Consider the following 57,671-nt stretch of genomic DNA (forward strand, 5'->3'; position numbering starts at 1 on the left):
ATCGGGGCGATCGTGGCCGCCGTCTCGATCCGCCGCAGGGGGCGCAACGCCCGCCTGGCGCTGGCCGGTTGCCTGGTGATGGTGCCGGCGCCGCTCGTGACCGTCCTCGGTCCGCTGGTCCTGGAGACCCTCGTCCGCCTCTCCGGCCCGTACATGGCCTTCCAGGTGATATCCGCGATCGCCCTCCCCTTCCACCTGGTGGGCTTCGCGCTGGTGCTCGCCGGCGCCCTCACCGGGCCGAGCGCGCCGCCGACGCCGGGCACGACGGCCGCCGACGACGGGCCCGGCGTCGCCCGGCAGGCCGGAAGCGCCACCGCCGCCGGCTGAACCACCGGGCGGGCCGGCGCCCCGAACTCGCTTCCCCCACACGGGGGTTCACCCCGGCGTCTTGTCCCGGAACTCGACCGGCCCGGACACCGGTGCCTGGATGCTGTAGACGTCTCCCACGCGCAGGGAGTCCGGCGTGCTGTAGGGGCCGTAGGTGCCGATGACGCGGACGGCCACCCGCGAGTCCGGCTGCCGGAAGGTCCGGAAGTACGGCACGTTCGCGGCGGCCTCCGGGATCTCCACCAGAGGGACGCCGCGCCGGTCCAGCAGCCTCCTCAACTTGTCGAACCGGAGGCGTGGCGCGAAGCGCCCGTAACGGTCGCGGAGCGTCGCGTTGACGAGGGAACGGCGCCCCTGCGCGAGCCGGTGCACCTGCAGGGTGAAATGGTGGCCGACCCAGGGATCGGTGGGGCCGCCACGCTCCCAGAAGAACTCGACCAGACCGTGGTCACGCCACATGTGGTGCCGGCCGGAGACGTTCTCGGCGTAGTCCGTCCCCAGGATCTCCGTGAGCCGCTCGGGCGGGTCCGTGGGGCGGGCGCCGAGCACGGTCCCGGTGGTGACGACGTCCAGGTAGAACGCGAGGGAGTACGGCGTCACCGGGACGCTCCCGCGGGCGGCGCGAGCAGCCAGTGCGCCTCGGTGCTCCAGCCGAGGAGCCGTCGCGCCGCGCCGTCCAGCGCCGTGCCGTCCGGGCCGAAGGAACCGCCGTCCGCGACGAAGCGCAGGCCGGCCAGCGCGGGCGCCAGCCGCTCGGCGACCCGGGGCGAACGGCGCGACGCCTCCTCGGCCAGCAGGTCCGGTACGAGCGCTCGTGTCGCCGGCTCGGACAGCGACAGGTGGAAGAGCATCTGCCGCCAGGCGTACGCGGCGTCCTTCACCGTGGCCCGTGCCCGCGCAGGGCCGTCCAGCCGGGCCGTCAGCCGGCACACGAGGTCGAAGCCGCGCAGCGCGAGCACCGCCCAGCCGTCCTCGGTCCCCCTACCGCCGTGTGCCCCGGGTGCGTCCCGGGGCCCGCCGCGCACGGACCCGGGGCCCGGGGTGACGCCGACACGTGCCACGAGCGTGGCCAGGTTGTGGGTCGTGAGGATCTGCGCCTGCTCGATGACCTTGCCGTTGCCCGCCACCGACCAGGAACCGGGATTCCCCGCCCGCCGCGCGCACAGCGCGTCGAACCCGGGGGACGTCCGGCTCGGACGCGAACGCAGGAGGTTCCGGCTCGCCTCCAGCACGGCCAGGTTCCGCACCGCCGCGTAGTCGATGCCGTAGTACCGCTCGTACAGCGTGCCGCCGAGCAGTTCGGCCGCCACTCGCGCGGCGGCCGGGAACTTGGGGCTGAAGCCGCCCGTGAAGATGTCGGCGGCGAGCTCCTCCACCAGCGGCGCTCCGAGATCCGCCTGCCGGGCGAGTACGGACAGCTCGCGCACCAGGACGTTGGGCAGGAGCGTTCCCGGGAACGCGCGCACGGCGGTCTCACCGAGCTCCCGCAGCAGCTCCCGGGCGGCCCGCCCGCCGTCGGGGCCGTCGTTCCGGTGCCCGTCCACGGCCCTGACCCAGGGCAGCTCCTCCACGCGGACCTGGTGCTCCAGGTTCAGCAGGAGCAGGGACCTGCGCCGGCGGAATGCGCGGTAGTTGGCCGCCATCAACGTCGGGAGCGTGTCGCCCGCGTACGTCCGCGCCGTCGTGGCCGCCACCAGCTGGGGAAGCAGCTCGGCCAGCACTTCGGCCGACGGCACCAGCCCGCGTTCCACGAGCGTGCCGAGGGGCGCTTCGAGCGTCCCCTCGACGATGCGCCGGACCGGCGCGGCGAGCCGGGCCCCCGCCGGCAGGTCCCACTCCCGTGCCTCGCGCGCGCTCACGTCGGCGACCAGCGGTGCGACGTCCGAGGCTCCTCCCTCGTGAGGGAGGCCGGCGAGCCTGTGGCGTGCCAGCCGCGCGAACGCGTGGTGGGAAGGGAGCGCCCCCTGCGCCGCCTGCTCACGGCGCAGGGCGGCGTGCCGGGCCGAACCGGGCTCGCCGCGGCGGCGCACCATGGCCGCGACGGCGGTGCGCAGCAGACCCAGTCGGCGCGCTTCGAGCGGACGCCGCGCCACGCTCTCCCGCAGCGCGCCGATCAGAATGCCCAGATTCCCCTTCGGGTCCCGGTGTTTGCGGCAGCGGGTGTGCGCGTCGGCGAGCCTGCGGTACTCGGCCAGCAGTTCTGCGCCCGCGCGGTACCAGCGCTCGTCGGGGCACCGCTCGAGGACACGCCCCGAGGCGTCGGTGGTCGCCAGCCAGTGCGCCAGCACCCGGTCGGCGAACGGATTCCACACCGTCAGCGCCTCCCGCTGTGTCTCCACCGCGTCGTGGGGCCGCCGCCGGTCCAGGCTTTCGCGTGCTTCGGCCACGGTCCGCCGGCTCACGTTGCCGGCGCCGCCGAGACGTACCTCCGAGGGGCGGGGGAGGAAGCGCAGCTCCCGCGCGTGCGGAGCCAGTTCCCCGGCGAGCGCGACGGCTGCGTCCACCTCGCCCGCCCGGGCGAGCCAGGCCACCATGAGCAGCGCGGCCTCCTCCGGCACGGTCACCTCGTACCGTCCGCTGTCCAGCAGGTCGGCGAGCTCCCGCAGACCGGGCTCGGTCAGGTGGTGGGCGAACAGCGCCTCGCGTGTGACCGGCAGTCCGAACCGCCGTGCGGTGTCCCGCTCATGGGGCAGCAGAGGGCCGGCCGCGCTCGCGGAGCCGGTGGCGAATCCGCCGCGTTCGACCTCGGGCGTCACCCACGCGGGCAGCCCCGAGACCGGCGTCCTCGACCCGATCGTCAGACGTCCCTCGCGGATACCCTCCAGCACGGCCTGCCAGCGGCGGCCCCGTTCGGCCGCTCGGCGACGTGTTCCGGCGTCGTCGTGCGCGAGCGCGGTCGTCAGGGCCTTCGCCCACTGGTCCACGGCGTAGGAAGGAGCCACGATCGCGGCCCGGTTCCCCGTACTCGGTTGCTGCTGCTCAGCGTTGTCGTCCATGGCCGACGTGGCGGGTTCCGCCCCCGCGCCCTCCGGGTCCCGAGCCCGGTGCTCTGCTGCTGAGCTACACGTCGATGATCGGCGACCCTACGATCCGCGGTGTGGTCCGCTCAACCGGATATCCGCCCGAGCGCTGTCTCCGGCGACGGGCGTGCCCGGTCTCCCGACTGAAGCCGTCCGGCCGACGGCCCCTGGGGGACCGCCGGCCGTCGGTGCACGCGCGCGGGCGTGGTCCGGATCCGCCGCGTCCGGCGGATCCGGAGGACGCGCCCTAGAAGATGCTCACGCCGTAGGCGCTGAGGGCCTCCGTCACGGGCTGGAAGAACGTGGTGCCGCCGCTGCTGCAGTTGCCGCTTCCGCCGGAGGTGAGGCCCAGCGCGGTGCTGCCGGAGAACATCGCGCCGCCGCTGTCGCCGGGCTCGGCGCAGACGTTGGTCTGGATCAGGCCGTAGACGACGTCACCGCTGCCGTAGTTGACGGTCGCGTTGAGGCCGGTGACCGTGCCGCTGCGCAGGCCGGTGGTGCTGCCGCTGCGCTGGACGGACTGGCCCACGGAGGCGTTGCCCGCGGCGGTGATGTCGCGGTAGCTGCCGTTGTAGAGGTAGACACGGCCGTCCGCCGCCGAGGCGTTGGAGTGGCGGATGATGCCGTAGTCGTTGGTCGGGAAGCTGGAGCCGGCCCGGGTGCCCAGCACGGTGGTGTTCGCCGAGTTGGTGTACCAGGTGCTGCCGATGTTGGTGCAGTGGCCGGCCGTGAGGGCGTAGTAGGTCGAGCCGCTGCGGACGTTGAAGCCGAGGGAGCAGCGGCCGCCGCCGGCGTAGATGGCCTGACCGCCCGCGATGAGCTTGTTGAACGTGCCGGGGGTGCGCTTGATCTCCAGCGCACCGGCGCGGTCGCCGGCTGCCTTCTTGATCGTGGCGATCTCGGCGGCGGAGACGGTGGAGTCGGCCGTGAGGACGATCTTGCCGGTCGCCTGGTCGGTGTACCACGCGGTGCCGGGGACGTCGGCGCCGAGCACCGCGTCGGAGGCGACGGCGAGCTGGGCGGCGGTGGCGCGGCCTGCCGGGGCGGTGGCCGCGGACGACGCGGGGACGGCAAGCGCTGAGGCGGCCAGGAGCGCGGAGGCCACGGCGATCAGCCGGACGCCCTTCGCGGTTCCGCCGAGGGGGGACAGACGCTTGAGGTTCACTACATCCTCCGGTGGGGGAGTGGGACCCGTTGGGTGGACGGGCCGTGCAACGATGAGACGGGTCCTGGTCGACGGGTGAGCCGCCATGAACCTGTCAAATCTCGACGAGGGAATCCTCGAATCCGGACGGCGTCCGCGGCAAGAACGCCTTTCGGCCGATCTACGCGCGTTCAGGTGCTCGGCGACGGAGCGGTGATCGCCGGCGGTCTGGACGGGTGGGGCGGCAGGGGTCGGTGAGGCGTGGCGCGCGAACACATGCGGACGTTTGCTGACGGGGTTTCAGGGGGGTGGGTTCCGCGCTGGGCGAGGAGGGGTCGCGGGCCGAGAACCGGAGCGGGGCCTACCGTTTCGCCAGCTCAACTGGCGGTGTGGGCGCGCTCCCACGCCGGACGGCGCCCCTCGAAGGGTGGCGTGGTGGGAGCTCGCAGGGAGAGGCGGCGGGCGCACAGGTGCGTGCGTCCCGTCGGCGTCCCGGTGGTCTGCCGACGTCGCTGCCGCGTCGGACGTCACGCAGTCCCGTGGGCCGGTGGTCCGGTCGCGGGCGCCCCGCGATGCCGTAATCGTTCCCGTTCGCCCCGCGCGATCCGGTGTCCGGATTCCGCCGCCAGCCGGACCGGAGCGTCTGGGATACCGGTCACGGGCCGCCGTCGCGGGGGTTCCTGACGGTGTGTCGCCGGAGCGCCCTCGTGTGTGGAACGCCCGGACGCGCCGAGCACACCGGCCCGTCGCGACGGCCTCAGGAAACCGACCCGGAGCCCTCGTCGTCGAGAGCCCGGTTGCAGGCTTCCGTGAAGGCGCGGAAGTCCGTCCGGAAGTCGAATTCGATCGACGCGTACTCCGCGGCTCCGAGCGACTGCCGGGTGAACTGCGCGCTCTGCTGGTGCAGTTGGGCCAGCACCCCACGCGCGCTCGACCGTACGGTGATCAAGGCGGCGGCCGTGGCCCCCGCCGCGCCGACGACCGCGCCGACGAGCGCGGCGACCCCCTGATCCATGGGGGCAGTGTGGCGCACGGGACAGGCCCTCGCTCCTGAGTCGGGGTGCCCCGACTCAGGCCGTCCGGCGCGTCCCCCGCGTCCGGAGTGCGGGGAGGGGCGGCGCCGGTCCACGGTCTGCCGACTGCCGACTGCCGACTGCCGACTGCCGACTGCGAGCAACGCCGTGCTCCGCGGCGTCAGACCGACCAGCCGGTCGCCGCGATGGTGAAGGAGTGCCCCGCCGGGTCGCTGAAGAGGCGCGCCTCGCGCGGCCCCTCCTCGGCGTCCGAGTCCAGGGGCCGGGCGCCCAGCGACACGGCCTCGCGCTCGGCTTCGTCGATGTCCTCGGGACCCACCAGGATGCGAAGGTGCGCCTGCAGGGAGTTCTCGGGGCGAGGCCAGCTCGGCGGGGCGTGGCCGTGGTCCCGGTGGATCGCGAGACGGACGCCCGATCCGCCGATGACCTCGATCAGATCGGGGTCCTCGCCGACCTGGATCTCGCCCCCGAGCAGTTCCGCGTAGAAGTGCGCCAGAGCCTGCGGCTCCGCGCAGTCCAGTACGAGCATGCTTGTCTTCGTGACGGTCATGGCCCGCGCCTACCCCGGGCGGACGGACGTATCCCAGGCGGGAAAGGGCCGGCGGATCGGGGCCGACCCGCCGCCACGGCTCCCCGGGTCCCGTCACCGGACAGACCCTGGGGCGAGGGAGGGGAGTCCTGCCGATCGTCGAGGGTCGGCAGCCGGGGGTTGGCCCGATCCTTGCACATCATGACCATCCGGCCACTACTGGAGAGCGATCCACCGGGGCGAATCTGAGGGCGCGCCAGAATCACGGCGCAGCCTGCACACGGCGACCGACGAAACGAGCCCGCCCGATGGACCTCACCACCACAGCCTCGACCATGCGCGCCGTCACCCAGGACGTCGCCGGCCCCCCGGCGGTCCTCCGCCTCGTCTCGACACCGCGCCCCGTGCCCGGCCGGGGCGAGATCCTCGTCCGGGTGCGGGCGGCGGGGGTGAACCCGGCCGACTGGAAGACCCGGCAGCGCGGCGTCTTCCCCGACGGCACACCGTCGCCCTTCACCCTCGGCTTCGACGTCGCGGGAGTGGTCGCGGAGGTCGGCGACGGGGTGACCCTCTTCCGGGTGGGCGACGCCGTGTTCGGCATGCCGCGCTTCCCGCACGTCGCCGGGGCCTACGCCGAGTACGTCGCCGCCCCCGCCCGCCACTTCGCCCCGAGCCCCCGGGGGCTGACCCCCGTCGAGGCCGGCGCGCTGCCCCTGGCCGCGCTGACGGCCTGGCAGGCCCTCGTCGACACCGCGGACGTACGCCCCGGCAACCGCGTCCTGATCCACGCCGCCGCCGGGGGAGTGGGGCACCTGGCCGTCCAGATCGCCAAGGCCCGCGGCGCGTACGTCATCGGCACCGCCGGCGCCACGAAACACGACCTGCTGCGTGACCTCGGCGTCGACGAACCGATCGACTACCGCACCCAGGACTTCGGCGAGACCGTCCGTGATGTCGACGTGGTCCTGGACAGCCTCGGCGGCGCCCACTGGGCACGTTCCCTGCGCACGATCCGGCCCGGCGGCACCCTCGTCACGATCATCCCGCCGGACGCCGCCTTCCCCACCGCCGAGGCCGAGGCGCGCGGCGTCCGGGCCGTCTTCATGCTCGTCGAACCCGACCACGCCGGCCTCCGGGAGATCGCCTCCCTGGTCGAGAGCGGACGGCTGCGCGTGCTGGTCGACGAGGTGTTCCCGCTCGCCGAGGCCGGCCGCGCCCACGCGCGGGGCGAGACCGGCCGTACCACCGGCAAGCTCGTCCTCTCCGTCGCTCCCTGACGGTGCGTCGGCGACGAGCCCGACCGCGACCGGGGGTGTCCCGCCCGCAAGGGGTGGCCGGGAGAGTCCGCGGTCTTCCCCGAAGGCGTGACAGGCGGAACGTGGTCAGTCCGGTCGCCGGTCCTCGTAGGTGATGCCGTGGCGAGCGGCGATGCGGTTGAGACGGGCCGGGTCGAGCCGCCCCGCCGACGTGAGTGCCGGCCGGGCCTCCACGAGGTCCTCCACGAAGCACTCCCAGCCGCCCGGCGACGAGATCTGCAGGACGCGGGGCGGCCGTCCGGCGCCGGGACGCAGGGCGTGCGGTACCCCATGGGGGAGCAGCACGAACTGCCCGGCCGTCAGGGCGTGGGTGCGGTCCTCGGCATCGACCAGGAGCTCGCCCTCCAGCACGTAGACGCTCTCGTCCGCGATGTGGTGGACATGGCGCGGGATCTCCTGGGCGAGGACCACTTCGAGCAGGGAGAAGCGGCCCTCGGTGTCGTGCGTCCGGGCCTTGACCGAGAACGCGGGCGGGAGCGGGATGCGGCCGGGCCGGGCGGCCCCGGACTCGAGCAGGACGAAACGATCGTGCGTCATGGTGTTCCTCTCCGGGTTCGGGCGGTGTCAGCGGGCGTGGCGGACCCCGCGCCGCCAGACGGCGGTCGGCGCGGCGAGGGCGGAGACGTCGTGCGTCGGATCGCCCGCCACCAGCAGCAGATCCGCGCGGCGGCCGGGGGCGATCCGGCCCCGGTCGGACAGGCCGAAGTGCTCGGCGGGGACGGCGGTCGCGGCGGCCAGCGCCTCCCGCGCGTCCAGCCCCGCCGCGCACAGCAGCTCCAGCTCGCGGTGCAGTCCGGCGCCGTGTGAGGGCGCGAACGGGGTGGCGTCGGTCCCCGCGAGCAGCGGCGCTCCGGCCCGGTGCAGGGCCCGCAGTGCCCCCACGGCGTGGGCGAGACGGCCGGGCGGCGCGCAGGCGCCGGCGCCCGCCCCCCGCGCGCCGATCGCCTCGAAGTACGCGAGGGTGCTCACGACGAACACGCCCTGCTCACGAACGCGTTCGGCCAGCCGCCGCCCCACCGGGTCCCCTGGCGCGAGGTCGGCCCAGACATGGGCGAGCCCGTCGACGCCCGCGTCCAGGGCCACCTCCACCTCGGCGGCGGTGATCGCGTGGGCGACCACCCTCAGCCCCGCGTCGTGCGCCGCCGCGGTGAGGGTCACGGCGATCTCCCGGGAGAGGACGGGAAGTTCGGTTCCGTGCACCGTCCCGTCGTCGATGACGATCTTCAGGAAGTCGGCGCCCTCGGCGATCCGGGCCTTGACGAACCCCTCGGCCTGCTCGGGCCGGGTGACGAAGTCGAGCTCCGTCACATCGCCCGGGTCGAGCACGCTTCCGGTCAGCAGGGCCAGCAGCTGCGTGGGGTGGCCGCCGGGCGCGGTGGCCACGGTGCCGGCGCTGCGCAGATCGGCCACGTCGTCGCTCTCCTGCGCCAGCGACCGGTGCCGGGCCAACGGCCGGGGCAGGCAGAACATGTCGACCTCGGTGGTCACCCCGTACCGCAGTGCCTCGGCCAGGCTGCCGTCGAACACATGGGTGTGAGCGTCGATCAGACCGGGCGTCAGGGTGCCGCCCCGCCCGTCCACCTCGACGTCCCAGCCGCCCGTGTCCTCCGTACCGCCACCGACCGCCGCGATGACGCCGTCCTCCAGCACCACCTCGGTGACACCGAGTCGGTCCCGGCCGTCGAACACATGGACATCATGAATCCGTGTACGCATCTGAAGGGCTCCCGTACGTGCCGCTCGTGCCGGGGAGGCCGTTCCTCCCCGGACGCCACCACAGAGGTCGCGCCTCCGCCGGGTGTGACATCGCGGGCCCGGACCGTGCGCTGTGTCACACCCGGATCCGTCCATGTCACACCCGCGTACTCACGGCACTCTTCGGTGACGGCAGACGAGGAGGAAAGACATGACACCCGACCCACCGGCCGAGCGGATCGCCGAGCCGCGGTCCGGGCGGATCGCCGCCCGACCGGCCGACCGGATCCCGGACGCGGTGACCGACGCGTTCCTCGGTCACCGTGAACTGCTGTTCTCCGTGACGTACAACATGCTCGGCACCGTCGCCGACACCGAGGACGTGCTGCAGGAGGTGTGGCTGGCCTGGGCCGCCCGGCACGGCAGGCCCGGCGCCGCGCCGGTGGACAACCCCCGGGCGTACCTCGTCCGCGCGGCCGTGAACCAGGCACTCGCCCGGCGCGCCGCCATGAGCCGCCGCCAGGAGACGTACGTCGGCTCCTGGCTGCCCGAGCCCCGGGTGACCGAGGAGGCACCCGACGGCGCCGAGCGGGCCGAGCAACTCTCGATGGCCGTCCTCGTCGTGCTGGAGTCCCTCTCGCCCCTGGAACGCGCCGTGTTCGTGCTCCACGACGTGTTCGGCTTCGCGCACCCCGAGATCGCCGGGATCCTGGACCGGTCCCCGGCGGCCGTGCGTCAGCTCGCCACTCGGGCCCGCCGCCACGTGCGGGACCGCCGCCCCCGCCACCGGCCCCGGCCAGACGTCCACGCGGAGGTCACCGAGAAGTTCGCCGAGGCCGCGCTGGGCGGCGACCTGCGGGCCCTCATGGAGGTGCTGGCACCGGACGTGACGCTCTGGACGGACGGCGGCGGCAAGGGGCCCGCCGTCAGCCTCCACCCCGTACGAGGCCGCGACCGGGTCGCCGCGGTGTTCGCGGCCGTGGCCCGGGCCATGCCGCCGCAGGGGTTCGACATCCGCTACCGGCGGGTGGCCGCCGACCCCGGCGCACTCGTGTTCTCCGGCGACAGCCCCCTCGCCGTCGTCGTCGTGGACCTCGTCCCCGGCGGTGACACGATCGCCTCCGTCTTCTCGGTCACCAACCCCGACAAGCTCGCCCACCTCAGGGCTGTCCCGTAGCCGGCGTCGGGCGCCCGCCGGCTGCGGGACAGCCCATGGGGCGTGCGAGGCAGCCGTACGAGGCTCCGGTCCGGCGGGGCCGGGGCCGTGCCGGACCGGAGCGGCCAGGACTCAGGCCGGGATCCACGCCAGCGCGAACAGGGCCACCCCGAGCAGCGCGGGCAGCGCGAGGCGCGTGTGGCGGCCCACGCCGAAGACCGCGCCGAAGGCGGTGAAGACCAGGGTCAGCATGCCCGCCAGACCGGCCAGCAGCCGCAGCGCGTCCCGCAGCGGCAGGTCCTGGGCGATCTGCGTGCTCGTGACGATGAAGGCGATGACCGCGGCCAGCAGACCGAGACTGCCCAGGGTCTCCGACCGGAGCCGGGTGATCTCGGCCTGCTCGTGCGCCCGCGTCTCCCGCGTGACCTGTTCCACCTGCGCCTGCATCGACGCCTCCAGACGCTCCGCGGTCTCCCGCAGGCCGCTGCGGATGGCCTCGGTCTCCCGTCGCAGCACGATGTCGGCCCGGATGCGGTGGTACTCGACGACGCGTACGGCGTATCCCGAGCGGGCGGAGTCCTCCAGATCCATGGCTCGCTGGATCTGGGTGAGTGCCGTGTCGAAGTCGCCTGTGAGCGCCGCGAGTTGTGCCCGCACGGCGCGGTAGCGTGGCTGCTCCGGGCTGATCTCGACCGCCCGGTCGACCTGCGCCAGAGCGGTCCGCAGGTCCTCGTCGGCGACGTCGGCGCCACTCCATCCGTACTCGGCGAGCACCCTGGCGTGGTGCGCGACGAGAGCGAGGTTGCCCGGGTAGGCGTCCAGCGCCGACGCGGCGTGGCGCAGCGCCGCCGCCAGGTTCGGCCCCATCGGGTCCAGCAGTGCCAGGTCGGACTCCAGCAACGCCCGCATGGGCACGGAGCCGAAGCGTGCGGCATGGCGGAGGTACACGGTACGGAAGCGGCTGCCGTCCAGGGCCCGCCGATGGCGCGCGAGCAGGACGTAGAACGCGTTGAAGGCGCGCAGCGGGTCGGAGTCGTCCCCTATCACCCGCTCCAACGCCTCCAGATCGGCGTCGACGAGCGAGGTGCACACGGTCATGGCGGCGCTGTGGTGCTCGGCCGACTCCAGGGGCGGCAGGGCACCCAGGGCGGTGGTGATCTCCCCCGGTGACATGGTGATCACCATAGCGGCGGCACGGGGACCGCGAACAGCGCCCGGGCGGTTCGCGGCCGGCGCTCGCCGTGGGTCCCGGGCGAGCGCGTCCGCCGCCGTCAGACGTGCGCGAGCAGGTCCTCCAGCGGCCGGGGAACCCGCCCGAGGTCCACGTGCGCGATCAGGGCGCGCGCGTACTGGGCCTTGCGTCCGCTGTGGGTGCCCATGAACCGGCGCAACTGGTGTTCCACGGGCCGCGTCCGCTGCGCGGGCTGGGTCCGGAACGTGCGGAAGGGCCGCGTCTCGCCCTCCTCCTCGATCACCTGCTGCACACGTTCGGCACCGAGGGCGCGGATCAGCTCGTCCTCCAGGTCGGCGACGCACACGTGGAACCCGAGTCCCGCCAGCCGTTCGCGCGTCAGTCCGGAGCCCAGCCCCACCCGCTCCAGGTGGCGCCGGAAGTGCGCCTCCTCGCCGATGTCGTAGAGGCCGGCCAGCGGGATGTCCAGGCCGGGGGGACCGCACACGTCCAGGAAGTGCCCGATGTTCGTCGCACCTCCGAGCGGCACGACCACGACGCCCTCCGCGGTCAGATCGCGGCCCGCGCGCGTCGCCAGTGCCTCCAGCGCGGCCCGGTCGCTGCTTCCCTCGACGAGCACGATCGAGCGCACCCCGCCGGCCGTCTCGCGCGCCGCCCGGGCGGCCGCGTCCGCTCCCGGTCCACCGGCCGCCCACGCGACCAGGGCCTGCCGGAAGTGCTGCGTCTCGTCCAAGATCTTCCCTCCCGCGGCCATCCTGGCAGGCCGGAAGCCGCCGCGCAGGTGGGTTTTCGCGGGCAGGACCCCGGCCGTCGACGGTCCGCCCGGGGCGATCCTCAGATGCGTCCACCGGCAGGACGGAGCGCCGGCGGCGGAACGGCGGAGGCGCGGAAGCCCGGAGGCGGGGGAGTCCGTGCGCCCGCCGGGGGAGTGCGGCGCCCGTCTGCGGGCAGGCGGACGCCATGGCTGACGACGCGATATCCGAGCAGAAGACGGACGAACGGGCGACGAGGCGCCGGGAGACGCCCGAGGAGAGGGCGGACCGGCAGTGGTCGGAGCTCGTCCAGGAGATCCGGGTCGCGCAGACCGGCGTGCAGATCCTGCTGGGCTTCCTGCTGACCGTGGTGTTCACGCCGCACTTCCAGTCGCTGGGGCAGACCGAACGGACGATCTACCTCGTGACCGTCGTCCTCGGCTCGCTCGCCACGGGCGCACTCATCGGCCCCGTGGCCTTCCACCGCATCGTCTCGGGGCGGCGCATCAAGCCGCAGACGGTCGTCTGGGCGTCCCGCCTCACCTTCACCGGGCTGGTCCTGCTCCTCGCGACCCTGGTGTCCGCACTCTTCCTCATCCTGCGGGTCGCCACCCACGACGGGTACGTGCCCTGGCTCGTGTCCGGAGTCCTGGCCTGGTACCTCGTGTGCTGGTTCGGCCTGCCGCTGTGGGCGCGCGGCCGCTACACCCGCGTCGACGAGGACTGAACACCCGCCCCGAGTGCCGCCCCACGGGTGCCGTCGGCGGCGGCGCGGTCCGCCGCGCCGCCGCGGGTGGTGCCCCGGAACGGGCCACCGCCTCTGCCGGGCGCCCTCACATGTCGCGGGCGGCGTCCACGTTCCCGGCGCGAGGGAAGATCTCGTCGGCGCCCGTCACCTGCAGAAGCCGCAGAAGCTGGTCGGGCACGGGCCCGCTGAGGACGAGCGGCACCATCTGATGCAGCCGGATCAGGCAGTTCAGGCCACTGGAGTCGGCGAACGTCAGCCCGCTCACGTCGAGGATCAGGCGCCGTACGCCCGACTCGAAGGCCGCTTCCTCGCCTGCCTGTTGGAGGCCGGGAGCGGACTCCACGTCCAACTCGCCCGCGCAGTGGATCACACGGACGGGACCGTCCTCGGGCTCGGTGCTCACCTGAAGCCGCATGCGTCGTGCTCCTCGTGTCATGGTTCGGCGTGAAGAGCGAACCTCTGGTCAAGGCTTCCCCCACCAAGCCCCTACCTCACCCTCACGGCGGGAACACATCACGGTCGGCACGAGGGGCCCTTCCTGCCCCGTGCATCACGCGCGTCGGGCGGGACCGATCTCGAACGGAGCGCCGGGAAGGCGCGCTGCCGCGACCGGCGACACCCTCGTACGGGCGGCATCCACGGCGGGCCGGGCGTGTCAGGGCGGCGGCCGCGCGCTCGGTGCGGATAGTGGCAGGCGGCGGGCGCCGAACGGTCGACGCCCGCAGCCGTCACCCGAGCCGTGTGGAGAGCAGGCCAGAGATGAAGAGAGCACTCGTCGCCGCCGTCGGAGCCGCGATGGTCATCGGCCCCGTGGCCGCCCCCGGTTGGGCCACCGAACGGCACGACCCGACCCGCGGCCACGTGACGGCGAACGCCGCGTATCCGATCGGTGAGGTCGTCTCCGACGCGCCGCTCAACGTCCGCCAGAAGCCGACGATCTACTCGAACATCGTCAAGGTGCTCCGTCCGCACGAGCGCATCCTGCTCAACTGCGAGAAGCGGGGTGGCTGGGTCGACGGCAACCCCGTCTGGTACCGCATCCAGGGCTTCAACGGCTGGGTCTCCGCCCGCTTCGTCCACAACCACCAGCCGGTCCGCCCCTGTTGATCGAGCCGGAAGGCGCGACGGCAGGGGGCCGCGCCGCCTGACACGGGCACGGGCGCAGGCGCGGGACCCGGACGCGGGGACCGATGGCCGAGCGCCGCCGCGTCGCGTGACCCCGCCCGACGCGTGTGGTGTGCCCCCCGACCGACGCGAAGGCCCTTGCCCGGTCCGGGTGTTGCCACGAACCGGGCCACGGCCCGCCGACCACCGACGTCGGCGGGTCGCCCGCCCGCCCGGTCCGGTCCCGTGCCGCGGACTCACCGCCCCCTTCGTCACCGGTCACCTCACGCACGGCCGGTGAGTTCGGGACCCGCCGCCTGATCTCCGCTGTTTGCTGTGCGTGATCGCGGCTAGACGGTCAACGCGACCGCGGTGGAGGTGCCGGCGGCGGAGCGTGAGGGAGGGGACCCGTATGACGACAGCGGGACAGGACCGGCGAGTTGCGGGGCGCGGTACCGTGCCGATCGGCCGCGACGTGGTGCTGGCGGTCGGACTCGTCGGGACGTGCGTCGGCGGCCTGGCGCTCTTCCTCAAGACGGTCGAGTCGGCCGGAAGCCGTACGGCGGTGCTGCCGCTCCTCATCGTCGCGACGCTGGTCGTCGCGATGGTGATCATCAGGTGGAGCGTCTCGCCCGTCCGCGGGAGGCTGTCCGCTCCTCCGGCGGAGCCGTGGGACGCGGCGGACGCGTACGTGACGACGGCTCCGGACGTGCCCGACGTCGGACCCGAAGCCCTGGACCACGCGGCGGTCGACGCCGACGGCTTCGAGCACACGATCGCCGCGCTCTGCGTGCGGGACGGCTGCTCCGCCGTGGAAGTGGTCGGCGGCGCGGGCGATCTGGGCGCCGACGTCATAGCGACGACCGCGGACGGACGCCGCGTCGTCGTCCAGTGCAAGCACTACGCCGACCACAACCGGGTCGGCTCGCAGGACCTCCAGCGGTTCGGCGGTACCTGCTTCACCGTCCACGAGGCCGACGTGGCCGTCGTCGTGACCACCAGCTCCTTCACCGCGCCCGCCATGGAGTACGCGGCCACCTGCGGCATCGTCTGCGTCGACGGCGACACGCTGACCGCCTGGACGGAGCTGGCGATCCTCCCGCCCTGGGACACCCCCGACCCGGACGTGCCCCCGGCGGCCGCCGCGGCCGACCCGGCCTGATCCGGTCCGGGCGGCCGGCGGCGCGCCGCGGCCACCCGTGGGGTCAGGCGGACAGGGTCCGGTGGAGGGCGTCGAGGCCGTCGCGGTAGATCCCGGCGAACAGCTCCTCCGCCTCGGCGTCGCTCACCCCGTCGGGCGTGAAGCGTCCGGACCACTGCACCTCGACGAGGTCGTCCCGACCCTCGACCGTGTGGACGCGGAGGGTGGAGAGATAGCCGGTGACGGGGAACGGCGCCTCCAGGATGGCGTACGTGTAGAAGCGCTCGACCTCGTTGTAGGCCATGAGGCGTTCGACGATCACGTCACCGTCGGGGTTGGTCAGGCGGCGGACCCGGCCGCCTTCGAGCGCGGTGCTCTCGGGGATGTAGGGGAGCCAGTCGGGCAGGGCGTCGAAACCGCCGATGAGGTCCCAGACCTGCTGGGGCGAGGCGGGCAGGACGCGGCTGACGGACGTGGAGGCCATGATCGTTTCTCCTGGGGTGGGTGCTGCGTGGGGGATGTCGGGGTCAGGCGCCGTGCGGGAGCGGGGCGGCCGAGCCGACCAGGCCGGCGGCGCGCAGCTCGGTCCAGAACGCGGCGGGGACGCCCTCGTTCAGGGCGGCGGTGTCCTCGGCGATGCGGCCGGGCCGCGTGGCGCCGGGGATGACCGCGGCGGAGGCCGGGTGCGCGAGGGAGAACTGCAGCGCCGCGGCCTTGACGCTCACGCCGTGCTTCGCGGCGAGGGCCTTCAGCTTCCCGACGCGCTCGATGATCTCGGCCGGTGCCTGCTGGTACTCGAAGTGGGTGCCGCCGGCGAGGATGCCGGAGCTGTAGGGACCGCCGACGACCATGTCCACGCCCTGCTCCTGCGCCAGCGGGAGCAGGCGCTCCAGGGCGTGCTCGTGGTCGAGGAGGGTGTAACGGCCGGCGAGGAGGAAGCCGTCGGGCCGCGGCTCGTCGAGTGCGAGGGTCAGCTCGATGGGCTCGGTGCGGTTGACGCCGAGGCCCCAGGCCTTGATGACGCCCTCGTCGCGGAGCCGCGACAGGACGCGGAAGGCGCCGGTGCGGGCCTCCTCGAACTTCTGCAGCCACAGGTCGCCGTGGAAGTCCTGGGCGATGTCGTGGACCCAGACGATGTCCAGGCGGTCGGTGCCGAGGCGCTTGAGGCTGCCCTCGATCGAGCGCTCGGTGGCCTCGGCGGTCCACTCGTGGACGATCTTGTTCGGGTTGCCGTGCTCGAACAGGCCGCCCTTCTCGCCCAGGTCGCGGGCGGCGGTCTCGTGCTCGTCGAGGACGACCCGGCCGACCTTGGTCGACAGAACGTACACGTCGCGCGGCTTGTCGGCCAGCACCTCGCCCAGACGGGTCTCGGCCAGGCCGGCGCCGTAGAAGGGGGCGGTGTCGAAGAAGCGGACGCCGTGGTCCCAGGCGGCCTCGACGGTCGCGCGGGCCTCGTCGTCGGGGATCGCGCGGAACATGTTGCCGAGCGGGGCGGTACCGAAGCCGAGACGGCCGGGAAGGAGGTTCTTGAGGGACATGCGGGTGCCTTTGCGAGGTGAGGGGGCGAGAGAGTCGATCCCCCGCCGTGCTGGCGCCGCATTTGAATGCAAGCGCGCCTTACATGCGTAGACAATACTTGCATGCGCGGGCTAATTCAAGGGGGTGCCCCGTACCGACGCGACGCCACGCGGGCCGCACCCACGCGAGCAGAGGTCGATGTCGCGCTCCCGGCGCGGGGGATGGGAGAGTGGCGGCATGTGCGGCCGATACGCCTCCACGCGTGCACCCCAGGATCTGGCCGGTCTTTTCGAGGCCCGCTGGAATCCGGAGGAGACCATCCCGCCGAGCTGGAACGTCGCCCCCACCGATCCGGTGTGGGCCGTCTGGGAACGGCCGGACCCCGACACCGGCGAGCTGGAGCGCAGGCTGCGCCCGCTGCGGTGGGGGCTGGTGCCGTCGTGGGCGAAGGACCCGGGGGTCGGTTCGCGCATGATCAACGCGCGCGTCGAGACGGTCCACGAGAAGCCGGCCTACCGAAAGGCCTTCGCCGCGCGCCGGTGCCTGCTGCCCGCCGACGGCTTCTACGAGTGGGAGTCCGTCGCGGCGACCGCGGACGCGAAGGCGTACAAGCAGCCGTACTTCATCCGGCCCGAGGACGCGTCTCCGATGGCGATGGCGGGTCTGTACGAGTTCTGGCGCGACCCGGCCGTCGCCGCGAAGGACGATCCGGACGCCTGGCTGACCACCTGCACGATCATCACCACCGAGGCCACCGACGCGGCCGGCCGGGTCCACCCCCGGATGCCCCTCGCCCTCGACCCCGCCGACTACGAAGCCTGGCTCGACCCGGCCCACCAGGACGTGCACGCGCTGCGCGCGCTGCTGCACACCCCCGGCGGCGGCCGCCTGGAGGTGCGTCCGGTGTCGACCGCGGTCAACAGCGTCCGCAACAACGGGCCCCGGCTGCTCGACGCCCCCGCCTGACCACGTCGGGAGCGCGCACGTCTCCCGTCGACGGGAAGGCCGCCTGCCGGGCGGATCAATGCGGCCCGTCCGGGGCCCGTGGTGCGTGGCGCAGCGCCAGGGGCGGTTCCGGTGTGGTCGAGGAGATCTCGGGTTCCAGGCCCTCCGCGGGCGTCGTACGCCGGCGCCCGGCGTCGAGACGCCAGGCTTCGAAGACCAGGGTCGTCGCAGTGACGACGGTGATGCCGAGCAGCCATCCCCCGACGACGTCGCTCACCCAGTGCACGCCGAGCGCGACCCTGGTGTACGCGACTCCCACGACCGCCGTGACGGCGAGCGCCCAGGGCAGCGGGCGCCAGGCGCGGGGCACCAGGGGAAGCAGGACCAGCAGGAGCACCGCGCAGGAGGTGGTCGCCGTCATCGCGTGACCGGACGGGAAGGAGTATCCGGGAGCGTGGGACACCGGATCGGGCAGGTGCGGGCGGGCGCGTTCGACCGCGTGCTTCGTCAGCAGGCCGGTCAGACCGCCGGCCACCGCCGTGACGGACGCCCAGGCCGCCAGCCGCCACGCGCGGCGGGTCAGCAGCCACACCACCACGCCGGCGACCAGGAGTCGCATCACGACCGGATCCCACACGTAGCCCGTCAGGAACTCCAGGAAGCGCACCCAGCCCGGGTGTTCGAGGGCGGTCTGGTGCAGCCGCTCCGCCGTGGTCCGGTCGAGCCGGTGCAGCGGCGGCCACCGGGACTCGACGAGGACCAGCGCGAGCGCGAAGGGAACGGCCGCGACGGCGGTGGCGAGCGCCGCCAGGACGAGCCGCGTCCCGAAGGCCGCGTCGGCACCGCCGTGCCGGGTGAGAAGGGCCCGGACGGCGGGCCGTCGGGATCGCGTGGGGTGCTGTGCCATGGGGGCGTCGACTTCCTTACGTGTCGCGTGGGGAGAGGCGGCCGGCTCGTGGGGGACGTGGTCAGACTCCGGGGTCCCGGCCCACCGGTTCCCTCAGGCCCGCACGCGCGGCTTCCAGCTGTGCGGCGAACGCGAGGCCGAGGAAGAGGGCCAGCGAGGTCAGATAGGACCACAGCAGCAGGGCCATGATCGCGCTGAGGGGTCCGTAGACGGTGGTGAAGGAGCCGCTCGCGCCGACGTACAGGCTCAGGGCCCAGGTCGCCGTGATCCACAGGACCAGGTAGACGACGGCGCCGAACGCGAGCCAGGTGTAGCCCGGTTGGGCGCGGCGCGGCGAGAGACGGAAGATCGCGCTGGTCGCCAGGACGGCCAGCAGGACCCCGACCGGCCAGCGCAGGATCTCCCAGGCCCGGACGGTGCCGGGACCGAGATGGTGGACCTGCGCGAACGCGTGCGTGAGATCGCTGCCGAGGACGGTGACGACGAAGCCGAGCCCCAGCGGGAACCCGGCCAGCGCGGCCATCACCAGCCCCCGGGTGTACTTGTGCAGGAACGGCCGGTCGCGCTCGTTCCCGTAGATGCGGTTGGCGCCGCGCTCCACCTGGCACAGGCTGGTCGTGACGTTGACCAGGGAGAACAGCAGGCCCAGCCAGAGGGCGGCCTGGCCGCCGTCGTCGGCGTGGCGACGGCTCTCGCGCAGGGCGTCGTCGACCAGCTCCCGGCTGGGCCCACTGGTGATCCGGCGTATCGTCAGCTCGGCGACGCGGCCGATGTCCTCGGTGTGCAGCACGCTCGACAGCCCGATGGCGGCGATGGCCAGCGGCACGATGGACAGCACGGTCTGCAGGGCCAGCGCGCGGGAGTGGCTGAAACCGTCGGCGTAACGGAACCGCACGAAGGAATCCCGGGCCAGCCGCCAGCCCCCGTAGCGGCGCAGCGCGGCCCACGCCTCGTCGCCGGACAGTTCCTCGCCCCGGACGTCACGTCTCTGCGGTACACGTGTGGCGGTGCCCATCATGATCCTGACTGTGTGTGCCTCGGTGCGAGCGGCGCGAGGACGTCCGGTGGGACGGGACGGTTCGGGGCTCCGGGTGACAGCGGCGCACCGTCGCTCCTGCGGGTTCGGCGCGGGGCGGGGGCGGCGGGCCGTACCGCGGCGGGCCCCGGAGCACGCGGCAGCCGTACGCGCAGCGCGCCCGGCTCCGTCTCCACGGTGAGCCGGCGGCCGTCGGTGACGGTGTCTCCGTCGATCTCTCGGGGCTGCGCCCCGGCGAAGCGGATGTCGATGTGCCGGCCGCGGTAGTACGTCAGAGCGCCACCGGCGACGGACCGTTCGCCGGTCTCCGGATCGGCCGCCGGCCCCGGCACCTGTCGCGCCCCCGTGGAGCGCCGGCGCAGGACCCGGGACACCAGATGCCCGGTCACGGCGAGCCACCCGGCCGCGCCGTCCGGGTCGAACAGCACGACGTCCAGCCGCCCGCTGTCGGCGCGCGCCCCCGGCAGCAGCTCGACTCCTCCCTGCAGCGTGCCGACGTTGCCGACGACGATCATGCGGGCCCGGTGGCGGCGGCGCCGTCCGCCGTCCACCCGGAGGGACACCCGGGTGCGGGGATCCCTGAGGTGCCGGGCCGCCGCGAGGAGGTAGGCGGCCCAGCCCAGCCGTGCCTTGAGCCGCGGCGACGCGTCGCGGACCATGGCGGCGTCGAAGCCCGCCCCCGTCATGACGGTGAACCGCGTGGGACTGAGGCCGTCGCCCCGCACCCGCCCCACGTCGATGCCGAAACAGTCCCCGCCCAGGGCCTCTTCCAAGGCCGTCGCCGGGTCCAGGGGGAGGCCCAGGTTGCGCGCGAGGAGGTTGCCCGTGCCGCAGGGAACGACCGCCAGCGCGATGTCCGTCCCGGCCACCACATCGGCACAGGCGCGTACGGTCCCGTCGCCTCCGCAGGCGACGACCAGGTCGACGCGCCCGGGGACCGGGCCGTCCCGGCTCGGCGCGGGGGAGTCACAGGCCTCGGCGAGTTCGCCGCACGGCTGCTCGGCCGTGGTCAGGGTCCATCGCTGATCCGGATGGCCGTGCGCCGTCAGGACGGCGCGTACGCGGTCGGCGAGCCGGTCGTCGCAGGCATGCGGATGACGGACGACGACGACCCGCCCGGCCGTCCGGATGCCGGGGGCCGCACCGGAGGGGGACGGCCGGCGGCGGTGGTCGTCGGCGGCGCCGCCCGGAGCGCGTCCGGCGAGGAACACCGATCCGACGACCAGAAGCGTCAGCGCACCGTTGACCAGACCGCCCACCACGTCGGTGGGGTGGTGCATGCCCCGGTACAGCCGCGACAGCCCCACCAACGGCGGGACGAGCAGCAGAGCCGCCACGGTGACGTACCGCCCAGGACCCCGCAGCCGGGTCAGCGCCAGCAGGGCCAGCCCCCCGAACAGGGCGACCGAGGCCCCGACATGACCGGACGGGAAACTCGACGTCGGCGGCGCCGCGTCGAGATGCGGCACGGCGGGGCGGGGCCGCTCCACGCACACGGTCACGACGAGGAACACCGCCGACTGCACGGCGACCGACGCGCCGAGGAACACGGCCTCCGCCCACCGCGGTGGACCGGGCAGGACCAACAGTGCGGCGACGCAGACCAGGGTCACCGCGACGATCGCCTGGGTGCCGGCAGCCATCGACAGCCAGCCCGAGACGGCGTCGGCCGGAGGGGCGCGGTGGGCGGCGAACGTGTGGCTGACCCGGTCCTCGACGGGGCCGAGCAGGTCCGCCACCGGATTCCTGGTCACCAGCAGACCCAGCCCCACCATCAGGCTCACCTGCGCCGGCACCAGCACCAGAAGCCGTGAACGTCTCGCGGCCGCGTCCCTCTGCGTCGTCATGACAGTCCTCATTGCCCGTCACGGCCGGATGATGTCCGCGCCGGGTGAGCGAGGCCGCCCGCGCCGTCCCTCCGGCGGCGGCCCCGCGTCCCGCCCCGTCGTACCGACCCGGCCCGTCGGACCGTCGCGTCCACCGGCCTCCCGTACCGGTGGACGCGACGCCCGCTCAGGACCAGGAGGCCGCCACCAGCGACCTCTCCGCGGCGGCCAGATGGACCGAGGCCGCGAGCCACGCCCGCGCGTAGCCGTCGGCGGAGGCGTCCGTGAGACGGCCGAAGACGTCGCGCGGCCTGCGGTCCGCCTCGGCCGTCAGGGCCTCCGCCAGATCCGCCGCCCCGCCGAACCCCGCCCGGCGCAGCGGTGCGACGAGACCGGCCGCGTCCGGCCCGCGCCCTGCCTCGGCCACTGCACGCCGGCCACCGGCGACCCCCGTCTCCAGCAGGCGCCGTACCCGCCACAGCGGCGCGTCGGCCAGCGGGTCCGGTCCGGCCGTCACCGGACCCGACACGTCCGGGGCCGCCCCGCGCGGGAAGTGGCTGCCCTGGAGGCGGTCGTAACCCAGATCGGCCCGGCCCAGCCACTCCTCCGGCAGCCGCGGGGTGTACGACGCCCCCGGCACCGGACCGACCGCCAGCGGCCGGAGCGTCGCCGCCCGGTCGAGGTCGGGCCGGCCCAGCACCCGGAGGGCGAGCCCCGGGTGCTCGGCGATCCGGCGCAGGTTGGCGGCGTGCGGCAGGTCCGGATGCGGGTGGGCCGGGCGCAACCGCAGCAGCGGACCGCCGCCGGCGACGCGGACCACCAGATACTCCCCGGCCGCGCCGACCACCTCCACGTCGCAGCCCAGCAACGGCGCTTCCGACTGCTCGCCCTGCTCCTGCGGGCCGCCGCCGAGTGCGGCGGCCATCGCCTCGCGCACCGGCCGGGAGAACAACGCCGCGGCGGGCTCCTCCGACCAGTCCACCCCGCGCAGGGGGGTGGCCCGCACACCGCGGCCCGCTCCGAGACGTCCGTCCGCGGAGACGGTCGCCCCGACGATCCGCAGCCCCCCGCGCGCCAGCCCGGCATGGTCGAGGACCCCGCCGCCCAGCGCCACCGACGCGGAACCCGCCCCCCTGGCCCGGCCCAGACCACCGGGGCGCACGTCGGACACCGAGTAGCAGCGGCCGTCGGCACCCACCAGGTGCGTGGACACACCGCCGTAGCCGGTGGCGGACAGCACCGGCTCCCGGCACAGGCCGAACACCCGCAGGCTGCCGCCCTCCTCGTAGGCGCGGCGCGCGCTGCCGGCGGCGCCGGTACCCGCCGACCCGGAGGCGAGCCGGACGGCGCCGGCCAGCAACTCGCTGAAGGAGGAGGTGAGATCGCCGAGCCGCTGACCCTGGCCGCGCTCCCGCGCGGCCCGCAGACCCCGTACGACGCGCAGCGCGGCGGCCTCGGCACGGGGCAGCCCCGCCAGCCGGGCGGTGTGGGCCGCGCGCAGCAGCTCGGCCTGGACCACCGCCCCACCGGCCGTCACACCGGCGGACAGCGCCTCGGCGGCCGCCTCCCAGAGCACGGTCGCCGCCCGGACCTGCGCCGGGCCGAGCACGCTCACCGCATCCTCGGCCTCGACGACGGGGGCGACGGAGGGGCCGGGACCGACGCTCGGGGGCGACGCGGCGTCCGCGGCCGCCGGCTCCGCGGCGGAGCCGGCGGAGGCATCCCCGCCGTCCGCCGGCGGTTCCGCGGTCACGGACACGGTGTCCGCGTCCGCGATCGGGGCCGCGCCCAGCACGGCGGCGCGGTGCAGGCAGCGAGGGGCCAGCAGACAGGTGCAGACCGCCTGTTCGGGGGCCGTGACGGCGCCCGACGGGCCGGGGCTCAGGGTGACCACCGCGTCCTCGCCGAAGCGCACGTCGACCGAGCCGCCGGTGGACGGGACGGCGTGTTCGGCGCAGCCGGCGATCGCGGCGTCGAGCTTCTTGCGCAGCCGGGCGCTGAGCTGCTCGACGGCGTCGGCGAGCACCTCGGGGGCGACGGGCGGCAGGACTTCCAGGCTCAACGGGCTTCTCCACGGAGGCGGTCGCCCACCCAGCGGGCGAGGGCGAGCGGACTGAGGGCGGCCACCGGCATTCCGGCGGCGACGAGCCGGCGCGCCACCGGCACCGAGTAGCGGGGCGCACCGGAGTCGTCGAGGGCCGCGCAGCCCAGCAGATGGGCGCCCGACGAGGCCAGCGCCCGCACCTCCGCGAGCAGTCCGGCGAGCGGGGCGCCCTCCTCGAAGTCGCTGACCACGACGACGAGGGTGCGGCTCGGCACGGTGATCAGCGAGCGGGCGTGCGCGAGCCCCGCGGCGATGTGGGTGCCACCGCCGACCCGGACCTCCAGCAGCAGCGACAGCGGGTCCTGCACGCGGTCGGTCAGGTCCACCACCTGGGTGGAGAAGGCCAGGAAGTGTGTCGACAGGGTCGGCACACCACCCAGCACGGCGGCGGTCAGCGCCGACCAGATCACCGAGGCCTCCATCGAGCCGGAGACGTCGACGACCAGGATCAGGCGCCAGTCCGACTCCTTGCCGGCACGGGTGGCGAACACCGGCCGTTCCGGCACCACCACGACGCGGCCGTCGTCCGTGCGGCGCGTGTGGGCCAGGTTCGCGCGCAGGGTACGGGCGAGGTCGAGGCGGCCACCGGGCCGGCGGGTCGGGCGCGGCGTCGTCAGGCCGGAGAGCGTCGGGCGCAGGCGGGTGGCCAGTTCCCGGGCGAGTTCGTCGACGAGCCGCTTCACGAGCGGCCGAAGCCGGGCGAGTTGTGCCTCGGGCATGCCGCCGGCCAGCGACAGCACCGAACTCAGCAGCTCCACCGAAGGGCGCACCGCCGCCGGGTCCAGCTGTGTGAGGACGTCGGAGCGCCCCGCGTCGGCCGCCTCGGCGAGGACCTCCTCGCGGACGTCCGCCCCGAAGAGCGCCTCCAGCTCCTGGGACCACTCCCGGGCGGTGGGGAAGGAGGGATCCTGCCCGGCGCCCGTCCCGGCACCACCGTCCAGGTCGTCGGCGCCCTCGCCGCGGCCCCTGCCGTACAGCTCGTCCAGGGCGCGGGCGTAGCGGCGCGCGTCGGCGCTCAGCCGCTCCTTGTGACGACCGAGGAGGAGGCGCCACCGGTCGGCGGAGCCGAGTCGCCGGTCCGCCGGTCCGGCGGGGTCCGGGTTCGGGTCCGCGGGGACGGGGGCCGGAGTGACGGGACCGGCCACGGGTCGCGGCCCGTCGGACCCGTCGGGTGCGGCCAGGGCCAGGGCCTTCAGCGCGGCGAGACCGGCCGCGTCGGCGGCGGCCCACAGCGCCAGCAGCTCCGGCGGGGCGTCGAGGGAGAGGTCCAGCCGGTCGCCGAGGCGCTCGGTCACCGTGGTGAGCAGGCGGTCGCGGGCGGCCGGGGCGAGCGCGTCGAACCCGCCCCGCAGCGCCGGAAGTCGGTCGAGGAACTCCTGGTCACCCAGGGAGTCGACCCGGTCGAGCAGCGGTGTCAGGGCTTCCGGCGAGGCCTGGAGCAGCGGCCCGGCGGCCGTGAGAAGTCCCGCGAGCCGCTTCGTCAGGGCCCGCCGCGCGTCGGGAGCGGTCGCCGCGTCGACCCAGCCGGCCGCCCGTTCACCCAGGCCGGCGGCCGGGTCCAGATCCAGCATCACGCGTACGGCCAGGGCCGCGCCCTGCATCAACGGAGCGGCCTCGGCGGCGAGTTCGGCGAGCGCCCGGTCCAGCCGGAGTCCCAGGTGCCGGGCGGCCGTCCGGTCCGCGAGCGCCACCAGCGCGCCCGCGTCCGCGGGGGTGTCGCTTCCGGCGAGACCGGGCAGCGACCGTACGGCCGCCTCCAGCAACTCGTCCGTCAACGTGCCGGCGGTGGTCCGGGCCTCCTCCGTGGTGCCGGGGTAGTGGCCGCGGCGTATGCCCTCCAGGAGATCCAGGGCTGCGAGGAGTTCCGGCAGGTCGGCGGTCTCGGGCAGGAGAACCGACGCCTCGCGCAGCCGTGCGTCGACCAGTTCGGGCAGGTCGCAGCGGGCGGCGGCGGTCAGCCCGGTCAGGATCTGGGCGGCGGTGGGGCCGCCCTCGGCGGCCTCCCGGCGCGCGGTCTCGCCCAGGGTGCCGGCGGCCGCCTGCTCGGCGGTCACCCCACGGACCCCGGCGAGATCGAGACGCGCGGGCACGGACGGCGTCCATGTCAGACGCCACTTGGTACCGAGCGCGGTGCCGTCGCCGGTGGCGGCCACGGCGACGGGCTCGCCGTACGACGCCCCGATGACCAGCAGGCGCTGCAGCAGAACCTCGCGGCGGCCGTCGAGCGGGGAACGGAGCGGGTCGAGCCGGACCTCGCGGGGCTCGGGCTCCTCCGGGCGGGGCAGCCGCAGCCGGGCCAGCTCGTCCTCGACCGACGGGCCCAGACCCGAACGGGGCGCGTGCGGGCTGATCCGGCCGCGCGCGGTGCCGACGAACACGGCTTCCAGGGCACGGGCCAGCGCCCGGCCCCGGCCGAGCGGCTCGCCCTGCCCGAGGACGGTGGTGACGGCCTCGAGCAGCTCCCCTCGCCCGGGCGCGGGCAGTCCGCGCAGGGCGGCCAGGTCGCAGGCCAGGCGCAGGGTCTCCGCGGCCTCGCCCGTGCCGGCGGTGTGACCCGCGCGGCGCAGCTCCCGGCACAGACCCGTCACCGCGGCGGACGCCGCCACCCGGATCCGCTCGGGCTCGCCGCCCGAGGCGAGCACGGCCTGCTGCCACAGGGGGTCGCGGATGCCGGCGGGGTAGCCGGACCGGGAGTCGAGCAGGTCGAAGGAGTACGGCACGAAGGAGGTCACCGCGCCCCCGGCCGTCGCTCCACCGGCGGTCCCCGGCGCGCGGTCGCCGCCGGTCGAGGCACGGTGCGCGGGGCGGCCGGCCGCGCTCGACCCGGCCGCGTCGGGACCGGCCTGAGCCGGGACCGCCGCCGGGCCCGCACCGGCCGGACCCTCGTACGCCGGCACCTGGTCCCGCGTACCCGTGTCCACGCCCGCGTCATGGTCCGTGCCGCTGTCCGCGAGCAACGCCGGCGCGTGGAAGGCACCGACCACGGCGGCGACGCGACGCCCTCCCGCCGAGGCCGTTGCGATCACCTGCCGCATCCGGGCCTCGCGTGCCAGGTCGGTGGCGGGTACGGCACCGTCGGCGCGCAGCGCCCAGCCCACGCCCAGGGCCGCCCGGCGCACCGCCTCGGGGGAACACCCCGGAGCGAGCACCTCCACCGCGCGGTCCCACATGTCCTCACCCTCCCGGCCCGTGCCGGCGGCGGCGAGCGCCCCGGCGAAGGAGGCGCGCCCCCGCGTCTCCCCGGCGTCCGGACCGGTGGGAAGGACACCCGAGGGCGTGGCGGTGGGCTCTGCGGAGAGCGCGCCGCCGGCGGAACCGGCGCCCCCGGCCACGGAGTCGGCGCCCGGGTCCGTCCCGAGTCCCGCCTCGCCGTCACCCGCGCGGTCGTCCGCCTCCTCGCCCCGCTGCCGTGCCGTGCTCGCCGGCGACCAGCCGGGGTCGGACAACGGCAGGTCGCAGCACACGACCTCCACCCCGCGCTCCCGCGCCCAACGCACCGCCACGAGCTCCGGTGAGAAGTCCGCGAAGGGGTAGAACGCCAGCCGGCCCGCCTCGCCCGCCCCGGCCAGCGCGACCGGGGCAACCGTCTCCGGGTCCGCCAGATGCTCCAGCCACGGCTGGAAGTCGGCCGGCAGCTCCACGCAGACCACCTCGGCACCCGCGTCCTCCAGCAGGCGGGGCACCACCGCCGCCAGCGCCGGACTGTGGTGGCGCACTCCCAGCAGGTACGGCTCCCGAGACGCGGCCAGCGCGTCCACGGCCTGCCGCGGATCGACACTCGTCAACGCAGGCTCCCGCGCAGGTCCCAGAGGCGACGCCACATCGCCGAGCCGCTCTCGGCCCGGCGGCGCACCGGGCCGTCCCAATAGCCCAGCAGCCGTGCGTGGTCGGCAGGATCGTCCTTGCGGACGACGCCCAGCAGATGGCCCGGCAGCAGGTCCAGCACGTCACCGCCCGGCAGGTACGCGGCCGCGACCCCCAGCGACGCCGCCACCTGCACCGCCTCGGCGGTGGACATGACCGTCCCCGGCCGCTCCACGTCCCAGCCCTCGGTGGAGCGTCCCGAGCGCAGGTCCCGGAAGACGGTGACGAGCGCGTCCAGGACGGCGTCGTCGACCCCGAAGGCCGCGCCCGCGCGCTGTACCGCGGCGACGGCCTGACGGCGGATCAGGACGGCTTCGGCGTCGGCGTCCGCGATCGGGTCCACCGTCTCGAAGTTGAACCGGCGCTTGAGCGCTGCGGACATCTCGGACACACCGCGGTCCCGCAGGTTGGCGGTGGCGATGACGGTGAAGCCGGGTTCCGCGGTGACCACCGCGTCCGCGGAGGCCGTCAGCTCCGGCACCGTGATCCGGCGGTCGGAGAGGATGGACACCAGGGCGTCCTGCACCTCGGGCAGGCAGCGGGTGATCTCCTCGACCCGCACGACCCGGCCGGTCCGCATCGCGGCGAGCACGGGGGAGTCCACCAGGGCCTCCGACGTGGGGCCCTGAGCGAGCAGCAGTGCGTAGTTCCAGCCGTAGCGGAACGCGTCCTCCGTGGTACCCGCCGTACCCTGCACGGTCAGCGCGCTGGTGCCGCTGACGGCGGCCGCGAGCAGCTCCGACAGCATCGACTTGGCGGTGCCGGGCTCACCGGTCAGCAGCAGCCCGCGCTCTCCGGCGAGGGTCACCACACAGCGCTCCACCAGCGCGCGTTCGCCGACGAACTTCGGCGTGATCTCCAGCTTCGAGGGAAGGCCCGCGCGGCGCTTGGGCAGGGCCAGTTCCTCGCCGCCGCTGCCGCACACGAAGGTGACGACCGCGCGCGGGGTCAGGGCCCAGCCGGGCGGACGGGGGCCCGGGTCCTGGGCGGCCAGGAAGGCGAGCTCGGCGGCGTGACGTTCCTCGGCCGCCTGGACCTTCCGGGCGGGGGCGGGCTGTTCGGTGACGGTCATGCGGGAATCCTTCTGCGTGGTACGGGTAACGGATACGGGGCGGCCGGTGCGGCGCACCTGGGCAGGGGTGCGCCGCACCGTACGGCGGACGGCGGCGGCCGGTCAGCGGCGGCGCCTGGTGCGCCGGACCTTCAGCTCCTCGAAGCGGGGGACGTCGCCGTCGAGGATCCGCTGCCACGCCCGCGCGAACAGCTCCGCGGCCGGCTCGATCGGCACCAGCGGGCCCAGGACGGGACGGCTGCCCGACACCGGCCCGTACATCGGCAGCTTCCACCGCTCGACCGGCAGCACCGGGGCCGACTGCTCGGCCCACGCCCCGGGCAGGAACAGCGCGCGCCCCGCCCGGGCCCGGACGGCCGACACCACCAGCTCGGTGTCCGCCAGTTCGGCCCGGGCCGCCTTGACGCGCGCCGGCTTCCACCCCGTCCAGCGCGCGGTGTTGCGGTCCGTCGGATCGGGCATGGCCAGCAGCATCAGGTACAGCGTGGCCGCGTCCGCTCCCAGTCCGCGGGCCTCGGCGACCTCGGCGACCAGCGCGGGCACCGAGCGCGACGGATCCTGCGGCCACCACAGGCCCTCCGCGTCCGGCGCACCGGCCGCGGGCGCGCCCGGATCGGCCAGCAGCCGCGCGAACGCCGGGTCGTGCGCCCGGCGCAGCGCCGCCTCGGCCTGCGTCGGCTGCTGGTCCTGGCCGCGCAGCGCCGCCAGATACGGATCGGACCCGGTGGAGTCGAGCAGCGCGGTCCGCAGCGCGGGCTCGGGCTGCCCGTCGTGCGTGGCCATGAGCACCGCGCCGTACCGCTCGTGGTCCGGCGCCGTCTCGGTGGGGGTGCCGGCCACCTTCCGGAAGTCCGCGAGGCTCGTGTAGCCGCCGGCGGACAGCAGGAGCCCGGGTGCCGCCAGCCGCTGCCGGACGGCGGTGAGCGCCCCGGGCAGGGCCGCGCGCACGGGATCGCCGGCAGGCAGCCGGTGGGCGAGCCAGGCCGTCAGACCCATCGCCCCCGCCAGCACCGACGTGGTGAACGGGGCCTCGGTCGCCACCACCGGCGCCGGCCGGTCGCCGCTGATGTGCCACTCCACGTCGACGCTGAGCTCCGGGGCCGACGCCGGGTCCAGCAGAGCCGGCAGCGCCTGATGGACGGCCCAGCCGCTGCGCGTGGCCCGGGCGGCCTCCCCGGCCAGCCAGTCGGGCACCCGCCGGCGGCGCCCCACGCGCGCGTTCCACACCGCCGCCGCCGACGCCACGTCCGGCCCCTCGGTCCACAGCAGCGCCGGATCGTCGGGCACCAGCGCCGCCACCACGGCCTGGCGCACCTCGACGGAGAGCGCGCGCAGCTCGTCGCGGGCGTGTCCGGCCTCGGACACCTTCAGCCCCAGCGTCTTCCGCAGTTCCGTGGGCAGGAAGTTGTTCTGCCAGCTGTCCACCTCGGGCATGCCGGCGAGGACGAGCCGGGACAGCGCCCCGGACGCGCCGGTGAGCCGGCCGAACTCCTCGGCGGCCTCCGCGACGAACGGAGCCGCGCCCCGGGCGGTCGCCTCCCGCAGGAACCCGGCCAGCCAGTCGGCGCCGCGCCCGCGGTCACCCACCGGCGACTCGCCGCGGACCGTATAGGGACCGGGCACCTCGAACCGACCCTGCGGGTGGTACAGCAGCGCCCCGAACTCACGGCCGTCGTCGACGTTCGTGCTGTCCTCGGCGAACCCCAGCACCGCTCCACCGCCCAGCGGCAGCACACAGCGGTGCCAGGCGTTGCGCTCCGTGCCGTCGGCGGCGTGCAGGTGCGGCGTGCCGAGGTGGACCCGGACCCGGCGCCAGTGACCGGCCGAACCCGCCGCCGAGCCCAGACCCAGCGCGTCGACCTTCCCGAGCAGGCCGAGCAGCGCCTCCCGTTGCTCGTCCCCGCTGCCGGGAGCGACCGCCCGGTAGGCGATCGCGCCCGGCTCGTCCAGCAGGGAGGTGAAGGGCAGCGCGGAGTACGGCAGCGAAGGCAGGTCGTAGTGCAGCCGTCCCGGAGGCGCCGTGGCGGACGCGTCGGCGACCGCCGACGCCAGCCCCTCCAGGAAACGGTGCGTCACATCCGAGTCGGCGCCCCATCGGTAGTACCCGGAACCCACGACGCCGTTCAGCGCCTCGCCGACCAGACGGTCGGACGGTCCCTCGGCGCGCACCTCCGCGGTCTGCGCCGCCGGGTCGAGACGGGCCGCCACGGAATCCAGGTCCTTCTGCTGCCGCACGGCGAAGCGGAGCACCTTCACCACCCCCGCGATCAGCTCGGGGGCGGAGATCCCCGGCAGCGCGGTGGCCACCAGCTCCGGAACGTCGGCCGCCCGCTCCGCCGCGGCCGCCGCCTTCAGCAGGGTGCCCGCCAGCTCCGCGTCGGCGGCGCGCAGCACGGCCGACCCCTGCGGATCCCGGGCACGCAGCGTGTACAGGTGGGACAGCGGAGGCAGAGCGGGGCCGGCCGTGCCGTACAGCTCGTTCCGGTCGCCGTCCGTCGTCGCCGTGACCACGCCGTCCGGATCGGTCAGCGACAGCGACCGCCACTGGTGGGTCACGGCACGCGGCCGTTCGTCGCCCGGGAAGGTCAGCGCCGTGATCGGCATGTCCGCGCCCTCGGGCAGGGTGACGACGCGGCCGGTCGTGTCCTCGGCGTGCCAGCCGTTGCCGGGCAGCCGTACGACGCGCCAGCCCAGCAGACCGGACGCGCTCGTGCCGAGCGCCGAGCCGTCCACCGAGGGCGCGGGCCGCACCCACGAAGAACGCGCGGCGAGCTTCGCCCCGGTGCCGTGGGGGCGCAGCGCGTCGGCGAGGAACCCGGGCAGGGAGCGCCGGCCGTAGGCGCCCTCGGCCGGGTCGTACTCGGCCCAGCCGCCGTCGCCGTGGTTCTCGCCCGCCTCCCACACCCAGTACGAGGTGCCGTCCGACAGCACCGCCCGCTCGGCGGGCAGCTTCGTGTCGCCGCTGTGCAGGACGCCGCCTCCGGAGGTCCGGCCACCGGTCGGCAGCGGCAGGCTCAGGTGCTCCGACCGCAGGGACCAGTAGTTCCCGCTGTGGGACAGGGGGAACACCGTGTCCGGCGCGGTGTGCCAGTAGCCCTGCGTCTCCTGGCCGTAGGTCCCCCAGAACACCAGCAGCGCGCCGTCCACGTAGTGGAAGCCGTACCGGTAGGAGTGGCCCGTGGGCACGCGCAGATCGTGCGTGAGCACGGTGGAGTCGGCGTCGATGACCCGCACCTGCGCGGTACTGGCCACGATCAGGTACGGCCATGCCTCGACCACGGTCAGGCCGTCGCGGTTGTTGCGCCCCGGAGCGAGCTCCGCGAGCGCCTCCTCCCACGCGGGCCAGCCGAGCTCCTCGAACAGACCGCCGCGCAGGGTGCGCGCCAGCGTCTCGCCGAGATCGGCACCGGCCGCGGCCGCCACCTCCTGCGGCGCGAGCGCGAGGGCTTCGGCGGGCAGCCACGTCAGCCGGGCGATCGCGTTCGGCAGCGCGGGCAGACCGGCCGCGACCGACGCGCGGGCGACGCCCCGCATCCACTCGGTGAGCATCGGGCGGCCGCCGGCCGTGCCGGCCAGCTTCCGCATCACATCGGCGCCGGAGGAGCCGTTGTTGTAGCTGTCGGCACCGCGCCGGAAGGCGGGACGGAAGCGTTCGTCGGCGGCGAGCGCGGCCAGGTCCCGGCGCTGCTCCCCGTTCGCCCAGTCCGACAGGTTCAGGGCCAGGTGCCGCCGGCCGCGCGAGTCCTCGTCCGGGTCGGCGACCGGGACGTCCAGGGAGAGCAGCAGATCCAGCAGGTTCGCGTCCTCGACGCCGATCCGCAGGCCCTGGCCGTCCGGCCGGGCCGCCAGGTCGGCACGCAGCCGTCCGGCCGCCCGGTCCACCAGCTCCAGCAGCGCCGGCGGCGTGGGGCGGCTGCCCCAGCCCCGGTGCCGGGCCGCGTGGTAGCGCTCGAGCCAGCCCGCGGCGCCGTCGGCGCACCGCGCCTCGGCCGGCACGTCCGCGTCGGTCAGGCCGGCGTCCGCGCCGGACTCCGCGAGAATCCCCAGCCACTGGACGCTCTGCTCCCCGTCGTCCCCGGGCGGCATGATCGACAGCAACGTGCCCCGTACCGCCGGGACGCGGCGCGCCAGGTCGACCAGCGCGGTGCGGTGCGCCTTCCACCATCCCGCGGCCGCCCGCAGCGTGGCGGGCAGCGGCAGCAGCTCGGCGACGTACTCCTGCTCCGCCTCGTTGCCGGACAGACCCGCGGCCCGGGCCAGCCGCCGCAGCTCCACGGCGACCTGGGCGGACGGGGCGAGACCGCCGGCGGTCCGGCGCACGCACAGCCGCCGGAACCGCTCGTACGCCTCCGCGGGGGCGAGCCGGGTGGCGAGCTCCTTGCCGTAGCCGGTCAGCACCTTCACGGGCAGCGCCCCGGCCAGCGCGAACTCCAGGAAGACGGCGTCGAGCCGGTCCTCGTCGACCGGCAGGCCGTGCTGGGCCTCGCTGGTGCGGGCCCGGCCGAACAACTGGCCCGCGTACGTGGCGTTCTCGACGGCGAGGAAGACCCGCGCGGCCTGCTCGTAGAAGACGGGGAGGAAGTGCGGGACGGCCGAGGCGAGTCGCCCGGCCAGTTCGTGGCAGGCGTCCAGGGCGGCCTTGGGCTTGGTCTTGGCCTGGCGCGCCAGTCGGTCCAGCTCCGGCACGACGGCCAGCGCGTGGTGCCCGTCCTCGGGGTGGTGGACCAGCACCCACTCCGGGAAGCCGAGTTCCTGTCGCTGGCCGAGGCCGACGACGGTCGCCTCGCCCTCGCGCTCCAGTCCCAGGAAGCCCGCGGCGAGGTCCTCGGCGGGGCCGAGCTCGGCCGCGGCCAGCCGGACGACGACCCGCTCCTCCCCGAGCACCGGGTGCCGGTAGGTGCGCGCGGTCAGCGCCACCGCGGAGGCGCCCGCGCCCTCGGCGTCGGCCGGGAGCACCGCCCCGGCCTTGAGCAGCTCCCTGTTGTCGGAAGCGGTCGTGCTGGTCACGCGTCCCCACCCTCTTCGATCGTGCGGCCGGCGTACAGCGCCGCGGCCATGCGCATCCCCTCGGACCAGGCCACCGGCCCGACCTCGCTCAGCCGCACCGCGCGGCCGTCCTCGTCGTGCCAGCCGAGCCCGCCGGTCTCCGACTCCCCGTCCCAGTACGGCTCGCCGATCCACACGGACGCCTCCGTGCTCCGGCCCCCGTCGCGGACCCTGCACGTGGCGTAGCCGCCGGACACCCAGTAGCCGAGCCCCGTGGCACGCGCCGCGAGACCGAAGCGGGAGGCGAACTTCCCGCCCGCGTAGTCCCGCACCTCCGTCGCGGTCCCGGGCTGCCCGGTGGCCGCCGGCCTGGCCCAGGTGGCCCGGTGGATCTGCTCCACCCGCTGGGTGATGCCGAGCTCGGCCGCGAAGTCCCGCACGTCGTCCAGGTCCGGAAGGAGGACGGGGTGCGGCAGGGTCACGGTGCGCGGGGACAGCCGTACGGTCTCGCCGTCGAGGTTGACCACCTTCAGCTCGCCCGCCGCGGTGGCGTCCCGCAGGAAGCCGACCTCGTCCGGATCGTCGCCCACCACGGCCATGTCCCGCAGCGCCGACCGCCACGCCTCGTCCGGCCACACCCGGGCGATCAGCTCGGTCGGCACCGGGAGCGAGGACACCATCCAGGTGTCCACCTGGGCCACGCACGACGCCGTGTGCCGGTCCAGCCACTCGGCGAGCCGCCGCAGCCTGTCGACCTCGGGATGGTCGCGCAACGCCTTCGGCAGCGTCTTCAACTGCCGTCCCCCGGAGCGCCGTGCGACCACACGCCCGTCCTCGAGGGTGATCTCGTACCCCTCATCCGCTGTCAGCCACGCCATGAGCCGTGCCCCTCCGCCTGTCCCGTCGGAATCCGCGCAGCTCGAACCAGGGGAACGACGCCCCTGAGCTGCGGTATGCGAGGAGACTAACCAGAGCCACTGACAACGCGTGACCGGGCCGCGGAAGGCGCCGGACGGAGGGTCAGGCCGCCGGGACCGCCCGCTGGATGGCGGTGATGACGCGGTCGAGCGCGTCCTTGCTGTACGGGTCCGTCAGGTTGGCCCAGAGCTTGAACATGAAGCGTTGCAGGACGGGCCGCTGGAGACTCCGCGTGGCGACCAGCCTCATGACCCGGGGGTGGTTGAGGGCGTGGACGACCAGGCGGCCCACGGTGAAGTAGCGCCCGTACGCCGCGCGGACGGCCTCCGGGTAGGCGAGCAGGGCCTCCTCGCGCGCCGGCGCGGTGGGCTGCGCGAGCGCCCGCGTGACGGTGTCGGCGGTCAACCGGCCGGACTCCATCGCATAGTCGATGCCCTCGCCGCTCAGCGGGTTGATCATGCCGCCCGCGTCGCCGGTGAGGAGCAGACCGCGGGTGTACTGGGGGCGCCGGTTGAGCCCGGCGGGCAGCGGCGCTCCGCGCAGCGGGGTGGTGGCGTGGGCGTCGTCGAACCGCCAGTCGGCGGGGAGGCGCGCGGTCCACTCCCGGAACAGCTGCCGGTGGTCCAGGTCGGGCTTGCGCCCGATGTGGAAACTGCCCAGACCGACGTTGAAGGTGCCGTTCCCGACGGGGAAGACCCACCCGTAGCCGAAGGGCATGTACGTCCTGCCCCGGCTGTCGCGGGTCTCCAGGTCGAGCCAGGCCTCCAGATGGTCCTGGTCGGGGCGCGGGGTCGTGTAGTAGCGGCGTACCGCCACCCCCATCGGCCGGTCCGTGCGCTGGTGGAGGCCGAGCGCGACGGCCAGCCGGCTGGACGCCCCGTCGGCGGCGACCACCAGCGGCGCCCGGTACGTGTGAGGGGCGCCGTCCCGCCAGGCGACCACGCCGCCGACGCGGCCGGTGGCCGGGTCGAGAACCGGCTGGGTGACCTTGGTCCCCTCCAGGAGGCGCGCCCCTGACTCCACGGCCCTGCGGGCCAGCAGGTGGTCGAGGTCCATGCGGCTGCGCACCAGCCCGAAGTCGGGGAACGACGCCACGCTGGGCCAGGGCATCTCCACCGTGGTCCCGGAGCCGTAGGCCCGCAGCCCCTTCGTCCTGACCCAGCCCTCCCCGCCGATGTCCACGCCCATGTCGACGAGTTCCTTCACGGCGCGCGGGGTGAGGCCGTCCCCGCAGATCTTGTCCCGGGGGAAGGTGGCCTTCTCCAGCAGCAGGACGTCGTGCCCCGCGAGCGCCAGGTGGTGGGCGGCGCTGCAGCCGGCGGGTCCCGCGCCGACGACGATGACGTCCGCCGAGTCGCGGTGGGGAGACGGGTCCATGGGTTTCTTCCTCTGCTGGGGCCGGCATGAGGTGCGGGGAACGGCTCCCCATCTGTACCCAGGTCCGACGGCTTTGATCACCGCCGGGGGAGGGTTCTGCCCCGGCAGCCGGCCACCGGCCGCCCGGACCTGCTCGGGAAGGCCGTGTCACGGACCCCTCGTTCGGCCGGACGGGGGAGGAACCGTCGCCCGCGACGGCGGTACGTGAACCGGTCGCGCGGGGGCGGGGAACGGTACGGCCGGCCGACGGCGCCGGCGGGGGAGCGGGGCCCGTCCGCGGCCTCGCGGGACGCGACGCCGGCAGGTCGCGGACAGGACCTAGTCGCCGACGGCCCGAGGGATGCCATCCCGCGCCACGCTGCCCGCTCGACGGCACGACCTCTCCTTCGACGGCCGTGAAGTGACCCTCGTGTCACGGTCGTTCGGGCGCCGACGGGCTCCGGGCCGCGGGGCGTCGTCCACCGGTACGAGACGTGGCGACCGGCCGGCTTCCCGACCGTGGGCCCGCCCGCTGGCGGCTCCTCCCCGCACCCCGGATGCGTGCCCTTCTCGTGAAGACGCCGTGAACGCCGCCGTGTTGTCGTGTGCGCGTCCGAAGGACGGCCTTGTGTGCGACTGCGACGCCTGGGAATAGTTCGGCGGGTCATCCTCCGTACCCGGACGCCCCACATCGTCCTGGCACGGCCCCCCACAGGAGGTCACTTTGAAGCACCGTCGCATATCCCGGCGAAGGATCGGCGTCGCGGGCGGAGCGGTCGCCGCGCTGGTCATCGCCGGAGTCACGTTCCAGAGTGCGAACGCAAGCGACAGCACCGAGCAGTTCTCCGTGAAGGCGCTCAGCGCGCCGGCCGCCGGGACGCTCGCCCGCTCCCTGAAGGCCGATCTCGGCACGGCCGAGGCGGGCTCCTACTACGACGCCGACGCCAGGGCGCTGGTGGTGAACGTGGTGTCGGAGGACGCCGCGCAGGCCGTGCGCGAGGCGGGCGGCAAGGCCCGCGTCGTCGAGCACAGCCTCGCCGAGCTGACCGGCGCGCGGAAGACCCTGACCGACAAGGCCTCCATCCCGGGCACCTCCTGGGCCACTGACCCGGTCAGCAACAAGGTGATCGTCACGGCCGACCGCACGGTGGCCGGCGCGAAGCTCGCCGAGCTGCAGAAGGTCGTCAAGAGCCTCGGCGCCAAGGCGGAGCTCAAGCGCAGCGCGGGGCAGTTCAAGCCCTTCGCGGCGGGCGGCGACGCGATCCACTCGGGCGGCGGCCGCTGCTCGCTCGGCTTCAACGTGGTGAAGGACGGCGCGCCGCACTTCATCACCGCCGGCCACTGCGGTCAGGCCGGCAGCGAGTGGTCCGACTCGGCGGGCGGCGCGGCCATCGGCTCGATGGTCGACTCCCAGTTCCCGGGCAACGACTTCGCGCTGGTGAAGTACGACGGGGACACCCCGCACCCGAGCGAGGTGAACCTCTACGACGGCACCGCCCAGCCCATCACCAAGGCGGGCGACGCCACGGTCGGCATGCAGGTCAAGCGCAGCGGCTCGACCACCCAGGTCCACGACGGCGAGGTCACCGCACTCGACGCGACCGTGAACTACGGCAACGGCGACGTCGTCGAGGGGCTCATCCAGACCACGGTCTGCGCCGAGCCGGGCGACAGCGGCGGCTCGCTCTTCGCGGGGGACGCGGCGATCGGCCTCACCTCCGGCGGCAGCGGCGACTGCTCCTCGGGTGGCGAGACGTTCTTCCAGCCCGTCACCGAGGCGCTCTCGGTGTTCGGCGCCCAGATCGGCTGACAGCGGCAGCACGCAGCACGGAGTACGGCGGGACCGTCCCTGGCAGGGGCGGTCCCGCCGCCGTGCGCCGGTGCACGCCACGGGCCGGACCGTCGTTCACGTGCGCCCGCGCGCTTCCGCACGCCCCCACTGGAGGGATGACGGGACGTCGGGGCGCCCGTGACCATGGACTGCTGCCAACGACCGGGCAGTGGCGACGACGGGGAGGCCCGGCAGCCGTGGGGAGGGACGGAACCGTCGACGACGCGCGACCGGCCCCCGAGGGCAGAGGCCCGCCAGGCCCGACGCCCGCCCGCCACGCCGGCGCCTCCACGTCCGCCTCGGTCATCCGGACCGACGCGGTCATCAGGGGGAACGCATGGGACGACGCTGGCTGGTGACGGGATGCTCCTCCGGACTCGGGCACGCCCTGGCCGATGCCGCGGCCAGGGTCGGCGACGAACTGGTCGTCACGGCCCGCAAGACCGCCGACCTGGAGGACCTGGCCGCCACCTGGCCCGGCCGCATCGTCCCCGTTCCGCTCGAACTGCGTGACGCCGCCTCCTGCGAGGAAGCGGTCCGCGTCGCGGCCGACCGGCTCGGCGGCATCGACATCCTCGTCAACAACGCCGGCATCGGACTGTTCGGCGCGGTCGAGGAAGTCTCGGACACCGAACTCCGCGACCAGCTGGAGATCCTTCTCGTCGGCCCCTGGAGACTCAGCAGACTCGTCCTGCCGCTGATGCGCGCCCAGGGACACGGCCACATCCTCAACGTCTCCTCCGTGGCCGGCCGCATCGCCTTCCCCGGCCTGGCCGCCTACGTCGCCGGCAAGCACGCCCTCGAAGGCATGAGCCAGGCGCTGGCCGTCGAGGCGGCCCCGCACGGCATCCGCGTCACCGTCCTCGAACCCGGCATGTTCGCCACGCGCTACGGCACCTCCATGACGGAGTCGAGCCACCGGGTCCCGGCGTACGACGTCACCAACCGCGAGATGCTGGAAGGCGCCCGCGCCCTCGCGGACAATCCCGAGACCGGCCGCCCCGAGGACTTCGCGGCGCGGGTCCTCGGCATCGTGGCCACCGACGGCCCCACGCCCCTCCGCGTCCCGGTCGGAGACGACGCGTACGGCTATCTGGAGCTGGCCGAACAGGCGTCCCGGGAGGAGTTCGCCGCGGCTCGCGCGCTCACCGGCGGGCCGCTCCCGGCCTGACCGCGCCTCCGCCGAACCCCCCGCGGCCCGGTCTCCGCGGCGGAGGACCGGGCCGCGGGCGGTTCAGCCGAAGTCGGGAATGGGGTGCTCCGGGGAGAGCGCCGCGGCGATCCGCTGGGTGATCGTCTGGGCGACGTGGCCGCCGGGCGCCTTCGGCCCGTTCGTGGTCGAGACCGCGATGGCCAGGCGCTCGGACGGCAGGTACGCCTGGGCGGCCGCGTAGCCGAAGAAGAGCGGGTGCTGCGCGATCCAGTCGCCGAGGACGAGCAGGCCCATGCCGTAGTGGGTCGCCTCGGTGTTCGGGAGGCACACGGTCGACGGGCACGTGCTCGTCGGCCGGCCCAGGCCCACCGTTCCCGGGTTCAGCAGCTCCCGGTAGGCGGACGGGGAGAGCAGCTCTCCGGAGCCGATGGCGGCAGCCGAACGAGCGAGGTCGCAGATGTCGGTCGTCTGCACCGCGCCCGGAGCCGTGGTCCACGAGGGGTTCCAGAAGGTGGACTCCTCGTACGTCCCACGGTCGGAGGCGAAGGCGTGCAGCACGGGAGCCGGGATGTCGGGCGTGAAGCTGTTCCGGGTCTCGCGCAGCCCCAGCGGACCGAGGACCTTGCGCTGGAGCAGCACGTCCAGACGGGTTCCGGTGATCTTCTCCAGGGCGGCGCCGAGGAGGACGAAGTTGGCGTGCGAGTAGCTCCAGTTGGTACCGGGGTCGTACCAGCGGGGCTTGCTGGTCGAGATGCCCACCAGCTCCTGCGGCGTCCACTGGCGGAACGGGTTCGCCACGACCGCCTTCCCGAACGCGGGATCCGGGACGTAGTCGACGAGTCCGGTGGTGGAGGCGCCGAGCATCCGGAGGGTGATCTGCTCGCCCTGGGGAAGATCGGGCAGCCAGCGCGCCACGGGGTCGTCGAGGTCGACCCGGCCCTCGTCGACCAGCCGCAGGAGCGCGGTCCCCATATAGCTGATCGCGATGTTGCCGTTCCGGAAGTGCATGGCGGGGTCGGCGGGGACGCCCGTCATCGACTCGCCGAGCGCGGTGGTGACCACCTCGCGGCCGCCGACGGTGACCCGCACGATGACGGACTCGAGGTCCATCTCCGCCTTGGCCCGCTGGGCGATGCGCAGCACCTCACGGGCGGGGCCGGTCTCGGGGATCCGGGAGCCGGCGCAGTGGCGACGGTGGTCACCCTCGCTCGCCGCGGTTCCGGCTGTCGCGACCGGCAGGACGAGAGCGATGACGGCGCCGATCGAGGCGAGGCGGGGGAACGATGACAGACGGACGGGTCTCATGGCCGGAGTATCGAGCGCGACCGCACCGTCCGCCTGCCCCACACCCGTCGACCCGCGTGAAGATCACCCGTCGGGCCCGTGCCGGCCGGGTCAGCGGACCCGGAGCGTCGCCATCATGCCCATGGCCGAGTGGTCGAGCATGTGGCAGTGGTACAGGTAGTCGCCGCGGTAGCCGTCGAACGTGACGTGGAGCCTCACCGTCTCGCCGGGCGACACCCGCACCGTGTCCTTCAGACCCGCCTCACCCGGCGCCGCGGGCCGTCCGCCGCGTTCGAGGATCCGGAACTGCACCAGGTGCATATGGAAGTTGTGCGGGGTGCGGGTGTTGGTGTTGGTGACGTTCCAGATCTCGGAGGTCCCGAAGGCCACGGTGGTGTCGATGCGCGCAGGGTCGTACATCTGCCCGTTGAGGAAGGCGTGGGGATCGGGACGACCGTCCTCGTCCATGCTGAGGACGATGTCACGGGTGACGGTGGCGGGGGGCAGGTCGGCTGCGGCCGGCAGGGCACGCAGCACCGCGGGGACGTCGCTGGGGTCCTCGGCCGTGCGGACGACGTCGAACCGGAGGACCTGACCGACCCGGTCGGCGGGCCCCGGACCCGAGTTGGCGAGCACCAGGCGGGTGCCGACGGGGTACCGGGAGAAGTCGACGACCACGTCCGCCCGCTCGCCGGGCGTCAGGGTGAGGACCGGCACGGTGACGGGGCGCTCCAGGAGGCCGCCGTCCGAGGCTATCTGGGTCAGTGGGGTGCCGTCGGCGAGCCTGAGGGAGAAGAAGCGCAGGTTGGAGCCGTTGAGCAGCCGGAAGCGGTACTTGCGGGCCGCCACCTCGAAGTAGGGGGTGACCCGGCCGTTGGCGAGGATCGTGGTGCGGTTCCGGTCGCCCATGGCGTACACGAGCCGGCCGTGTTCGTCGAAGCGGGCGTCGCGGATGGTGATCGGGACGTCGTACTCGCCCGTGGGCAGGGGGAGGTTCTGCTCGATGTCGTCGGTGAGCAGGTAGCTGCCGGAGAGTCCCCGGTAGACGTGCTCGGACTCCATGTGGTGCGTGTGGTCGTGGAACCAGAGCGAGGCGTGGGGCTGACCGTTGGGGTACACGTACGTCCGGGAGGCGCCGGGGCCGAAGACGTCCATGGGGTTGCCGTCGCCCTCGGGCGGGACGCTCGCGCCGTGCAAGTGCACGGTGACCGGCATGTCGAGGCGGTTGTGGTGCACGACGACGACCGGGCGCCCGGAGCGGGCGTGGATGACGGGACCGGGGAAGTGACCGTCGTAGGTGAGGACGTCGGTGGCGGTTCCGGGCAGGATCTCGGCGGTCGCCCTGCGGATGGTCAGCTCGTAGAGGTCCTGCCCGCCCGCGGTCGAGGCCGGGCTCAGTACGGCCGGTACCGGCATGGCCGTGGTGAAAGGCGCCACGCGACGGGCCTCGCCGGTGCCGGGCGACGGCCGCGCGCCCGCCGCGTGCGCGGTGCCCGCCGATGCGGCGAGCGGGGCGAGAAGCGGAAGTCCGGCTGTGGCGAGGGCCCCACCCAGCACGCTGCGACGGGTGACCATCGGCTTCCTCCCGGTGTGTCGATGTGTCGGTGGTGTCCGGACCAGGGCGGTCGGCCATCACGTCCGACGGGCGAGAACCGCGTTGATCCAGGTCTAGCCGAGCGCAGGAGGAACGGCACACGGGCGGGCGGCGGCGCGCACCACGAGTCCGGCGCACACGGGCGAGCCCCCGCCCCCGGACCGGAGGCCGGAGGGCGGGGGCTCGCCCGTGCCACGGCGTGGGCCGGCCGGGCCGGGAACCGAGGGCCGGGTCCTGCCGGAGCGACGCGACCGCACACCCGTACGGTCGCGCCCGGCGAGCCGCGCGAGTCGACCGTTGCGGTGAACCCGCACTCCGGTCCCCCCGCACACCCGCCCGGTGGCGGGGGTTCCGCCGCACGGGTCACGGTGCGGGACCCTGGTACACCCGGCGTGACGTCACGACACCAGGCCGGCCCCCTCCAGCTCGGTCAGGCGCACGGTGCACAGACCTCCACGCTCGGCCTTCACCTCCGTCACCTTCAGCTGCGTACCCGGCGCGAGGATGTACTCCTCCTCACCCGTGAACGCGGAGAACCGCCGGATGCCCACCGCCCGCGCGGGCGTCACCTCGAACAGCGTCCGCCGGCCACGCCCGCCGAGGAACGCGCGGGCCACACCCAGCTCGGACGTGCACGACGAGACGCCCCACCACGTCACCGTCCGCCCCAGCGGGTACTGGGACCGCAGATCCAGCGCCACACCACGCCACAGCGGCCGCGTCTGCGCCGGCAGCGCCTCCATCGCCGAGAACAGCAACCGCAGGTACGGCAGGTACGGCACCACACGCTCGCGATCCGACGAGCGCAGTACGGCGTTGATCTCGCGGTAGAAGCCCGACTCGCAGGTGTACAGGTAGAGGGCCGAGATCGCGTCGGCCGACAAGGCGCCCACGGCCTCGCCGGACGGCGCCCCCGCGGCCGCCGCCTCCGTGGCCTTCGTCTCGCCGAAACGGCTCGACAGGTCGATGTGCCGATCCAGGTGCGCGATGACCCGCGACACCGGCTCGACGGCCTTCCGGAAGTCCATCAGCGGCGTGTCGAACACCCCGGTGACGGGCGGCAGGACGAGGCCCTCGTCCTTGACGCTGGTGAGCCGCTCCAGATACAGCTGGTGCAACTCCATCGTGGACGCGATGAACGCCCCCATCCGCTGCGCGACACCACCGTCCGCCGGCCCGCCGCTTCCGCCCGTCCCCTGGTCCCAGCCCTTCCGCGGCAGCCAGTCGACCGGCTCGGCCCCCACCGCCGCCAGGGCGTCGTTCACCTGGGCGAAGTGGTCGCCCTCGCAGAACAGGTCCCCCTGCGCCGCCGGATTGGCGTGGTCCAGGTGGCGGACCTGCACCCCCGGGTACTTCTTCTCCAGCCGCTGGACGACCCTCTTCAGGCTGCGGGCGTGCGCGCCCCACCAGGCGAACACCACCCCCCGGTCGTCCTCCTCCGCCGCGTCCTGCTTCGCCCGGAGGATCTCCTCGACGATCTGCTCGGCCACGGGGCGCCAGAACGACGTGTGCCGATCGGTCGCCATCGCCCCGTCCGCGCTCGCCGTGAGGGACGCGTTCAGCAGCAGCACGCCCTGGGTGAGCATCGCCTGGAACCATTCGGGCGGCTGCACCGTGTCCTCCTTCTTCAGGAGGGCACGGACGTCGGCGATCGGAGTCTTCTTGACGATGCCGTACTTCCACATCGCGGCCGCCTTGATGAGGCAGCGGATGCTGACGACCCTTCCGAACTGGCTGTCCTTCCAGTCGTTGAAGGTGTTGTCGAACATCGCGATGCCGGTCGCGCTCTCCGCCCGCGGATAGGGGTTCTGTCCGAAGACGACCACCTTCCACTTCTCCGGCGGATGCGGCTTCAACGCCTGGAACGTCAGCTCGCGCACCGGAACGACCTCCGGGCTGCGCTTCGGGCCGATGAAGTCGGCGGCTCCCGGCTGCGCCTCGATCACCGGTCCGAGGAGCGGCAGCCACGGCTCGCCGCCACCGGTGAACAGGTCGGCCAGTCCCAGCGGGTCCCCGGCCGGGGACCCGGCTTCGTCCGCGGCCGTCACGTCGACATCACTCACGAGGGTGGAACTCCCGGTACTCGAACCGGACGCCTCCACGGGCGCCCCGGCATGCTGAACGGATGCGGCAGGGTCGTCGCCGGTGTCCGCGCCCTGGGCGGCACCGGTCTGCGTGGCATTCGGGTCAGTGACGAAAGGAAGGCCGCTGCGGCACGTTGATCCGGACCCGCCGCGCGGACCCCGCTCCCTCGATGTCGTCGAGCTGCCCCAGTACGGCGGCCCGCAGCTCGTCGTAGTCCGCGAAGCCGTGGTCGTGGAAGAGGGTGTAGCCCGTCCACATCAGGTTGGCGCACACCTTCGCGGGCACCTGCCCGGTCTGCGCGCCCATCCCGACGAGGGCCACCGACCGGATGCTGCCCGGCTTCGCCCGGTTCTGCAGATGCACCGCCTGGAAGGCGGCCGCGCAGGCCAGCGCCACGTTCATCGTCTCGCTGACGTTCTGCGACGACTGGCGCATGGTCGGCGTCGAGATCAGGTACCGGGGTACGTCCGCCCCGGACGGGACACACACCGCGCTGCCCACCGGCAGGCGTCCGCCGAACCGGTCGCGGATCGCCCGCTGCACCCGCACCTGGATGCCCGCACCGAGGTACCGCTTGACGACGGCGTCGACGCCACCGTCCATCCGACCCCGCTCGTTGGTGGGGGAGACCCAGGCGTCGGCGTCCACATCGAGAAGGGAACCCCGCCTGATCTCGACCTCCGGCGTGTCCGCGAACGCGGACCGCCAGGCCGTCACCACCTCGTCGTTGACGTCGACCAGGACCACGCTCAACGCATGCCTGACACCCACGAATTCACCCCTCTCACCCCGTGATCTCGAACAATCCCGAAGCTATCGCGCGCCACTGACAGCGCCGTTCGACAAGGTTGTTCGAGCGGGGGAAGAGGAGCGGGAATCGTCGACGAGCCGTCAGGAACCCGCCGCCAGCATGGCGACACCCGGCCCGGAGAGCTCGTCCAGGGCCACCCGGCGCCCCGACACGGCGAGCAGCAGGGAAAGGGCGGGACCGGTCGCCTCCGGCCCGGTTCCGATCGCCAGGTCCGTGTCCGTCGCCGTCAGGCGGACCCGGTTCAGCAGCTCCTTGGCGCCACCGAACGACGCGGGCGTACGGGTCTGGAGGAGGAGGGCCCTGACCACGACCTGCGTCGGGTAGGGGCGGTTCAGGCCCAGGGGTCGGCGGATGTCCTCGCCGTGGACGACCTCCTCGACGAGGCGGCTGTCGAGCGGGGCCGGCGGGGTCGAGGTCCGTGTCGCCACCCGGCGGAGACGGCGCAGCGTCTCCCGCGGGTCGGCCCCCCGTGCGCGTTCCACGCCGACGGCGTTCTGCCGGTCGAAGTCGAATCGCGCCCGGGCGAGTCCGACCACGAAGCCGATGCGCGTCGTGAGGGCCGTGTCGACCAGATGGGCCGCCACGTCGTGCACGGTCCACCCCTCGCAGAGCGAGGGTTCCCGCCACCGGTCGTCGTCGAGCCGGGCCAGGTCCTCGATCAGTGCCGCCCGCTCGGCGTGCACCATCGGCCAGACGTCCTGTGTCACGGCTACTCCTTCGTCGGGGCTGGTGTTCCACCAGACAGGACTCCGGGCGCCGCGCGGACTCATCGGCCGGCACGGGACGAAGGCGCACGCGTCCGCGGCGCCCGGCCGCCGGGACGGGCCCCGGGGCGCGCCGGCCGACCCGGGAGGTCGCCGGGCCGCCGCGCCTCCGAGGAGACGCGGCGGCCCCACACCGGCACGTCACGAGGACGGCGTCGGCTTCTCCGGCGCCAGGGAGTTGCCCGCGGGGATGCGTCCGCAGTCGGACGGGGCCGTCCTGCCCGCGAACCGGTCGTTCAGCCAGCCGAGCGCGAGGGGAGCCCAGGCGACCGGCACACCCGTGTGGCTGAGCAGCCCGAACTGGCTGTACCTGATGGCCGGGTTGCCGGTGGCGCAGTACTGGCGGGCGAGGGCCCGTACGTCCCCGGCGACCATGACCCCGTCGCCCGTGCCGATGCCCGGGGGATCGGCGAAGGTCCCCTCCAGGACGCCCGCGTCGCCCTGGGCGATGTAGCCCGGGACGGTCGGTGTGGGGGCCGAGCCGAGGTTGATCCTGTTCATCGCCTCCACGAACGCGGGAATCGAGTTCGGGTCGGCGTACTCCGGCTTCGCCATCTTCTTCCAGGTCAGCCCCGGGTAGCGGCCCAGGGCGTCGACGATCGAACCCTGCTCCAGCTCCTCGTAGACCTCCAGTCCGTAGCCGCTGAGGTACTGCTTGAGGTCGATGTCGTAGGAGCGGGACACCCCGATGACCGCCATGGGGATGACACCCGACCACGACAGCGAGCCGTCCACGTACCTCAGGTTGTGCGCCGGGTCCACGAGCAGACCGCCCTGGGCGAAGCCCACCAGGCGGCGGTTGACGTCCGGGGCGTAGCCCGGCGCGAGCGCGGCCGCCCAGTTCGTGGCGATGGCGCCACCGGAGTAACCGACGAGACCGAACGCGGTGGCGGAGCCGAGCCCCGTCTCCGCGGACCTGGTCGCGGCGCGGATCGAGTCCAGCGTGTTCGTCCCGTACTCGGGCCCGGCGGCGAAGTCGGCGCGCTGCCCCTCGGTGTCGGGGATGACGAGGTCGTAGCCCTGGGTCAGCAGCGGCACCAGGACGAGGGCCTCGACGTTCGGGATGAGGCCCCCCAGGGTGACGTCGCCGGCGATCGCCCGGGACGGCCCGTCCTCCGGGTCGAGCGAGTCGTAGAACGACTGGTAGGACACCGCCTTGGTGCCGTCGCCGGAGGGGCTGCGCACCACGGTGGTCACGTTGGCGGCCGGCCGGCCCTGCGCGTCCGTCGTGCGGTACAGCAGCTGGATCGCCCGCACCGGTGTGGGAAGGCCGAGCAGGTGGTACTGCAGCGTCCGCGACGCCAGCACGGTGCCCGGCGTGAACGAGGACAGGGGCGTGCTGCCCGTGTAGGAGTAGAACGGGTCGGCCGCCGACGCCGTGGCGGGCGCGGCTTCGGCAGCGGTCACCGGCGCGGCCCCGGCTGCGGGGGCGGCGGTCATGGCCGCCGCGGCTCCGGCCGCGGCGAGGGAGATCAGTCGAACGGCAGCCTTGTGCATGGCCCCTCGATTCATGGAGTGGGGGTGACGGGGTCTTACCGGGTGCGCCGCACCGGTACGGCCGGCCGGGGGCGGTGGGGAACGCCGCGCGGCGAGGACGGTGGGATCCCGGACCGGGCGTCTCGGACGCGGCCCGCGCGCGGGCGTCCGGCCGGGGAGTGATCGCGCGCGTCCGGACGGGAGGTGATCGCCCGCGTCAGGTGCCGGGGCATGGCGGTTCTCCTGTCCGAGTCACGGTGCGCGGGTGCGGCGGGGGACGGGTACGGCGTCTGCCAGCCGTGTCTGGTGGTCCACGGACCTGCCGTGTTACCAACTGGTAGCGAGCCGGAAACCATGATGGCGGCGGTGCGGGACCGCGCCCCCGGTCCACGTGACAGAGATTCGTGAGGTGGATTGTGACCACGCACAACGACCTGGAGCGCGACCCGACACCGCAGTTCGGCGGCATCCCGGTGCACCGACGGCTCCTGGCCGCCCGGCCGGGCCTGGAGTCCGCCGTCGTCGCCCGGCTCGTCGAGCAGCTGCCCGTCTACGGGACGCTGCCTTCGGAACAGCTGCGGGGCGAGATCGTCCGGCAGGTGGCGAACGGCATCCGGAGCTGCGCCGAGGTCCTGCGTACCGGCGAGCTGCCCGGGGAGACCGAGCAGGCCGAGATCCGGGAGTCGGCGGCCCGGCGCGCCGACGAAGGGGTGCCCCTGGAGTCCGTCGTCGGCGCCTACCACCTCGGTGCGGAGGAGTGCGCCGCCCAGGTGCTGGCGGCGGCCGAGCCCGGCGACCTGCGCGACGTCCTGCTGGCCCAGCGCCGGCTGCTCGCCTATCTGCGCCTGGTGAGCTGCGCGGTCGCCGCCGGATACGTCCAGGAACGGCAGGCGGCGCTCGGCGACCGGCAGGTGGCCCTCCAGTCGCTGCTGTCCAGGCTGCTGGAGGGCGGCAGCCCGCACGCCGAAGCGGCCCGTGCCGGCATCCACCTGCCACCCTGCTACCTGGTTCTGAGCATCGGTCTGGGACCGCACCCGGACGAGCTGCTGCCCGATGTGAACACCGGCGTCGCCGTGCGTCGCAAGCTCCGGCGCCTGCGCAACGAACTCCAGCGCCAGACCACCGGCGTCCCGCTCTCCGCGCTGTCCGGGGACGGCGGGCTGGTACTGATCCCGCACCAGAGGCCGGCCGCCGAATGGGGCGCCGTGGACCGGGAACGGCTCTCCCGGCTGATCGACGAGCTCGGCCGGATGTGCGGAGCCGAGCTGATCGCGGGCGCGGCCGCCGCCGCACCGGAGGACGTATCCCAGGCCGTCCGGCTGGCCGGCGAGGTCCGCGAGATCGCGGAGGCATCCGGCCGCGGCCCCGGCCTCCACCTGCTCGACGACGTCCTGCTCGAGTACCAGCTGAGCCGTCCGAGCCCGGCCCGGGCCGGGCTCGCCGCACTCCTCGACCCGCTCGACGCGCGCCCGGAGCTGTCGGACACACTGCGGACCTTCGTCGCGTGCGGGCTCGACCGCCGCCGCACCGCCGCCCGGCTCCAGGTGCATCCGAACACGGTCGACTACCGCCTGCGCAAGGCGATGGAACTCACCGGCCTCGACGCGGTCCGCGGTGCTGATCTGCTGGTTCTGCAGGCCGCGTTCGCCGCGCGGGACGCCGTGCGGCAGTCGCCCGGGAGCCCGGGTGAGGGCAGGACGGTGTCGCGCGAGGCGACCGGCCCCGCTCCCGGCGGCCCGGAGGCGGCGCGCACGACGGCGTCCTGAGCCGGCGCCGGGCCGCGGAGGCCCGAACGGCATCAGCTCCGATCGGTCGGGCGTTCCTCGGACGAGGGCTCCAGGATCTCGTCGAGGACGTCGGCGACGACACGGTGGATCACCCCGTCGAGCGTCGCCGCGAAGGACTCCGACGAGTCGTCCGAGGGCACGTAGGAGGTGATCGACTCCTGCTCCCGCCGCCGCGCCCAGTCACGGGCCCGCCGGATCCGATCCAACAACTGGGCAGCGTCCATGTCCGTCATGGCCACATGATCCGGGGCCCCCGGCCGGTCCGCCTTCCGGCGCTCCGCCGCCCGGCCCACCGTGCCCGGAACGGCCGGGCCCCGGCCCACCGGCCGGCGGCGGACCGGGACGTACGGCGGAGCCGGCTCAGCCGAGGTCGAACCGATCGAGGTTCATCACCTTGTCCCACGCCCTGACGAAGTCGCGCACGAACTTCTCGCCCGCGTCCTCGGCCGCGTAGACCTCACTGAGCGCCCGCAGCTGGGAGTGCGAGCCGAAGACGAGGTCGGCGGCGGTCGCGGTCCACTTGAGGCCGCCCGTGGAGCGGTCGCGGCCCTCGAAGACGTTCTCGCTGGACGGCGACGCCTTCCACTCCGTGTCCATGTCGAGCAGGTTCACGAAGAAGTCGGTGGTCAGCGCCTCCGGCCGGTCGGTGAAGACGCCGTGCGCGGATCCCCCGAAGTTGGCGTTCAGGGCACGCATGCCACCGGTGAGGACCGTCATCTCCGGAGCGGTCAGGGTCAGCAGCGCGGCCCGGTCGAGCAGGAGCGTCTCCGGCGAGAGCTTCTCACCGGGCCGCAGGTAGTTGCGGAATCCGTCCGCCCGGGGCTCCAGCACGGCGAACGTGTCCACGTCCGTCTGCTCCTGGGAGGCGTCGGTACGCCCCGGCGCGAACGGCACCGTGACCGGATGCCCGGCGTTCTTCGCGGCCTGCTCGACGGCCGCGCACCCGCCCAGGACGATCAGGTCCGCGAGGGAGATCCTGGTCCCACCGGACTGCGAGCCGTTGAAGTCCTGCTGGATCTGTTCGAGCGTCCGCAGCGTCTCGGCCACGCCGGACCGGTTGTTGATCTCCCAGTCCTTCTGCGGCGCGAGGCGGATCCGGCCTCCGTTGGCCCCGCCGCGCTTGTCGGTGCCGCGGAAGCTCGCCGCCGACGCCCAGGCGGCGGTGACCAGCTGGGGGACGGACAGTCCCGAGGACAGGATCCGCTCCTTGAGAGCGGCGACGTCCGCGTCCCCGACCAGCTCGTGATCGACGGCGGGGACGGGGTCCTGCCACAGCTGCGGCTCGGGGATCCACGGGCCCAGGTAGCGGGAGAGCGGTCCCATGTCGCGGTGGAGCAGCTTGTACCAGGCCTTGGCGAAGGCGTCGGCGAGCTGGTCGGGATTCTCGTGGAAGCGCTTCGCGATCGGACCGTAGACCGGATCCAGCTTCAGCGAGAGGTCCGTCGTCAGCATCATCGGCGCGTGCCGCTTCGACGGGTCGTGCGCGTCGGGGACGGTGCCCTCCGCGGCGGGGTCCTTCGGCTTCCACTGCTGGGCTCCGGCCGGACTGGTCGTCAGCTCCCAGTCGTACCGGAACAGGTTGTCCAGGTAGCCGTTGTCCCACCTGGTCGGCTCGGTGGTCCAGGCACCCTCGAGCCCGCTGGTCAGCGCGTCGGCGCCCACCCCGGTGCCGTACGTGTTCCGCCAGCCGAGCCCCTGCTGCTCGATGGGGCACCCCTCCGGCTCCGGACCGATGTACGAGGGGTCGACCGCGCCGTGGCACTTGCCGAAGGTGTGACCGCCGATGATGAGCGCGGCCGTCTCCTCGTCGTTCATCGCCATGCGGGCGAACGTCTCACGGATGTCCCGGGCCGCCGCGAGGGGATCGGGATTTCCGTTGGGGCCTTCGGGATTGACGTAGATGAGGCCCATCTGCACGGCACCGAAAGGACCGGTGAGTTCACGGTCGCCGCTGTACCGCTCGTCTCCGAGCCAGGTGTCCTCGGGACCCCAGAAGATCTCCTCGGGTTCCCAGATGTCCGGCCGTCCGAATCCGAATCCGAACGTCTTGAATCCCATGGATTCCATCGCGCAGTTGCCGGCGAAGACCAGAAGATCGGCCCAGGAGATCTTCCGACCGTATTTCCGCTTCACGGGCCAGAGAAGACGGCGCGCCTTGTCGAGGCTCGCGTTGTCCGGCCAGCTGTTGAGAGGCGCGAATCGCTGGGCGCCGGAGCCGCCGCCACCGCGGCCGTCCGCGATCCGGTACGTCCCCGCGGCATGCCAGCTCATGCGGATGAAGAGCGGTCCGTAGTGACCGTAGTCGGCGGGCCACCAGTCCTGTGAGGTCGTCATCACGTCGATGACGTCGCGCTTCAGCGCGTCGACGTCGAGCGCCGCGAACTCCGCCGCGTAGTCGAAGTCCTCGTCCATGGGCGTGGACTGGGGCGAGTGCTGATGGAGAACCTGTAGGTCGATCTGCTGCGGCCACCAGTCCCGGTTCGTCCGGGGGCGATCCGCGGCGGGGGCGGGGGTGGGGGAGGGGATAACCGGGTTCTCGCTGTCGCTGCCGGACACTTCCAACCTTCTTCCTCTTCTCGTGTACCCGAGGTCGTGAATGCCGACCCGCGCCCGCGACGCGTCACGTCGGTGATCGAGCGTGTTTCGGCGTCCGTATGGTCGCGCACCGCGGCCATACGGACGCCGAGAACACGCAGGGCCGCGCCGGGATACCCGCGGTCGATTCCGGAGGCCGGGGTGGAGGGACGGAAAAGGACGGGTGGTCGGTCGACGGGGCGGGCCGCGGTTCATCCGACCGCAAGACGCGGTTCTGTTCGAAACGGGCCATCCGAACTCAACCGAGGTGTGAGGTTTACGTGCCGGTTCTCGGGGCGGGTTGCGACCGGCGGGGTGGGTGCGAGACGGTTGCCGTCTCTGTTTTCCATCGTAGGAAGGTGGTGAGGTGCGCATCGAGCGTGCCTCCGTCTGTGTCTGCTCCCCGCCGTCCCACCGCCCGTCCCCCCGACGCCGATCTGCACCTCGGCGCGACGTGGATCGAGGCGCCCTGTCCCGTGCTGGTCGTCGACCGGCACGGCGGCCTCGTACGGCTCAACGAGGCCGCCCGACAGCTCCTGCCCGATGCCGCGACCGGCGACTGGCTGCACGAACGGGTGCCGTCGTGGCTGTCCGAGGCCCACGAGCGGATCGGTGACGGGCTGCCCGGCACCTCGGCCGGCCCACTGGCCGGACGGATGGGAGAACGGCTCCTCGAGGCGTACCCCACACTCGGCGACGGCGGCGACGTCGTGTGGTGGCTGATCGACCAGACCGACAGGCGGCTCGCCGAGACCGCCCTGAGCGACGCCCAGGCGCGATCGGGGATCCTCGCCGAGGTCTCCAACTCCCTGCTGTCCACGCTGAACGTGCAGCGCTGCATGGAGGTCATCACCTCCATGGCCGCGGAACACCTCGCCGAGGCGGCCGTCCTCGTCGCCCCGCCCCAGGGTCGGCGACACCCGCTGACCTTCGCCCACCAGGGCGCGCCCGTCACGCAGTCCGTACGACAGGTCGACATCGCCGCGGTGCCCGGACTGGCCGAGGCGCTCCAGGGCTTCCCGCCCGTGCCGGCGCGCTGGATGGACCCGGCCGACCTGCCCGACTGGGTGACTCCCGAGGGATTCGCCTCGCCGGTCGGTTCCGTCATCGTCACGCCGCTCCCCGGCCACGGAGTGCCCGCCGGCGCACTCATCCTGCTGCGCTCCGGCGTCAAGCGGGCCTTCACCGACGGCGAGGAGGTCTTCGCCCGCCTGTTCGCGGCCCGCGCCGGAGCCGCCCTGTCCGCGGCGCGCCTCTACACCGAACAGGCCGCCATCACCTCCACCCTGATGCGCGAACTGCTGCCGCCGGAGCTCCGGCACGTCCACGGCGTCGAATACGCCGGCGGGTACCGGGCGGCAAGGGACCACGAGCGGGTCGGCGGGGACTTCTACGACGTCCATCCCGGCGCCGACGCCTCCCAGGAGACGCTGGTCGTCCTCGGAGACGTGGCGGGCAAGGGCCTGGAGGCGGCGGTCCTCACCGGCAAGATCCGCAACACGCTGCACGCCCTGCTGCCCCTGGCCGACGACCACGAGCGGGTCCTGAGCCTGCTCAACGGCGCGTTGCTCTCCTCGCACCACACCCGCTTCGCCACGCTCGTCATGGCCTCCGTGCGCCGCCGCGCCGGCCGGGCACATCTGCGCCTGACCAGCGCCGGACACCTGCCGCCGCTCGTCGTCCGCACCGACGGAACGGTGGAGGAGGTCACCACGCGCGGCACCCTCGTCGGCGCTCTGCCCGCCGTCGAGGCGCGCACGGTGGAGACCGTGCTCGCGCCGGGAGAGACGTGCCTGCTCTACACCGACGGCATCGTCGAGGCCCGGGGCGGCCCGCTCGGGGACGAGTTCCTGGGCGAGCACCGGCTACGGCGCGCCCTGGCCGAATGCGCGGGCATGCCCGTGGAGGCGGTCGTGGAACGGCTGCAGATGGTGGCCGCCCAGTGGCTCGGCGACGGCCGCCACGACGACATGGCCCTCGTGGCCATCAGCGCCCCGAAGGCACCCGTGCTGACCGTCGTCGACGGGTACGGCCGGGACCGGAGGAGGAACCGGTGACACATCCGACCGCCGTCGCCACGGCCACGGTCGCGGAGCTGCTCTGGCAGGCGGTGGCCGCAGGCGACGAACACGCGGCCTCCGCGATGGTCCACGACGCGCTCGACACCGGCGTACGGGAGGAGACGCTGCTGCTGGAGGTGCTCGCACCCGTCCAGGAGCGAGTCGGCGTCGAATGGGCGGCCGACCGGATCACGGTGGCACAGGAGCACGCCGCCACCGCCATCAACGAACGGATCATCGCCTCCCTCGCCCACCGCCGCGAGCGAGCCCCCGCCCAGGCGTCGCGGGGCCGGGTCACGGTCGGGTGCGTCGACGGCGAGTGGCACGCCTTCCCCGCACGGCTCGTCGCGGAAGTCCTCGCCCTGCACGGCTGGCGGGTCGACTTCCTGGGCGCCCAGACCCCGACCCCGCACCTCGTCGCCCACCTGCACCGGACCAACCCCGACGCCGTGCTGCTGTCCGGATCGATCCCGACCCACCTGCCGGCCGCGCACGGCGCCATCACCGCCTGCCAGGCGGTGGGCGTCCCCGTCCTGACCGGCGGCCGCGCCTTCGGCCCCGACGGCCGGTACGCCCGGATGCTGCGCGCCGACCGGTGGGCGGCCGACGCGCGGGGCGCGCTGGCGGTCCTGGCCGAGGGCATGCCCCGGCCGGACCCCTCGGCCAGCCGTCACGCGGTCGACGACCTGCCGCACCTGGCCGACCAGGAGTACACGATGGTCGTCCGGACCCGGCGCCGCCTGGTCGGCCAGACCCTGGCCGACATGGAGGAGCGGTTCCCCGCCCTGCGCGCGTACAGCGACGTCCAACGCGAGCGCACCGCGGAGGACATCGCACACATCGTCAACTTCCTGGCCACCGCCCTGTACGTCGACGACGCCGACCTGTTCACCACGTTCCTCACCTGGACCGCCGACGTCCTCCACGCCCGCCAGGTCCCCACCCGGTCCCTCGACCTCGCCCTGGACGTCCTCGCCGGCCAGTTGCGCGACTTCCCCCGCGCGCGGCACGCGATCCGGCAGGGCCGGGACGCCCTGGAGCAGCGTCCCGACCACCCTGCCCCCGGGCCCCGCCCATGACCGGACACCCACCCGCGGAGTTCGCCCTCCACGTCGTGCACGAACCCCCCTCGCTGTACGTGCGGGTGAGCGGCGAACTCGACTACGACACCGGCGACGACCTCGTCGCCGCGGTCACCGGGATCCTGTCCGACGACGCGGAACCCCTCGACGAGGTGCGCCTCGACTTCGGCACCCTGACCCACATCGACGCGTCGGGCCTGGCCGCCCTGCTGCTGGTCCACCGCCGCGCCGGCGCCCGCGGCGCCGCCCTGTACCTGGACAACCGCCCGGACGTGCTGGAGCGCATGCTCCACGTCACCAACGTCCTGGACCACCTCACCGGCCCGGCGGAGACCGCGCCCGGATCGGACGAGGACCGGGAGGACGGCGAGGTCACCGGGACGGGCAGCTCCGTCTGACCCCGGCGTGCCGCCCGACACCGTGCCCCGGTCGCGCCGCCCGACACCGCGCACGGCCGCAGGTCGCTCTCCGGCCCGCTCAGGGACCGACGATGATGAAGACGATCTCGACGCGTCCGGTCTTGGCGCGGCCCAGGGGCGGGTGCACGCGGTAGAGCAGGGTGATGGTGACGCCCGTGTCCGTGGTCGGTCGGGTGGTGAGGCGGCGCAGCTCGATGGCCTGGACGGGCTCCGCGCTCGACGCGGAGCTCCGCGGGTCCTCGGCGAGAGCGGCGAGGGCGTCGTGCACGGCGCGGCGACCGTCGGGGGAGAGATGCGCGAACTCGGGGTAGAGGCGCCGCGGCACCTGGACCGTCCAGGTCACGCAGCACCCTTGTCGAGTTCGGCCCACAGGTCGTCCGCGCTCATGAGATCGTCCTGGGCGCCGAGGGACGCCTCCACGGCCTGCCGCACCTCGGGACGCGTCCGCAGCGCGACCAGATGGCGGGCCTGCGTGATGACCACCGCCTGATCCCTGCCGAACCGGGCCGCGTCCAGCCTGGCGTTGAACGCGACGAGCTCGGCCGGGTCGATGACGGCCAGGGCGGCACGCAGCTCGGCGAGGGTCTGCGGGCCCTCGTCCGACTCGATCCGGTACGGGCTCGCGTAGCCGGGCGTCGGCGACTCGTGCGGAAGCGTGCTCATGTGCGGCCCTCCTCGACTCGTACGCCTCCACGGTACGGCTTCCGGGCCCGCCGGGGGAGAGCCGGGACGAGGGGTACTCGCGTGCTCGGTGCCGAGCCCGTGCACGGGCCGGGACCGCCGGACACGCAGGTCGGCGGGAGGGCGCTCGGACGGTGCGGGCGACGGGCGGGACCCGTGCGCAGCCGGTCGGACGGCCCCCGGGGCCGCCGCGCGAAAGCCGCGTGAAAGCCGCGCGAAAAATCGTCACGGCCGGATGTCACAGAAATCGCGCGGGCGGCGTCATGTGGGCGAAGCGTTCGAAGCGAAGGAGACGACATCATGACTGGGAACATCGAAGTGGTCGTGATCGGCGGCGGCTACGCGGGCGTCATGGCGGCCAACCGCCTGACACAGCGCGCCGGTGTGGCCGTCACGCTGGTCAATCCGCGTCCGCGGTTCGTCGAGCGGGTGCGGCTGCACCAGTTGGCGGGCGGGACCCACGACGCGGTCGTCGACTACCGCGACGTCCTCGCCGACGGCGTCGCCCTCCTCGTCGACACCGTGACCCGGATCGACGCGCCCGGACGCAGCCTCACCCTGGCGACGGGCGGCACCGTCGGATACGACTACCTGGTCTACGCGGTGGGCAGCGGCAGCGCCGACCCGCGCGTGCCGGGAGCGGCCGAGTTCGCCTACCCGATCGCGTGCCTCGAGGACGCGCAGCGGCTGCGCCGGACCCTTGACACCACTCCCGAATCGGCATCCGTGACGGTCGTCGGAGCCGGCCCGACGGGCATCGAGACCGCCGCCGAACTGGCCGAGACGGGACGCTCCGTCACCCTGGTGTGCGGTGAGGTACTCGGCCCGTACCTGCACTCCCGGGGGCGGCGTTCGGTGGCCGGGCGCCTGGCCCGGCTCGGCGTGACCGTCCTCGAAGGCCCCGACGCCCGGGTGACGGCGGTGACGCGCGACGCCGTGCGACTCGGCGACGGCGTCGAGCTCCCGAGCGCGGTGACCGTGTGGACCGCCGGCTTCGGCGTACCGGACCTGGCCGCGGCCAGCGGGCTCAGCACGGACGATCTGGGCCGTCTCCTCACGGACGAGACGCTGACCAGCGTGGACGACGTGCGCATCGTCGCCGCCGGGGACTCGGCGGCGCCGTCCGGCCTGCCGCTGCGCATGAGCTGCCAGGCCGCCATGCCGCTGGGCGCGCGGGCCGCGGACACGGTGCTCAGCCGGATCGACGGTGACCGGCCCGCGAACCTCAACCAGGTGTTCGCCGGACAGTGCATCAGCCTGGGCCGCCGCGCGGGCATCTTCCAGTTCGCCCGCCGCCACGACGTCGCGGTCTGGTTCCACATCGACGGCCGTCCCGGCGCGAAGCTCAAGGAGCTCGTCTGCAAGGGCATCGTCAAGTACCTCGCCGACGAGGCGCACAAGCCCGGCACGTACCGCCTGCACCGCGTCTCCGGAGGCCCCGGCCGCCAGGAGGCACTGCGGGCGACAGGCGCCGAGGCACCGGCGGCCTCCCGTCAGCCGGCGTGAACGCCACCGGCCGATCCCCCGGTCCGCCGGTCCGGACGGTGTCCGGGAGCAGGGGGGCCGCCCGCGTGCCGACGTGCCGCCCGGGCGCCGGGCCGGCCGGTGCGGGACATGGCGTCGTCATCCCTCGGCGCGCAGCCGCTCCGCCTCCGCGGTGAGCCAGGCCGGGCGCACCATCTCGACGTTGTCGCCGATGCCCGCGGCGGCTCGGGCCAGCGCCTCCGCCGCTTCGCGGGGCCGGTCGTCCGCCCGGGCCCGGGCGGCTTCGGCCAGCGCCTGCGCCGCGGCGGCCTCGCCTGCCCCGGCGAGCTGGAACGACACCGCGGCCCGGTCGGCCGCCTCGGCCGCGTCCGAGTGGCTGCCCGCGGCCCAGTGGGCCCAGGCGAGGCTGTGGAGGCAGACGCCCTCCGCTCGCGGGTTCTCCATCCGAGACGCCTCGTCGAGGGCCTCTGTCAGCGTGGCCTGTGCCTCGCGCGCGCGGCCCGAGGCGATCATCGCGATGCCCTGGGCGTTCAGCGCGTAGGTGATGGCCTCCATGCTGCCGGCCCGGCGATAGGCGCGCGCGGCTTCCCCGCCCGCGGTGATGACGTCGTCCCAGCGCTCCAACACCAGGAGCGCGATGGAGCGCGCGTTCCACGCCCGGGCCTCGGTCAGGGGGTTGCCGGACGTCCGCGCGAGCCCCGCCAGCCGCTCCGCGCCGGCGAGTGCCTCGGCGCCGTCGCCCACGTAGCTGTGCGCGAGGCTGAGACTGAGGATGGCGTGCTCCTCGCCCTCCGCGTCGCCGTTGTCCCGCGCCAGCGTCGCGGCCCGTGCCAGCGGGCTCAGGGAACCGGCCAGCCTCCCCAACTGACGGTGCGCGTCCCCGAGCCCGAACATG

The 57,671-nt window shown here is 74.2% G+C and carries 46 protein-coding genes and 1 tRNA gene (2 of these 47 cut by a window edge); 14 read left to right on the top strand and 33 right to left on the bottom strand.

Annotated features, from left to right (window positions below; all coding sequences use genetic code 11):
* Positions 1-327, top strand: the 3' portion of a protein-coding gene (locus ACE1OA_RS33085; protein WP_384873201.1) for a hypothetical protein. The gene continues 69 nt to the left of window position 1, outside the view; 327 of the gene's 396 nt are visible here — the last part of the coding sequence; its start codon lies off the left edge, out of view; its stop codon occupies positions 325-327.
* A gap of 48 nt (positions 328-375) precedes the next feature.
* Here ACE1OA_RS33085 and ACE1OA_RS33090 read toward each other — a convergent pair whose 3' ends face one another.
* The 6 genes from ACE1OA_RS33090 to ACE1OA_RS33115 form a co-directional block, all read right to left on the bottom strand.
* Positions 376-927: a hypothetical protein gene (locus ACE1OA_RS33090; RefSeq protein WP_384873198.1), complete on the bottom strand. Its 552-nt coding sequence runs from the start codon at positions 925-927 to the stop codon at positions 376-378.
* Positions 924-3,323: a hypothetical protein gene (locus ACE1OA_RS33095; protein WP_384873195.1), complete on the bottom strand. Its 2,400-nt coding sequence runs from the start codon at positions 3,321-3,323 to the stop codon at positions 924-926. The genes ACE1OA_RS33090 and ACE1OA_RS33095 overlap by 4 nt, the downstream gene beginning before the upstream one ends.
* Positions 3,323-3,397, bottom strand: a tRNA-Pro gene (locus ACE1OA_RS33100). The genes ACE1OA_RS33095 and ACE1OA_RS33100 overlap by 1 nt, the downstream gene beginning before the upstream one ends.
* A 197-nt stretch (positions 3,398-3,594) precedes the next feature.
* On the bottom strand, positions 3,595-4,512 hold the full coding sequence (locus tag ACE1OA_RS33105; protein ID WP_384873192.1) for a S1 family peptidase: 918 nt from the start codon (positions 4,510-4,512) through the stop codon (positions 3,595-3,597).
* Positions 4,513-5,248: 736 nt separating this feature from the next.
* Positions 5,249-5,506 (bottom strand): hypothetical protein, encoded by a 258-nt coding sequence (locus ACE1OA_RS33110; RefSeq protein ID WP_384873189.1) that lies wholly within the window; start codon positions 5,504-5,506, stop codon positions 5,249-5,251.
* A 179-nt stretch (positions 5,507-5,685) separates the two neighbouring features.
* On the bottom strand, positions 5,686-6,075 hold the full coding sequence (locus tag ACE1OA_RS33115) for a VOC family protein (RefSeq protein ID WP_356601528.1): 390 nt from the start codon (positions 6,073-6,075) through the stop codon (positions 5,686-5,688).
* 287 nt (positions 6,076-6,362) lie between these two features.
* Here ACE1OA_RS33115 and ACE1OA_RS33120 point away from each other — a divergent pair, with 287 nt between their 5' ends.
* On the top strand, positions 6,363-7,331 hold the full coding sequence (locus ACE1OA_RS33120; RefSeq protein ID WP_432753856.1) for an NADP-dependent oxidoreductase: 969 nt from the start codon (positions 6,363-6,365) through the stop codon (positions 7,329-7,331).
* 105 nt (positions 7,332-7,436) lie between these two features.
* Here the strand turns inward: ACE1OA_RS33120 and ACE1OA_RS33125 are convergent, their stop codons facing one another.
* A complete protein-coding gene (locus ACE1OA_RS33125) occupies positions 7,437-7,907 on the bottom strand; it encodes a cupin domain-containing protein (protein WP_432753857.1) in 471 nt (156 codons plus the stop codon).
* 27 nt (positions 7,908-7,934) lie between these two features.
* Positions 7,935-9,086 carry an amidohydrolase family protein gene (locus ACE1OA_RS33130; RefSeq protein ID WP_432753858.1) on the bottom strand — a complete coding sequence of 384 codons (1,152 nt, stop codon included), beginning with the start codon at positions 9,084-9,086 and terminating at the stop codon, positions 7,935-7,937.
* 190 nt (positions 9,087-9,276) lie between these two features.
* On the opposite strand from ACE1OA_RS33130, the gene ACE1OA_RS33135 reads away from it, so the two are divergent.
* Complete coding sequence (locus ACE1OA_RS33135; protein ID WP_356601524.1) at positions 9,277-10,242, top strand: sigma-70 family RNA polymerase sigma factor; 966 nt, start codon at positions 9,277-9,279, stop codon at positions 10,240-10,242.
* Positions 10,243-10,353: 111 nt separating this feature from the next.
* Here the strand turns inward: ACE1OA_RS33135 and ACE1OA_RS33140 are convergent, their stop codons facing one another.
* Together ACE1OA_RS33140 and ACE1OA_RS33145 are read right to left on the bottom strand one after the other, a co-directional pair.
* Entirely contained in the window at positions 10,354-11,394 is a 1,041-nt protein-coding gene (locus tag ACE1OA_RS33140; protein ID WP_384873177.1) for a hypothetical protein, read from the bottom strand.
* Between the two features lie 98 nt (positions 11,395-11,492).
* On the bottom strand, positions 11,493-12,146 hold the full coding sequence (locus tag ACE1OA_RS33145; RefSeq protein WP_356601523.1) for an ATP-dependent endonuclease: 654 nt from the start codon (positions 12,144-12,146) through the stop codon (positions 11,493-11,495).
* 227 nt (positions 12,147-12,373) lie between these two features.
* On the opposite strand from ACE1OA_RS33145, the gene ACE1OA_RS33150 reads away from it, so the two are divergent.
* The gene (locus ACE1OA_RS33150) at positions 12,374-12,892 is read left to right on the top strand and encodes a DUF6328 family protein (protein ID WP_356601522.1); all 519 of its coding nucleotides are present in this window, start codon (positions 12,374-12,376) and stop codon (positions 12,890-12,892) included.
* Positions 12,893-12,998: 106 nt separating this feature from the next.
* Here the strand turns inward: ACE1OA_RS33150 and ACE1OA_RS33155 are convergent, their stop codons facing one another.
* Positions 12,999-13,328, bottom strand: coding sequence for an STAS domain-containing protein (locus tag ACE1OA_RS33155; RefSeq protein WP_356601521.1), 330 nt, complete (start codon positions 13,326-13,328; stop codon positions 12,999-13,001).
* A gap of 344 nt (positions 13,329-13,672) precedes the next feature.
* On the opposite strand from ACE1OA_RS33155, the gene ACE1OA_RS33160 reads away from it, so the two are divergent.
* Both ACE1OA_RS33160 and ACE1OA_RS33165 read left to right on the top strand, forming a co-directional pair.
* A complete protein-coding gene (locus tag ACE1OA_RS33160) occupies positions 13,673-14,020 on the top strand; it encodes an SH3 domain-containing protein (protein ID WP_432753859.1) in 348 nt (115 codons plus the stop codon).
* Positions 14,021-14,429: 409 nt separating this feature from the next.
* Complete coding sequence (locus ACE1OA_RS33165) at positions 14,430-15,179, top strand: restriction endonuclease (protein ID WP_384873172.1); 750 nt, start codon at positions 14,430-14,432, stop codon at positions 15,177-15,179.
* A gap of 43 nt (positions 15,180-15,222) precedes the next feature.
* Here ACE1OA_RS33165 and ACE1OA_RS33170 read toward each other — a convergent pair whose 3' ends face one another.
* Together ACE1OA_RS33170 and ACE1OA_RS33175 are read right to left on the bottom strand one after the other, a co-directional pair.
* Positions 15,223-15,642, bottom strand: a complete 420-nt coding sequence (locus tag ACE1OA_RS33170) for an SRPBCC family protein (protein WP_384873169.1) — start codon at positions 15,640-15,642, stop codon at positions 15,223-15,225.
* Between the two features lie 43 nt (positions 15,643-15,685).
* The gene (locus ACE1OA_RS33175) at positions 15,686-16,696 is read right to left on the bottom strand and encodes an aldo/keto reductase (RefSeq protein ID WP_432753860.1); all 1,011 of its coding nucleotides are present in this window, start codon (positions 16,694-16,696) and stop codon (positions 15,686-15,688) included.
* Positions 16,697-16,913: 217 nt separating this feature from the next.
* Between ACE1OA_RS33175 and ACE1OA_RS33180 the strand changes: the two genes are divergently transcribed.
* Positions 16,914-17,642, top strand: coding sequence for an SOS response-associated peptidase (locus ACE1OA_RS33180; protein ID WP_384873163.1), 729 nt, complete (start codon positions 16,914-16,916; stop codon positions 17,640-17,642).
* A gap of 55 nt (positions 17,643-17,697) precedes the next feature.
* Here the strand turns inward: ACE1OA_RS33180 and ACE1OA_RS33185 are convergent, their stop codons facing one another.
* The 9 genes from ACE1OA_RS33185 to ACE1OA_RS33225 all read right to left on the bottom strand — a co-directional run bounded on the left by ACE1OA_RS33185 (position 17,698) and on the right by ACE1OA_RS33225 (position 35,711).
* A complete protein-coding gene (locus ACE1OA_RS33185) occupies positions 17,698-18,528 on the bottom strand; it encodes a phosphatase PAP2 family protein (protein WP_356601515.1) in 831 nt (276 codons plus the stop codon).
* Between the two features lie 61 nt (positions 18,529-18,589).
* Complete coding sequence (locus ACE1OA_RS33190) at positions 18,590-19,543, bottom strand: YihY/virulence factor BrkB family protein (protein ID WP_432754122.1); 954 nt, start codon at positions 19,541-19,543, stop codon at positions 18,590-18,592.
* Complete coding sequence (locus tag ACE1OA_RS33195) at positions 19,543-21,411, bottom strand: diacylglycerol kinase family protein (RefSeq protein ID WP_432753861.1); 1,869 nt, start codon at positions 21,409-21,411, stop codon at positions 19,543-19,545. Before ACE1OA_RS33195 ends, ACE1OA_RS33190 begins: the two co-directional genes overlap by 1 nt.
* A gap of 166 nt (positions 21,412-21,577) precedes the next feature.
* Positions 21,578-23,452 carry a hypothetical protein gene (locus tag ACE1OA_RS33200; protein ID WP_432753862.1) on the bottom strand — a complete coding sequence of 625 codons (1,875 nt, stop codon included), beginning with the start codon at positions 23,450-23,452 and terminating at the stop codon, positions 21,578-21,580.
* Positions 23,449-27,279: a vWA domain-containing protein gene (locus ACE1OA_RS33205; protein ID WP_432753863.1), complete on the bottom strand. Its 3,831-nt coding sequence runs from the start codon at positions 27,277-27,279 to the stop codon at positions 23,449-23,451. The genes ACE1OA_RS33200 and ACE1OA_RS33205 overlap by 4 nt, the downstream gene beginning before the upstream one ends.
* Positions 27,276-28,430, bottom strand: coding sequence for an ATP-binding protein (locus tag ACE1OA_RS33210; protein WP_356601511.1), 1,155 nt, complete (start codon positions 28,428-28,430; stop codon positions 27,276-27,278). Before ACE1OA_RS33210 ends, ACE1OA_RS33205 begins: the two co-directional genes overlap by 4 nt.
* Before the next feature lie 102 nt (positions 28,431-28,532).
* Positions 28,533-33,437: a DNA-binding protein gene (locus ACE1OA_RS33215; protein WP_384873147.1), complete on the bottom strand. Its 4,905-nt coding sequence runs from the start codon at positions 33,435-33,437 to the stop codon at positions 28,533-28,535.
* On the bottom strand, positions 33,434-34,294 hold the full coding sequence (locus ACE1OA_RS33220; protein ID WP_432753864.1) for a DUF4132 domain-containing protein: 861 nt from the start codon (positions 34,292-34,294) through the stop codon (positions 33,434-33,436). The genes ACE1OA_RS33215 and ACE1OA_RS33220 overlap by 4 nt, the downstream gene beginning before the upstream one ends.
* Positions 34,295-34,436: 142 nt before the next feature.
* Positions 34,437-35,711 (bottom strand): geranylgeranyl reductase family protein, encoded by a 1,275-nt coding sequence (locus ACE1OA_RS33225; RefSeq protein WP_356601508.1) that lies wholly within the window; start codon positions 35,709-35,711, stop codon positions 34,437-34,439.
* 703 nt (positions 35,712-36,414) lie between these two features.
* On the opposite strand from ACE1OA_RS33225, the gene ACE1OA_RS33230 reads away from it, so the two are divergent.
* Together ACE1OA_RS33230 and ACE1OA_RS33235 are read left to right on the top strand one after the other, a co-directional pair.
* Positions 36,415-37,500, top strand: a complete 1,086-nt coding sequence (locus ACE1OA_RS33230) for a S1 family peptidase (protein WP_356777041.1) — start codon at positions 36,415-36,417, stop codon at positions 37,498-37,500.
* Positions 37,501-37,858: 358 nt separating this feature from the next.
* Positions 37,859-38,692: an SDR family oxidoreductase gene (locus ACE1OA_RS33235; protein ID WP_432753865.1), complete on the top strand. Its 834-nt coding sequence runs from the start codon at positions 37,859-37,861 to the stop codon at positions 38,690-38,692.
* Between the two features lie 63 nt (positions 38,693-38,755).
* Here ACE1OA_RS33235 and ACE1OA_RS33240 read toward each other — a convergent pair whose 3' ends face one another.
* The 6 genes from ACE1OA_RS33240 to ACE1OA_RS33265 form a co-directional block, all read right to left on the bottom strand.
* On the bottom strand, positions 38,756-39,979 hold the full coding sequence (locus tag ACE1OA_RS33240) for a serine hydrolase domain-containing protein (RefSeq protein ID WP_432753866.1): 1,224 nt from the start codon (positions 39,977-39,979) through the stop codon (positions 38,756-38,758).
* 90 nt (positions 39,980-40,069) lie between these two features.
* Positions 40,070-41,533, bottom strand: coding sequence for a multicopper oxidase family protein (locus ACE1OA_RS33245; RefSeq protein ID WP_384873134.1), 1,464 nt, complete (start codon positions 41,531-41,533; stop codon positions 40,070-40,072).
* 417 nt (positions 41,534-41,950) lie between these two features.
* Positions 41,951-43,615: an ADP-ribosyltransferase domain-containing protein gene (locus tag ACE1OA_RS33250; RefSeq protein WP_384873132.1), complete on the bottom strand. Its 1,665-nt coding sequence runs from the start codon at positions 43,613-43,615 to the stop codon at positions 41,951-41,953.
* 124 nt (positions 43,616-43,739) lie between these two features.
* On the bottom strand, positions 43,740-44,408 hold the full coding sequence (locus ACE1OA_RS33255; protein ID WP_356601502.1) for a macro domain-containing protein: 669 nt from the start codon (positions 44,406-44,408) through the stop codon (positions 43,740-43,742).
* A 120-nt stretch (positions 44,409-44,528) separates the two neighbouring features.
* On the bottom strand, positions 44,529-45,134 hold the full coding sequence (locus tag ACE1OA_RS33260) for a maleylpyruvate isomerase family mycothiol-dependent enzyme (protein WP_356601689.1): 606 nt from the start codon (positions 45,132-45,134) through the stop codon (positions 44,529-44,531).
* A 219-nt stretch (positions 45,135-45,353) separates the two neighbouring features.
* Positions 45,354-46,709 carry a lipase family protein gene (locus ACE1OA_RS33265; protein ID WP_432753867.1) on the bottom strand — a complete coding sequence of 452 codons (1,356 nt, stop codon included), beginning with the start codon at positions 46,707-46,709 and terminating at the stop codon, positions 45,354-45,356.
* Positions 46,710-47,104: 395 nt separating this feature from the next.
* On the opposite strand from ACE1OA_RS33265, the gene ACE1OA_RS33270 reads away from it, so the two are divergent.
* Positions 47,105-48,454 carry a PucR family transcriptional regulator gene (locus ACE1OA_RS33270; protein WP_356601500.1) on the top strand — a complete coding sequence of 450 codons (1,350 nt, stop codon included), beginning with the start codon at positions 47,105-47,107 and terminating at the stop codon, positions 48,452-48,454.
* A gap of 32 nt (positions 48,455-48,486) precedes the next feature.
* On the opposite strand, the gene ACE1OA_RS33275 is transcribed toward ACE1OA_RS33270, so the two are convergent.
* Together ACE1OA_RS33275 and katG are read right to left on the bottom strand one after the other, a co-directional pair.
* Positions 48,487-48,708: a hypothetical protein gene (locus ACE1OA_RS33275; protein WP_356601499.1), complete on the bottom strand. Its 222-nt coding sequence runs from the start codon at positions 48,706-48,708 to the stop codon at positions 48,487-48,489.
* Positions 48,709-48,835: 127 nt separating this feature from the next.
* The gene (gene katG, locus ACE1OA_RS33280) at positions 48,836-51,031 is read right to left on the bottom strand and encodes a catalase/peroxidase HPI (protein ID WP_356601498.1); all 2,196 of its coding nucleotides are present in this window, start codon (positions 51,029-51,031) and stop codon (positions 48,836-48,838) included.
* Positions 51,032-51,441: 410 nt separating this feature from the next.
* On the opposite strand from katG, the gene ACE1OA_RS33285 reads away from it, so the two are divergent.
* Genes ACE1OA_RS33285 through ACE1OA_RS33295 form a run of 3 tightly spaced genes read left to right on the top strand, consistent with a single transcriptional unit; the run spans position 51,442 to position 54,589 of the window.
* Positions 51,442-53,106, top strand: coding sequence for a PP2C family protein-serine/threonine phosphatase (locus tag ACE1OA_RS33285; RefSeq protein WP_386541848.1), 1,665 nt, complete (start codon positions 51,442-51,444; stop codon positions 53,104-53,106).
* Positions 53,103-54,188, top strand: a complete 1,086-nt coding sequence (locus tag ACE1OA_RS33290; RefSeq protein WP_432753868.1) for a cobalamin B12-binding domain-containing protein — start codon at positions 53,103-53,105, stop codon at positions 54,186-54,188. The genes ACE1OA_RS33285 and ACE1OA_RS33290 overlap by 4 nt, the downstream gene beginning before the upstream one ends.
* Positions 54,185-54,589 (top strand): STAS domain-containing protein, encoded by a 405-nt coding sequence (locus ACE1OA_RS33295; protein WP_356601496.1) that lies wholly within the window; start codon positions 54,185-54,187, stop codon positions 54,587-54,589. Before ACE1OA_RS33290 ends, ACE1OA_RS33295 begins: the two co-directional genes overlap by 4 nt.
* A 79-nt stretch (positions 54,590-54,668) precedes the next feature.
* Here the strand turns inward: ACE1OA_RS33295 and ACE1OA_RS33300 are convergent, their stop codons facing one another.
* Both ACE1OA_RS33300 and ACE1OA_RS33305 read right to left on the bottom strand, forming a co-directional pair.
* Positions 54,669-54,953, bottom strand: coding sequence for a hypothetical protein (locus ACE1OA_RS33300; RefSeq protein WP_356601495.1), 285 nt, complete (start codon positions 54,951-54,953; stop codon positions 54,669-54,671).
* Positions 54,950-55,273, bottom strand: a complete 324-nt coding sequence (locus tag ACE1OA_RS33305) for a hypothetical protein (RefSeq protein WP_356601494.1) — start codon at positions 55,271-55,273, stop codon at positions 54,950-54,952. Before ACE1OA_RS33305 ends, ACE1OA_RS33300 begins: the two co-directional genes overlap by 4 nt.
* A gap of 318 nt (positions 55,274-55,591) precedes the next feature.
* On the opposite strand from ACE1OA_RS33305, the gene ACE1OA_RS33310 reads away from it, so the two are divergent.
* Complete coding sequence (locus ACE1OA_RS33310; protein WP_432753869.1) at positions 55,592-56,797, top strand: NAD(P)/FAD-dependent oxidoreductase; 1,206 nt, start codon at positions 55,592-55,594, stop codon at positions 56,795-56,797.
* Between the two features lie 117 nt (positions 56,798-56,914).
* Here ACE1OA_RS33310 and ACE1OA_RS33315 read toward each other — a convergent pair whose 3' ends face one another.
* Positions 56,915-57,671: the end of a trypsin-like peptidase domain-containing protein gene (locus ACE1OA_RS33315; protein WP_356601492.1), read on the bottom strand. The gene runs 2,213 nt beyond the window's last position; only the last 757 of its 2,970 coding nucleotides appear in the window; its start codon lies off the right edge, out of view; its stop codon occupies positions 56,915-56,917.

This window comes from Streptomyces sp. JL2001 (assembly GCF_050917515.1).
Classification (GTDB): Bacteria; Actinomycetota; Actinomycetes; order Streptomycetales; family Streptomycetaceae; genus Streptomyces.

Coding starts and splice junctions, on each gene's coding strand:
- ACE1OA_RS33095 (WP_384873195.1), bottom strand. CDS start 3,323: ATGGACGACAACGCTGAGCAGCAGCAACCGAGTACGGGGAACCGGGCC.
- ACE1OA_RS33110 (WP_384873189.1), bottom strand. CDS start 5,506: ATGGATCAGGGGGTCGCCGCGCTCGTCGGCGCGGTCGTCGGCGCGGCG.
- ACE1OA_RS33115 (WP_356601528.1), bottom strand. CDS start 6,075: ATGACCGTCACGAAGACAAGCATGCTCGTACTGGACTGCGCGGAGCCG.
- ACE1OA_RS33120 (WP_432753856.1), top strand. CDS start 6,363: ATGGACCTCACCACCACAGCCTCGACCATGCGCGCCGTCACCCAGGAC.
- ACE1OA_RS33125 (WP_432753857.1), bottom strand. CDS start 7,907: ATGACGCACGATCGTTTCGTCCTGCTCGAGTCCGGGGCCGCCCGGCCC.
- ACE1OA_RS33130 (WP_432753858.1), bottom strand. CDS start 9,086: ATGCGTACACGGATTCATGATGTCCATGTGTTCGACGGCCGGGACCGA.
- ACE1OA_RS33135 (WP_356601524.1), top strand. CDS start 9,277: ATGACACCCGACCCACCGGCCGAGCGGATCGCCGAGCCGCGGTCCGGG.
- ACE1OA_RS33140 (WP_384873177.1), bottom strand. CDS start 11,394: ATGTCACCGGGGGAGATCACCACCGCCCTGGGTGCCCTGCCGCCCCTG.
- ACE1OA_RS33150 (WP_356601522.1), top strand. CDS start 12,374: ATGGCTGACGACGCGATATCCGAGCAGAAGACGGACGAACGGGCGACG.
- ACE1OA_RS33155 (WP_356601521.1), bottom strand. CDS start 13,328: ATGCGGCTTCAGGTGAGCACCGAGCCCGAGGACGGTCCCGTCCGTGTG.
- ACE1OA_RS33160 (WP_432753859.1), top strand. CDS start 13,673: ATGAAGAGAGCACTCGTCGCCGCCGTCGGAGCCGCGATGGTCATCGGC.
- ACE1OA_RS33165 (WP_384873172.1), top strand. CDS start 14,430: ATGACGACAGCGGGACAGGACCGGCGAGTTGCGGGGCGCGGTACCGTG.
- ACE1OA_RS33170 (WP_384873169.1), bottom strand. CDS start 15,642: ATGGCCTCCACGTCCGTCAGCCGCGTCCTGCCCGCCTCGCCCCAGCAG.
- ACE1OA_RS33175 (WP_432753860.1), bottom strand. CDS start 16,696: ATGTCCCTCAAGAACCTCCTTCCCGGCCGTCTCGGCTTCGGTACCGCC.
- ACE1OA_RS33180 (WP_384873163.1), top strand. CDS start 16,914: ATGTGCGGCCGATACGCCTCCACGCGTGCACCCCAGGATCTGGCCGGT.
- ACE1OA_RS33185 (WP_356601515.1), bottom strand. CDS start 18,528: ATGGCACAGCACCCCACGCGATCCCGACGGCCCGCCGTCCGGGCCCTT.
- ACE1OA_RS33190 (WP_432754122.1), bottom strand. CDS start 19,543: ATGGGCACCGCCACACGTGTACCGCAGAGACGTGACGTCCGGGGCGAG.
- ACE1OA_RS33195 (WP_432753861.1), bottom strand. CDS start 21,411: ATGACGACGCAGAGGGACGCGGCCGCGAGACGTTCACGGCTTCTGGTG.
- ACE1OA_RS33210 (WP_356601511.1), bottom strand. CDS start 28,430: ATGACCGTCACCGAACAGCCCGCCCCCGCCCGGAAGGTCCAGGCGGCC.
- ACE1OA_RS33220 (WP_432753864.1), bottom strand. CDS start 34,294: ATGGCGTGGCTGACAGCGGATGAGGGGTACGAGATCACCCTCGAGGAC.
- ACE1OA_RS33225 (WP_356601508.1), bottom strand. CDS start 35,711: ATGGACCCGTCTCCCCACCGCGACTCGGCGGACGTCATCGTCGTCGGC.
- ACE1OA_RS33235 (WP_432753865.1), top strand. CDS start 37,859: ATGGGACGACGCTGGCTGGTGACGGGATGCTCCTCCGGACTCGGGCAC.
- ACE1OA_RS33240 (WP_432753866.1), bottom strand. CDS start 39,979: ATGAGACCCGTCCGTCTGTCATCGTTCCCCCGCCTCGCCTCGATCGGC.
- ACE1OA_RS33245 (WP_384873134.1), bottom strand. CDS start 41,533: ATGGTCACCCGTCGCAGCGTGCTGGGTGGGGCCCTCGCCACAGCCGGA.
- ACE1OA_RS33260 (WP_356601689.1), bottom strand. CDS start 45,134: ATGGTGCACGCCGAGCGGGCGGCACTGATCGAGGACCTGGCCCGGCTC.
- ACE1OA_RS33265 (WP_432753867.1), bottom strand. CDS start 46,709: ATGCACAAGGCTGCCGTTCGACTGATCTCCCTCGCCGCGGCCGGAGCC.
- ACE1OA_RS33275 (WP_356601499.1), bottom strand. CDS start 48,708: ATGACGGACATGGACGCTGCCCAGTTGTTGGATCGGATCCGGCGGGCC.
- ACE1OA_RS33295 (WP_356601496.1), top strand. CDS start 54,185: ATGACCGGACACCCACCCGCGGAGTTCGCCCTCCACGTCGTGCACGAA.
- ACE1OA_RS33305 (WP_356601494.1), bottom strand. CDS start 55,273: ATGAGCACGCTTCCGCACGAGTCGCCGACGCCCGGCTACGCGAGCCCG.
- ACE1OA_RS33310 (WP_432753869.1), top strand. CDS start 55,592: ATGACTGGGAACATCGAAGTGGTCGTGATCGGCGGCGGCTACGCGGGC.